Origin of the sequence: Frankia torreyi (genome assembly GCF_000948395.1) — a bacterium.
Classification (GTDB): Bacteria; Actinomycetota; Actinomycetes; order Frankiales; family Frankiaceae; genus Frankia; species Frankia torreyi.
On record NZ_JYFN01000003.1, the window covers coordinates 173,014 to 230,684 of the forward strand.

Here is a 57,671-nt window from a genome sequence, read left to right on the forward strand (position 1 = left end):
CGTGAACGTCGTGGTCCCCGGGCCGCGGTCGATCACCGGGTGGTGATCCATCTCGTCGGCGGCGTGAGCCACCTCGGCGGCGATCGCATCGGCCTCGTCGCCGTCGACCATGATCTGCAGTTGGATGCGGTCGGCGTCGCCGAGCCAGCCGGGAAGCGCCGCCAACGCGTCCGCGACCTCGGCGTTGTCCAGTTTGGTCGGCATGCTGCTGCCCTCCGTCTTCGGGCCCGGCGGTCCGGCGACCGCGGGCCGGGTTGACCATGGCTGTGTGCCTAGCCGCTCTCGGGATGGTCGGCGCGGCGGCGCGCCGGACCGGAATCCGATCCGTCGCCGTCGCTGCTCCCGCACCAGGTCTCCTGCCCTTCGGTGGCCTGATCGGGCCATCCGACCCGAACCGCTGGTATCCGATCCTTCGATGGCCGGAGTCTGGGAGAGTCCGGCACCATGAATGCGGATGTGGGCGGCCCGCCTGCCGGCGCTCCTACCCCGCCGGGACGGGGCGCAACGCCCGGAGAGCAACCCGACGGCAGCGCGCCGGCCGTATCGGCTGGGACCGCGGTATCGGCTGGGACTGCGGTGCCGCCTGCGGCGCGGGGTCGACTGGTCGTGGCGGTCGCCCTCCTCGACGATGAGCGCCGGGTGCTGGCCGCCCGGCGCCGGGAGCCGCCGGCCTACGCCGGGATGTGGGAGTTTCCCGGCGGCAAGGTCGAGCCGGGCGAGGATGAGCTCGATGCGCTCGTGCGGGAGTGTCGGGAGGAGCTCGACGTCGAGATCGAGGTCGGGCCGCCGCTGGGCGAGGTGGAGCTGGCGAGCCCGGGGTGGATCCTGCGGGTGTGGTTCGGGCGGGTCGTCGGACGCAGTCCCCGCCTGCTCGATCACGACGAGCTGCGCTGGCTGGCCGCCGACGAGCTCGACGACGTCCGCTGGATGCCGGCGGACGGCCCGCTCGTGGAGAAACTCCGCGACGCGCTGACCGGCCCGGATCCGATTCGCTGGCCCCATCGGCCCTGACGCCCGAGCCCCGAGTCCCGGCCGCCTCAGCTGCTGATCGTTTCCAGGGTTCCTTGCCCTTCCACAGGGTTTTGTGTCTGATTTATCCCTGCGAATAGCCTGCGAATAGGCAAGGAAGCGCCGCGGGGCCCGCCGCGCCGAGGCGGCTGGGGCCATCGCCGCCGGGAGGTGGCCGCGCGGGTGCGGGGAGGCGGCGCGGGGGTGTCGGGCAGGGGTGGCCGTGGCGGGGCGGACACGCCGGGGCGAGGTGTCCGTACCATGGGCGGTGGCACGAACGTCGCCAGTGCCCGTCTGGCGGGCGCGTCGGCGTGCCTCGGCGCAGATCGGCGCGGCGGAGTTCCGCTGCGGCGTTCGCGTCACCGGTTCCAGCCGGCACCGTCGTTCGCACGGTGCCGTTGTCGTTGTTGCGGGGTCGAGAGCCCCACGTCCGCCCCGGAGCGCCCCACCGTGTCCCTTCGTGCCGATCTTCGTAACGTGGCCATCATCGCCCACGTCGACCATGGCAAGACCACGCTCGTCGATGCCATGCTGCGCCAGTCCGGCGCCTTCGGCGAGCACGCTGAACTGACCGACCGCGTGATGGACTCGATGGATCTTGAGCGCGAGAAGGGCATCACGATCCTCGCGAAGAACACCGCGGTCCGTCACGGCGACATGACGATCAACATCATCGACACCCCCGGCCACGCCGACTTCGGCGGCGAGGTGGAGCGCGGCCTGTCCATGGTCGACGGCGTGCTGCTGCTGGTGGACGCGAGCGAGGGCCCGCTGCCGCAGACCCGCTTCGTGCTGCGCAAGGCGCTCGCGGCCCGGCTGCCGGTGGTGCTGGTCATCAACAAGGTGGACCGGTCCGACGCGCGGATCGCCGAGGTCGTCGACGAGACCTACGAGCTCTTCCTCGACCTCGACGCGGACGAGGAGCAGATCGACTTCCCGATCATCTACTGCAACGCCAAGGCCGGCCGCGCCTCGACGACCCGCCCGGCCGACGGCGCGAGCCCCGACTCGCCGGACCTCAAGCCGCTGTTCGACCTGCTGCTGGAGACCGTCCCGGCGCCGTCGTTCGACCCGGACGCGCCGCTGCAGGCGCTGGTCACCAACCTCGACGCGTCGCCCTACCTCGGCCGCCTGGCGCTGTGCCGCGTGCACAACGGCACGATCAAGCGCGGCCAGCAGGCCACCCTGTGCCGCGCGGACGGCACTCAGACGCGCGTCAAGATCAGCGAGATGCTGATGACCCAGGCGCTGGAGCGGGTGCCGGCGGAGGAGGCCGGGCCGGGCGACATCATCGCCATCGCCGGCATTCCCGACATCACCATCGGTGAGACCCTCGCCGACCTGGACGACCCCCGTCCGCTGCCGGTGATCACCGTCGACGAGCCGTCGATCAGCATGACGATCGGCATCAACACCTCGCCGCTGGCGGGCAGGTCCGGCAAGAAGCTCACCGCCCGGCTGGTGAAGAACCGCCTGGACGCCGAGCTCGTCGGCAACGTGTCCATCCGCGTGCTGCCGACCGAGCGGCCCGACACGTGGGAGGTGCAGGGCCGCGGTGAGCTCCAGCTCGCCGTCCTCGTCGAGCTGATGCGCCGCGAGGACTTCGAGCTGACCGTCGGCAAGCCGCAGGTGGTCNCCCGGATCGTCGACGGCAAGGTGCACGAGCCGGTGGAGCGCCTCACCATCGACGCGCCCGAGGAGTTCCTCGGCACGCTCACCCAGCTCCTCGCGCTGCGCAAGGGCCGGGTCGAGCAGATGGTCAACCACGGCACCGGCTGGATCCGGCTGGAGTACCTGGTCCCCGCCCGCGGGCTGATCGGCTTCCGGACCGAGTTCCTCACCGAGACCCGTGGCACCGGCCTGCTGCACCACGTCTTCGACCGGTACGAGCCCTGGTTCGGCGAGCTGCGGACGCGGGCCACCGGCTCGATGGTCGCCGACCGCAGCGGGGTGGCCACCGCCTACGCGCTGTTCAACCTCCAGGAGCGCGGCACGATGTTCATCGGGCCGACGACCGAGGTCTACGAGGGCATGATCTGCGGCGAGAACTCCCGGGCGGACGACATGGACGTCAACCCGACCAAGGAGAAGAAGCTGACGAACATGCGCTCGTCCACCGGTGACGAGCTGGTCCGGCTCACCCCGCACCGGGTGCTCACCCTCGAGCAGGCGCTGGAGTTCTGCCGCGAGGACGAGTGCGTCGAGGTGACGCCGGGCTTCGTCCGACTCCGCAAGGTGGCGCTCACCGCCGGGGAGCGGGAGAAGCTGCGCTCGCGGCGCCGCTGACCCTGGCGGGCGGTCGTCGGGACGGGCCTGTGGCCGCAACGGGCCGTAGGGTCGGGATGGTGACATCTGCTACCACGCCGTCGGCCCCGTCCACCCCGCCGGCCGCCCGCCGGCTGATGTTCGTCCACGCCCATCCCGACGACGAGGTGATCTCCACGGGGATCGCGCTCGCCTCCTACGCCGCGGCCCCGGACACCTCCGTCACCCTCGTGACCTGCACGTTGGGGGAGGAGGGCGAGGTGCTGGTGCCCGAGCTGATCAATCTGCGGGCGGATCGCGGCGATCAGCTCGGCGGCTACCGGATCGGCGAGCTCGCCGGGTCCTGCGCCGCGCTCGGCATCACCGACCAGCGTTTCCTCGGCGGTCCGGGCCGCTGGCGGGACAGCGGCATGATCGGCACCCCGCCGAACGACCATCCCCGCAGCCTGTGGCGGGCCGACCTGGACGAGGCGACGGCCGAGCTGGTCCGGATCGTCCGCGACGTCCGGCCGCACGTGCTGGTCAGCTACGACTCCCACGGCGGCTACGGGCATCCCGACCACATCCGGGCCCACCAGGTCACCGTGCGGGCCTTCACCGACGCCGCCGACCCGGCGTTCGCCCCGGGCACCGGCGAGCCCTGGCAGGTCGCCAAGCGCTACGAGACGGCGATGCCCCGCTCGCGAGCCGTCGCGGGGTTCGAGCTCTTCCACGACTCCGCCGACCGGAACAACCCCTTCGCCGGCCTGAAGTCCGTCGACGACCTGGCGATGAGGCTCGTCGACGACGCCGACATCACCGCCGAGATCTCCGCGCCGGAGTTCTTCGACGCCAAGATCGCCGCGATGCGGGCGCACCGGACCCAGATGGCCGTCGACGGCTTCTTCTTCGCCCTCGCCGACGGCATCGGCCAGCGGGCGTGGGGTGTGGAGCACTTCGTGCTCGCCGCGGGCACCCGTGGCCCCGGCGACGGGCCCGACGGCCGCGAGCGGGACCTGCTCGCCGGCGTCACCTTCTGACCATCGTGGGAATCCCGCCGGCCTGCCCGCCGTTGGTGCACATGTGCAGCGGTGTAACGCTGTAATCAGTGCACGCACGGGTGCGGGCCCGGGAGGTCGGATGCACGCCAGCAACGAGGGATATCCCCACCGTCCGGATGAGCCGTTGGACGCCTACTCGACGATCGTCACCCAGGTCGCCGCCGCGCTGACCCCGTCGGTGGCCAGCCTGCGGGTGCGGACCCGGCGCGGGGCCGGGGCGGGATCGGCCGTGGTGTTCACCGACGACGGCTTCCTGCTCACCTCGGCCCACGTCGTCGAGGGGCTGCTCGGCGGGGGCGGCTCCCCGGTCGGGCTCGCCCAGTTCGCCGACGGGACCGAGCGCGAGTTCGACGTCGTCGGCGCCGACCCGCTGTCCGATCTCGCCGTGCTGCGGGCCCGTGGCGCGACGCCGCGGGCCGCCGTCCTCGGCGACGCCGCCGGGCTTCGGGTCGGCCAGCTCGTCGTCGCCGTCGGCAACCCGCTCGGGCTGACCGGCAGCGTGACGGCCGGCGTCGTGAGCGCGCTCGGCCGGTCGCTGCCGACCCGCGCCGGCTCCGCGGTGCGGGTGGTGGACGAGGTCATCCAGACCGACGCGGCGCTGAACCCGGGCAACTCGGGCGGCGCGCTCAGCACGGCCGACGCCCGGGTGATCGGGATCAACACGGCCGTCGCCGGGGTGGGGCTGGGGCTCGCCGTCCCCGTCAACGCGGCGACCCGGAAGATCCTCGCCGCGCTCATGCGGTACGGGCGGGTGCGCCGGGCCTACCTCGGCGTGGCCGGGGTTCGGGTCCCGCTGCCGCCGGCCGTCGCGGAGCGCACCCGCCAGAGCCACGGCGTCCGTCTCGCCGAGGTGGTCGTCGACAGCCCGGCGGGCGGCGCGGGCCTGTTCACCGGGGACCTCGTGCTGTCGCTGGACAGGGTTCCCATCGTCACCCCCGCTGACCTTCAGCGGCTGCTGACGGAGGCCACGATCGGCCGCGCGGTGGAGCTGACGGTCTGGCGGCGCGGCGCCATGGTGGACGTCATCGTCGTCCCCCGGGAGCTCGTGACCACCTGACCCTCGTCAGGTGCCCGAGTGGGGCACGCCGGGTGGGGTGAGGTCGTGGCCGGCGTCGCACTCCGCCGCCCGGCGGGGGAGGCGGTCGGACTGGCCGGGCGGTTCCCGCGCATCATGTCCTACTGTCGGAACATGCCCCGCCCCGGTACCGGTCCCCGTCGGACGCCGCCTTCGTCCCGGTCGTCTCAGTCATCCGGGTCAACCCGAAGGTCGGGGACGGGGCCGGCCCAGGGCGCCTCGTCCGGGGGCGGCCCGGGGGGCGGCGGGGCGCGCCCTCGAGCCGCGGGGAAGGGTGCCAGGGGCTCCTCGGGCGCCGAGGGCTCCCCGGCGGGCTCGTCGGTGGCCTCGTCAGCAGGGTCGTCGGGTGGGGCGGCGGTGTCCGGGTCGGTGGGGTCCGGGTCGGCGGCTCCGGGCGGGAAGTCGGGGCCGGTCGGGAAGTCGGGGCCGGGCGGGAAGTCGGGGCCGGCCGGCCGGCCCGGGTTCGCCGCGTCGACGGCCGAACCGGAGCCGGGTCGGGTCTTCCTCGGTTTCTCGTATGTGCTGGGCATTGTCCTCGGCGTCGGGCTGGGCCTCTACGGCGTCTTCCTCGTCCCCGACGGCCCCCGTCCGGGCGGCACGCTGCTGTCCGTCGGCCTGCTGCTGGCGTTGGTGGGCAACGGGGCGGCGGCGCTGCTGGTGCGCTGGCTGACCGGCACCCGGCTGGGCCCGGCGACGGTGCTGATCGGCTGGATGCCGGTGGTGCTGCTGCTCGCCGCCTCCCGCCCCGAGGGTGACCTGCTGCTGCAGTCCAGCGCCACCGCGTACGCGTTCCTGCTGCTCGGCGGACTGAGCCCGATCGTCGTGGCGGTCCTCGGCGGGGCGNGNCGCGGGTTCACCGTGCTCCCGCCCCCGCGCTGACCGGCGCCGGCCCGCTCCCGACCGCGCCGGCCCGCTCCCGACCGCGCCGGCGAGCCTCCGACCGCGACGGCGAGCCCCGGCGACGACGGGAGGTGCGCCCCGATGGCGGGAGGCACCCAGACGGGGGGACAGGCCACTGTGCAAGATGTCACCGGCTCCGGCATCCGGGACCGCGGCAGGGGACCGCGGCGGTAGCGTGAGCCGGGTGGGCAGCCTGCCGCAGGAGATCCGCAGCGATCCACCCGCCGTCCGGGCGCCCCTGGATGCGGGTGACTTTCGCCGGGCGGTCGGCAGGTTCGCCACGGGTGTGACGGTTCTCACCACCGTCACCGAGGGGCGCCATCTCGGCATGACGGCGAACTCGTTCGTCTCGGTCTCCCTCGACCCGTTGCTGGTGCTGGCCAGCATCCGCCGCGACGCCCGGTTCCACGCCCCACTGCTGGCCGCGGGGGTCTGGGGCGTCTCGGTGCTCGCCGCCGACATGACCGAGGCCTCGCGCTTCTTCGCCCGGCGGGCGTACGAGCAGCCCGGCGACATGTTCGCCCAGTGGCCGCACACGATCGGCGGGCAGACCGGCGTCGTCCTGCTCGACGGCGCCCTGTCGGTCTTCGAGTGCCGGACGGTGTCGACGCACGCCGGCGGGGATCACACCCTGGTCGTCGGCGAGGTGGTGTCGTTCGCGCAGCCTCGCGATGACGCCGACCCCCTCGTCTTCTTCGAGGGGAAGTACCTCGACCTGGCGCCGTCCCGCGAGGCGGTCCCCGCCCAGGACGGTGGCGCTAAGCGGATCTAGCGGATCCAGCGGATCTAGTTGAGGCGGGCGCGGGCCGCCGCGGCGGCCTGGCGGGCGGCGGCCGCCNCCNCGGGCTCCACCTCGGCCACCGTGTCGGCGAAGGTCGCCAGGTCGGTCGCGCCGCCGAGGAAGTCGCCCAGCCGCACGCGCAGCTCGCCGCGCTCGCGGCGCAGGTTCGCCGGATGGCTGGGGAGCAGCAGCGAGAGCTCGACGGCCCACAGCCGGGTCCGCGGCGTGTCCGAACGGGCGGCGAGGATGCGGATGTTGCCGAGGATGCGGCTCAGCACGTCCCCGGCGCTCATCGGGGCCAGGTGCGCCCGGTTGAACGCGACCCCCGCCGCGCGGACCTTCGCCGCGGCGTCGTGGATGGTCAGCAGCCGGCCGGCCGCGAAGGGGTCGACGAGCACGAAGTCCTCGGGCGAGCCGACGGCGACGACGACATGCCCCGGCAGGCCGACCGGGTAGGCGGCGACCCCGAGCCGCTGGGCCACCTCCAGCCAGACGACGGAGAGCAGGATCGGCAGCCCCCGGCGGCGGCGCAGCACGTCGGGCAGCAGCGAGGAGCGCACATCGTCGTAGTCGTCCGCGGAACCGGCGAAGCCGGCGTCGAGACCGAGCGCCTCGTGCAGGGCCTCCGCGGCGGCCCGCGGATCAAGGGCGCCGAAGCGGCGCAGCTCCCCGAGACGGCCGACCGGGGGGTCGACGCCGGGCCCCGGCTGCCCCCCGCCGCCGGCGCCACCGGCCGGCGGCGGCGTGCCGCGCTCCACCCGCGGGAAACCCCGGGTGGCGGTGGCTCGGGCGGCGAGCAGCGGGCGGGCGCGCAGGGCGAGCGCATCCAGGGCCCCGAGGGTGGCCGCGGCGTCGACGGCGTCGGCGGTCGGATCCGCCTCGGCGGCGAGCAGGTGGCAGGCGACGGCCAGGTCGACGGGCTCGCGCCGGACGACCTCGGCGAACCGGCTGCGGCTGCGGGTGCTCATCCGCGCTCCGTCCCGCCTGTGTCGGTGTCCTGTTCCGTCATAGCTGGGATTGTCGCTCGCCGGACCGGCCGGGTTCGGACGATGGTGCCCGGAGGCGGTATGTCCGCATTGGCGTCGAGCGGACCAGCCGCGGTCGTGACCTGCGTGGCCGGATCGGTGGGTGATCGCCGCGCGGGGGGTCTAGGGGGTATGACGCGTGCCGCGACCACGTCATCCTCGGTAATCTGGACGTGCGTGCCCTCCGCCGTTTCGACCGTCAGCACGTGCGATGACCATGACCGTAGTGTCCCGAGAACGTCACTGAGAGGTATCGGACCCGGGATGCGCCTGCGGATCATGACTCGCGCGCCGATGTCGGCCTGAGTGATGCGGACGACATACACCACCAGCGCACGCCCTTGTTGTCGACACGGAACTGTCCATGTCGATACTAAGGACTCAGTCGCCCGCGAGCCCGAGGAGGAACAACCGGTGACCTACGTCATCGCGGAGCCCTGCGTCGATGTCAAGGACAGGGCCTGTATCGAGGAGTGCCCGGTCGACTGCATCTACGAGGGCGGACGGATGCTCTACATCCAGCCCGACGAGTGCGTCGACTGTGGAGCATGTGAGCCGGTCTGCCCCGTAGAGGCGATCTACTACGAGGACGACGTCCCCGATCAGTGGAAGGGGTACACGGACACCAACGCCAACTTCTTCGAGGAGCTCGGTTCGCCGGGCGGCGCCTCGAAGGTCGGCGCGCTGGACTTCGACCCGCCGGCGGTCGCCGCGCTGGCCCCCCAGGGCGAGTCCTGAGCGGCTCTGGGAGGTCGGGCAACACCTCCGGAGTCCTGCGGTCACCGGCCCGTTCCCGCGTGCGGCTGCCCGACTTCCCCTGGGACCAGCTCGTCTCCTACAAGGAGAAGGCCCGCACGCACCCCTACGGGCTCGTCGACCTCTCGGTCGGGACTCCGGTCGACTCCACCCCGGCCGTCGTGCAACAGGCGCTGGCCGGTGCCGCGGATGCTCCGGGCTATCCGCTGACGGTCGGTACCCCGGATCTTCGAGAGGCGGCGGCGGGCTGGTTGGCCCGCCGCCTCGGCGTCCTCGTGGATCCGGGTGCCGTCCTGCCGGTGCTCGGCACCAAGGAGCTGGTCGCCCAGCTCCCGGGGCAGCTCGGTCTCGAACCAGGGGACCGGGTCTGGGTGCCGACGCCGGCGTACCCGACCTATGAGGTCGGCGCCCTGCTCGCGCGCTGCGAGCCGGTCGTCGGCCCCGCGGACGGGGTGACGCTCGTCTGGCTGAACTCGCCCGCGAACCCGACGGGGCGGGTGCTGACCGTCGACGAGATGCGAGCGGTCGTCGCCTGGGCCCGCGAGCGGGGCGTCATCGTCGCCAGCGACGAGTGCTACATCGAACTGGGCTGGGAGGCCCGGCCCGTCTCCGTGCTGCACCCGGACGTCTGCGGCGGATCCCACGAGGGCCTGCTCGCGGTGCACTCCCTGTCGAAGCGGTCCAACCTCGCGGGCTACCGGGCCGGCTTCGTCACCGGCGATCCGCAGCTCGTCGAGGGGCTGATCGGGGTCCGCAAGCACGCCGGGTTCATGATGCCGACCCCGGTGGCGGCGGCGATGGCCGCCGCTTACGCCGACGACATCCACGTCGCCGACCAGCGGGCCCGCTACGCCAACCGGCGGGCGGTCCTGGCGGCGGCGCTCGCGGTCGCCGGGTTCACCATCGACCACAGCGAGGCCGGCCTGTACCTGTGGGCCACCCGTGGCGAGGACGCGTGGGCGACGGTCGACGCCCTCGCCGGGGTCGGCGTGCTCGTCGCGCCCGGGACGTTCTACGGGGAGGGCGGCCGCCACCATGTCCGGGTCGCCCTCACCGCGCCGGACTCCCAGGTGGCGACCGTCCCCGAGCGGATGACCATGCTGGCGCCGGCCGTCGTGGCGGGCGGCGCCGGATCGCATCCGAGCGGGCCGGCCGGCGGGCCGCCGGCGGGCGGTGGCTACCCGCAGTCCGGGCCGCCGGCGGGGTACGGCGCCCAGCAGGGTGGCTACGCCGCCCCGGGCCCCGGCTACCCGGCCGGGCCGGCGCGGGTGCCCTACGAGTCCGCGGCGGGCTACGAGACCCGGCCCGCGTACGAGCCGCGGCCGGGCCGCGAGGGCCAGCCCGGCTATGACGGCCAGCCCGGCTACGAGGGCCAGCCCGGCTACGAGGGCGCGCGAGCCTACGAGGGCCAGCCCCGCTACGAGGGACAGCCGACCTACCAGGGCGAGCCGACCTACCAGGGCGAGCCGACCTACCAGGGCCAGCCCACCTTTCAGGGCCGGACCGGCTTCGAGGGCGAGACCGGTCAGGGCCGGACCGGCTTCGAGGGCCAGACCGGTTACGAGGGCCAGGCAGGTTACGAGGGTCAGGCCGGCTTCCGGGGCCAGCCGGCCTACGAGGGCCGGGCCGGCTTCGAGGGCCAGCCCGGTTACGAAGGTCAAGCCGGCTACGAGGGGCAGCCCGGCTTCGAGGGCCAGCGCGGTTATGAGGGCCAGCGCGCCTTCGAGGGTCAGCGCGCCTTCGAGGGGCAGCCCGGCTACGAGCGCTCCCCGCGCCACGCGCGGCAGTCCGGCTACGGCGCTCGGTCGGGCGGTCACGACGATCCGGCCCGGCGCGACGGCCAGGCCGGCTACGACCCCGCGAGCGGCTACGACCCCACGAGCGGCTACGAGAATCCCGCGGACTACGAGCGGCCGGCCGGCCACGACGATCCGCCGACCGGCCACGGCCAGCCCTCCAAAGCCGGCCGTCACGCCGCCGGCGGCTCGTGGAACGGCGAGCCGGACATCCGCTGACCCCTGCGGCCGGCCCCCGGGCCGGCCGCAGCCAGCGCCGCCGGGAACCCGTACGCCCCACGACGCGCGGCTTCACGGTCCGCGGCCCCGGGGCGGGCGGGAGCCACGGCGTGGCCGCTACCGCCGCCGACCTCGTAAGGTCGGGCCTGTGAGCGCACCCAACACGAGCTTCGACTCCCCGATCGATCCCATCATCGACGAGCTGTGGGATCGCCGGGCGGACCTGACCCCCGACGACGCCGACGCCCGCAAGACCGTGGTCGCGGCCGTCGACGCCATCGACGCCGGGATCGCCCGCGTCGCGATCGTCGCCGCAGACGGCTCGGTCGTCGTCGACGAGCGGGCCAAGCGGGCGATCCTGCTGTCCTTCAAGGTTCTGCCGATGGCCGAGTCGGCCGCCGGGGACTTCCACTACCACGACCGGATGCCGCTGAAGACCCGGTTCGACGGCGTCCGGGTGGTGCCGGGGGCCATCGTCCGCTGGGGTGCGCACGTCCAGCCCGGCGCGATCCTCATGCCCAGCTACACGAACATCGGCGGGNACGTGGGCGCCGGCACCCTGGTCGACACCTGGGCGACGGTCGGGTCCTGCGCCCAGGTCGGCAGCAACGTGCATCTCTCGGGCGGCGTCGGGCTCGGCGGCGTGCTCGAACCGCCGAACGCGGTCCCCGTCGTCATCGAGGACGACGCCTTCGTCGGCAGCCGGTGCATGGTCGTCGACGGGGCGAGGGTCCGCCGCGGCGCCAAGCTCGGCGCCGGGGCGATCCTGACCGCGTCCACCCACGTCTTCGACGCGAACACCGGCGAGGAATACCCGCGCGGCGAGATCCCCGAGCGAGCGGTCGCCGTCGGTTCCAGCCGGCTGAAGTCGTTCCCCGGCGGCGAGTTCGCGATGCCGTGCATCCTGGTGCTGCGCACCCTCGCCGAGGGTGAGATCCACGACAAGCTGGCGCTGAACGACGTCCTGCGCGAGCACGGCGTCGCCGGCTGACCCCCGTCCCCGCGGAGTCGAGCCGCGCCACCGGCTGAGCCCGTTTCCTCGGGTCGAGCCGCGCCACCGGCTGACCTCCGTCCCCGTGGGTCGAGCCGCGCCACCAGCCCCGTCGGGGTCGCGGCTCGGCACTCGCGGGGGCCGTAGGGTCGACGGCATGGATCTGGATCTCACCGTTCCGGTCGGCGAGCTCACCCGGCGGCTGGTCGACGTGCCGTCCGTGAGTGGCGGGGAGGCTGCGCTGGCGGACGCGGTGGAGAAGGCGCTCGCGGCGATCGACGGGCTGCGGGTCGACCGCGACGGCGACGCGGTCGTGGCCCGGACCTTCCTCGGTCGGCCGTCCCGGATCCTGCTCGCCGGGCACCTGGACACCGTCCCGCTGGCGGACAACCTGCCCGCGCGGGTGGTAGACGGGCGGCTCTACGGCTGCGGGACCTCCGACATGAAGGCGGGCGTGGCGATCGCGCTGCGCCTGGCGGCCACCCTGCCGATCACCGACGCGGGCGCGCTGCGCCACGACGTCACCTGGATCTGCTACGACAACGAAGAGGTCACCGCCGACCGCAACGGGCTGCGCCGCCTCGCCGCGCGGCACCGGGACTGGCTGGACGCGGACCTCGCCATCCTCATGGAGCCCACCTCCGGCGAGGTGGAGGCCGGCTGCCAGGGCACGCTGCGCACCGTCGTCACGCTGCCCGGCACCCGGGCGCACTCCGCCCGCTCCTGGCTCGGCGACAACGCCATCCACAAGGCGGCGGGCGTGCTGGGCCGGCTCGCCGGCTACCGGGCTCGGATCGTGACGCTCGACGGATGCACCTACCGCGAGGGGCTGTCCGCGGTCCGCATCGACGGCGGCGTGGCCGGCAACGTGATCCCCGACCTGTGCCGGGTGACGGTGAACTTCCGCTTCGCGCCGGACCGCACGCCCGAGGAGGCGTTCGCCCACGTCCGGGGGGTCTTCGACGGCTATGACCTGGAGCTGACCGACCTGGCGGCCGGCGCGCCGCCCGGGCTCGCGGCGCCCGCCGCCGCGGCGTTCGTCGCCGCCACCGGCCGTGTCCCGGTGGCGAAGTACGGCTGGACGGACGTCGCCCGCTTCGCCGAGCTCGGCATCCCCGCGCTGAACTACGGCCCGGGCGATCCCAACCTCGCCCACACCCGCGACGAGTACGTGGAGCTCGCCGCGATCGACGAGGGCGAGCGGCTGCTGCGCCGCTACCTGACCGTCTGACTACCTGACCGCCTGATCGCCTGGCCGCGACAGGCCATCACCGCGCGTCACTAGAATCGTTGCCCGCGTCTGGGTTGTTTGCCCGTTTATGACATGTTTCGAAGGTGGATCGACTCACGATCCGTCCGGCATGCGCCCAACGGGGAGCAGCGCATCCGGCAAGAATTTGGCGCGAATCGGTCGAGTAGCGATTTATGTCACGCACACGAGCCATCACGCGATGCCGGCATAGAACTGACGATGCTAGGACGTTAGAGTTGGGTGCGCACGTACAGTGCCGGCCGGACGGGGGGTCCGCAGGGCCGGTGATGCGGCGGGCCAGGGGGGCTCGGCCGGTGACCGGGATGCAGCGTCATGCGCCGTGACCAGGGCTGTCGGTGTTGCGAGCCCCTTTCCGTCGTCGTCGGCCAACGAGGGTCGTGACCATGGGGGGTCAGCCAGGTGACGGACACTGTCTTCAGCGATGCCAGGATCGGGTCGGGGGGCGACCCGAAGACCGGACCCAATGGCGATGAATCGGACAAAAGCGACCAGGCCTACGACGAACGCACGCTGACCAACATCGACCGGAGGTCGCTTCCGACGCGTCTCAAACAGGTGGCTGAGGTCGGGGCGCGGCCTGCCCTGCCCATGACGGAGCAGGCGATCCCGGTACAGCGGCCGCGCGCGCAGCGCGGCGCGCTCGGCGGGGTGGAAACGGCGGAAGGGGATGCCCTCGGCGGGGCCGGGGCCGCGGGGGAGAGCTATGTCCTCGGGGGGCTCGGGACCACTGCGGAGAGTGACGCTGCCGGCTGGCCCGGGGCCGCCGGCGGCCGCGGTGCCCGTGGGGAGGCCGGCGCCGGCAGCGGCGTCCCGCTCGATCCCGAGGACCGCGCCGACGGCTTCGAGGGCTACCGGGCCAGGGTGCCCTGGGAGCGCAGGTTCGGCTGGTTACTGATGGGTTCGGACGCGGCGGCCTGCGTGATCGCCGCCGGCGTGGCCTACCTCGTGCGGTTCGGCGGTGTGGTCGAGTTCGACCTGAAGCCCGTGTCGGCGAAGCCCTACCTGGCGATGTCGGTCGTGCTGCCCGTCGTCTGGGTGCTGGCGATGTTCCTGGGCCGCGCCTACGAGAGCCGTTTCCTCGGCGGCGGGTCGGAGGAGTTCCGCCGGGTCCTCAACGCCGCCGCGCACCTGACCGCGGTCGTGGCCGTGCTGTCGTATGCGACCAAGGCCGAGCTCGCCCGCGCGTACGTCCTGATCGCCTTCCCCGCCGCGCTCCTGCTGACGGTGCTCGGCCGCTGCGCCGCCCGCGGCTACCTGCACCGCCTGCGCCGCGGCGGCCGCGGCCTGCACCGGGTGCTCGTGGTCGGCGCCGGCGACTCGGCGGCGTCGCTCGTCCGGCTCGCGCGGCGCGACCCCACCGCGGGCTGGTCGGTCGTCGGCGTCGTGCTGGACCGCTCGCCCGGTCGCCACAGCCACGACTACGCCGACCGCGGCGGCTTCGACCTGCTGGGTGTGCCCATCGTCGGCACGTCCGAGAGCCTGCACACCGCCATCCGGGCGACCCATGCGACCACCGTGGCGATCAGCCCGCAGATGGACGGCGAGACGCTGCGCCGGGTGCTGTGGATGCTGGAGGGCAGCGACGTCGACGTGCTGGTCTCCTCGGCGCTGACGGACGTGACCGGCCCGCGGATCTCGATCCGCCCGGTGGCGGGCCTGCCGCTGCTGCACATCGAGGAACCGGAGCTGACCGGCGCGCGGCGGGCCGTGAAGGGCCTGTTCGACCGCAGCGTGGCCATCGGCGTGCTGCTGCTGTCCTCGCCGCTGTTCGTGGCGCTGGCGCTCGCGGTCCGCCTCACCAGCCCCGGCCCGGCGATCTTCCGCCAGACCCGGGTCGGGTGCGACGGCCGGCCGTTCACCATGTTCAAGTTCCGTTCGATGTACGTCGACGCGGAGGCGCGCAAGGCGGAGCTGGCGGCGCAGAACGAGCGCGCCGAGGGCCTGCTGTTCAAGATGCGCGACGACCCCCGGATCACGAAGGTCGGCAAGTTCCTGCGCAAGTGGTCGCTGGACGAGCTACCTCAGTTGCTCAACATCGCCAATGGCACGATGTCTCTCGTCGGCCCGCGCCCACCGCTGCCCGCCGAGGTCGCTCAGTACGAGGACGAAGTTCACCGCCGCCTCATGGTCAAACCGGGCCTGACCGGCCTGTGGCAGATCTCCGGCCGATCTGATCTCGAATGGGACGAGTCGGTTCGCCTCGACCTGCGCTACGTCCAGAACTGGTCACTACCGCTTGACTTCTACATCCTGTGGCGCACCGTCTTCGCCGTCCTACGCCGCGAAGGCGCGTACTGAGCTGGCCCTGGCCCGAATAACAGAGGAGAACGTGCCGCGTCCACGTCGACAGCTCGGTCCACGGACGCGGCGCGTCTGCGCACCCCCACGGCCCTAAATCCGACCGTTGTGTGGACCGGGTGGATTCGTAGCGAGTTCATTTGGGCGACCGCAACCCGGGCGGGGTCAAGCTTGACGGGTTCGAGTTGGGCCGCTGTTGCCAATGCAGGTAGCCGAGAAGGTGGATGACGTCCATCACTGGTCGGTGGCGCAGCTCGGTCGGCACTGCCGGCAGCAAGCCTCCGGATGCTCTGACCTCAGAGGCAGGCGCATTAGCTCCACCGTGAGCCGCTTTACATCCAGAACTAGTCACCTCCCTCGAGGTGACTACCCCTTCGGGGTGTACCGTATGGGCAGTTCTGTGCTGTAGGGGGGCGTACTGAACGAGGACCAACCGTCGTCGGGGGACGCGACCACGCCGATCATTCGGCAACGGGAGCGAGACGGTGTGCCTGGGAAACCTGGCGGCGGAGAAGAACGTACCGAGCATGTGCTGATCGTAAAGCGCACGCCGGCCATCACCGGATCGGACTACGAGTCGGTGCCGGGTGCCGCGCTGGCGGTCGGGGCGCTGGATGGCGCTGCGGCGGCCGCTCAGCGTTCCCGTCGGCGGCGGCGGTTCACCGTGGCCGGAGTCGTTGTGGTCGGTGGGTTGATCCTGCTCGCCGCCGGCGTGCTCGTCGGCCAGGTCCTGTGGGTCCGGTCGGATCTCGCCGGTGCCCCAGACAAGCTGGGGGTGTTGCAGGACCGAGCCCTCGACGGCGACGTTCCCGCCGCACGGCAGACCCTCGCCCAGGTGGGAGCGGCGACCGGGCGCGCGCGGAGCCATTCGGCTGGCCCGGTCTGGTGGCTCGGCTCGAAACTGCCTTTCGTCGGGTCGAGCCTCGGCACCACCCGTGAGCTGGTCGTGTCGCTCGACGATCTGGCGGACGGCCCGTTGGCGAATCTCGTCGCCGTCGCCGACAAGATCAATCCGGACACCCTCGTCCGGGACGGCACGGTCGATCTCGCCGCGCTCGACGAGGCGCGCGAACCCATCATCAATGGAAGCACCGAGGTCAGCGTCGCGAGCCGGCGGGTGCAGTCTCTACCGTCGACGGGACTGCTCGGACCGGTGCGCCAGGCCCGGTCCGAGGCCGTCGAGAAGATCGGTAAGCTCAGCAGCCTGCTTGACGGGGCGGCAGAGGCAGTGCGGATCGGCCCGGGAATGCTCGGCGCCAACGGGCCCCGCACCTATTTCATTGCCTTCCAGAACAACGCCGAGATCAAGGGGACCGGGGGCCTGCTCGGCGTCTTCGGTGTGCTAACGGCCAACCACGGCAAGGTTGATCTCGTCAGGACGGCGTCCAACACTGAACTGCGGGATTTTCCACTGCCGGTCGTCGATCTGGGGCCGGAGTTCAACCAGAATTATGGCCCACTGTTCCCGGGGGCGATCTGGTCGAACGCGAACTCGAGCCCGCACTTCCCCTACGCCGGCCGGACGTGGGCCGCGATGTACGAGCACCAGTTCGGGACCCACATCGACGGGGTTATCGCGGCCGACCCGGAGATGCTCGCCCACCTGCTGCGTGCCACCGGACCGGTTCCGCTACCCGATGGCCGGGTGGCCACGGCGGACAACGTCGCCAGGATCGTCGAGGTCGACGCCTACGCCGAGTACGACGGCAAACGCAGCGATCGGAAAGACTTCCTGCGCGGTGTCGCGGAGGCGGCGTTCCATGCGGCACTGAACGGCAAGGCGCCGTCACGGAAACTGCTCGCCGAGCTCGGCGACGCCGGCCGGGCCCAGCGCCTGCAGATCTGGTCGCCGCGGGCGGAGGAGATGGCCGGATTGCGCCAGGCGCATCTTACCGGGGAGATGTACCAGGGCCCGGCGCCGTATGCGGGGATCGTGCTGAACAACGTTTCCGGTGCGAAACTCGACTACTACCTCGACCGCAATATCTCCTACACCCTCGGCACCTGCAACGGCGACCACCGGTCCGGCCGAATTGCCGTGAAACTCACCAATGAAGCGCCGTCAAACCTGCCGACATTTGTTACGGATCGCATCGATGCGCCCCGAGGCACCTATCCGCCAGGCCAAAGCCGGCTGCAGCTCTCGATCTACATGACAGAGGGAGCCGAGATAACCGGAGTAGCTCTAGACGGCAAACAAATCAATTTTAACAGCGGAACTGAACTTGGCCATCCCAGAATAACAATGTGGATCTACCCGACACCCAGACTCCCACTCGAAGTTACCGTCAACACTCGGGAGCCAGTTAGATATGAAATGCCCATCGTGCCAATTCAACCGATGGCCCGTGCTGTAGAGGCGGGGTCTGTTGATGAGACCTCAGTCGCAAACTGTATCAGAAATTAGTAAGAAAGAGATGGCCCTATCTTCAACCTTTTCCGTGCGGCATATTATCCGGATCAAAAAGTAAACGCAAGTTGAAAGCCGTCGGGGGAAGTATGGTACACGCACGGATTACCTACGCCTCAAAAAAATTTCGTGTTGTAAACGAAGAAAACGGCGCTAAGCCGTCTCTAGCGGAGAGTGGCGCCATGCAAAAAACGGTCGATTTGCGGTCAAAAAAAACAAAAAAAAGAGTTTCTGACGTCGATATCGACGATGTCAGCCTCTACGAGGCGGTTGAAATAATCGGGAGCCTCTCATCCACGAGGGGCGGAGTGGTAGTCACATGTAACGTTGATCACGCACTTACGCTCCGAATCGATTCGCGTCTACGTCGTGCATACAACAACGCTGACTTGGTAACCGCGGATGGCTCGCCAATCGTCCTTCTCAGCCGTCTAGTGGGTCAAACTCTGCATTCACGCGTAACCGGTGCGGATCTGGTTCCAGCTGTTTGCGATCTGGCGGCAAAGAGAGGTCTGAAACTGGCCCTCTTCGGGGGAGAGGAGGGGGTAGGGGAAGCGGCCGCTCGGGAGCTGCAGCGGCGCCATCCAACCCTCCAACCACCCATAGTTGTCACACCGCCCATGAACCACGTGATTGGAGGGAAGATCGACCACACCTTGGTCGATGAACTCGCACATAACCGGCCAAATATCGTCGTAGTTGGGCTTGGAATGCCAAAACAGGAAATCTGGGCTGACTACCACCGCAAAACGCTTAGCCCGGCGGTCATCATATGCGCGGGTGCCGCTATTGATTTCCTAGCGAAGCGGCAAAGACGTGCCCCCAGACTGGTCCAGAAGATTGGACTTGAATGGATGTGGCGCCTCAGTACCGATTTTCGACGCCTGTGGCGGCGATACTTGGTCCGGGATCTCGCCTTCGTTCCATATGCGATCGGAGAAATCCTGCTTCATAGGTCTACCCGCGAGTCGACGCATCAAGACGACTGATCCAGCCCACGCGCAGACGTTTGAAAAGGCGGAAGCGAATTGCATGCTCCGGGCTATATCCGATGTCCGACCGGAGACAGGGGTTGAGATGACTGCAGTCGGACGGGTTTGGATTGTCAGCAGGGCAGTGGCAGGATTCCACGGCCGAGGCGGTCTCGAAAGGGCGGTGGCTGACCTCACCGAGGGCCTAATAGAAGCCGGAACCGAGGTTCGTCTAGTAACATCCGGACCGATCCCCATGGTGGAAAATCAGAAGTTTCGGCACGTAATATTNGTCTCGTGGCCAGTCATTCAAAATTCTTCTCTCAACGCAAGCGCCGCGTATGCCATCTGGCTTTCACGAGTCCGGAGAACGCTGCATGGACGACTAAGATCGAACGACGTTATGCACGTACACGGCGCTGCGGCGGGCATTCTCGCAGCACTTCCTGGAGGACACATCCGAGTACTCAATCCTCATGGCATGGAAGAATTTCATCAAACGACTCTGCGGGGGCGTGCATCTTGTACTTGGCAGCGCCACTCAGTGCGATCCGGAGCTGCCGCAGCTGACGTAGTGATTGCAACAGATACCCGCCTGGTGGAGACAGTTGAAGCCAACTTGGGATCTGATCAGCAAAAAATCAGAGTAATCCCCAACTCGGTCAACACTGACCTTCTCGAGAGATACTCCGGCAACGTTACGTCAAACCCGAAGTATCCTCGACCATCCGGACAGCTGATGGTGTCAATCGGCCGTCTTGTAGGCAACAAAGGTTACGATCTTCTACCCGATGTTCTGGCTACCGTCAGGACTGCTGGGAAAGAGCTGCAATGGCTGCATATTGGAGTAGGTCCTCTATCTGAAACAATAATTCAAAAAATAAAAATACTCCAATTGGAACGATACGCGAGCCTTGTCGGCGACCTAGACGACCAGACTACCCAGTCTCTTCTATCGAAGGCGGACCTATTCATACAACCATCAAGGTTCGAAGGTAGCAGCCTGACTGTACTTGAGGCGTTGGCTCATGGCCGGCCGACGGTGGCGACAGCTGTTGGAGGAATTCCCGATAAAGTTCAACATGGCATTACAGGGTTACTTGCGGAACCTTCAGTTATGTCGCTAAGTAATGGGGTACTAAGGTTGCTCGATGATCCTGCGTCCGCGTTGGCCATGGGTAGGGAGGGGCGAACGCTTGTTCATAAGCGGTTCTCGCTGAAAGCTATGACGGAAAACTATTTGGCCCTATATCAAGATCTTCTTAGTTCCAGAACCGCCACGTTCACTGAATGATCTTTTATCTCAATATATTATAACATTCGAAAATATTGTTTGGATCTACAAAAAACTTTGTCGACATGACAGAGGGTCGAACTTAAGACAAAGACGGGATTAGTAGTGCGTTCGGTAGTACTTAGTAACATGCAGTGGAATCACAGTACGTCGACCAATAGGCAATACGCTGCGAGAGCCTTGTCGAAATTCGGTAAGACTGCCTACTGTGAAGTTGTAGGCCGACAAGGTGCCCACTGGGAGATACACAACAGCATCCTCGTGACAAGGGCCCGACCCTGGGTCCCCTGGTCGGGCCGTGCCTATCTTCCAACGAGGAAGATCAGATCCTCCCTGGCGAACCGTTGGGTTGACCAGGTAACGACTTATCTTGGAGGACGGCCGGACCTACTACTCACCTATGACCCGATGTCGCTCGGCCTGGCACGCCTATTTGAGCCGTTGAACCTAGTCTACGACTGTGTCGACATTTATGAAGCGCAGCCCTGGTACTCAGGTACGGCGAGCAAACTATCGCTGCGAATCGCAGAAAAAAGGCTCGCCCATGCGGCAGATCTGGTGACAGGAACATCTCCTGGCGTGGTCCAATATTTGCGCCGGCACGGTGTCGAAGCGACCTATCTATCAGGCGCAGTGCTTCCACCTCCTTGGGGAAATGAGCCACTTCCTGACCGGACACCGCGCCGAAGATTTGTCTATGTTGGAGCACTCGATACCTATAAGCTCGACTTTCGAGTGCTCCATAAGATCGCGGACATTCCGCACAGTGAGCTAGTTGTCGTCGGGAAGCGAGAGAATCTAGCCGCGGGGGCTGAGGAGATTTCAGGCCTACAAAAGAGAACAAATGTGAGGATGCTTGGACCTCTGAGCAGGGAAGATCTATGGCCCGTTCTTCGGGACGCCGATGTTGGAGTTATAGCGCTTGCAGAGGGAGAATACTCCGATGGAAGCTTCCCTCTGAAGGTATGGGATTATCTCTGGGCGTGCCTTCCTGTAATCGCCGTCAGCGCTACTTCGCTTGTCGGGCTACATGCCGATGTCCATGTGACCTCGGATGTAAACACTGATATTCTAGAAGAGATTCTTGCCAAGGAAAAGAAGGATATCGCTCGTCGACAATTTGCCGCAGCATGGACTTCGGATACTCGGTTGCAGCGAATAGTAGACCTAACCAGGAACCCCAATGAGGATAATTGAAGTCTCGAGGCGGCCCAATTTGGGGGGCGCTGAGAGCGTCATCATCGACCTCTCAAACTGGCTTGCCGAGCGCGGGCATGAAGTACTATTCGCCGCGCCGGAGGGCGGCGCCCTTAGGAGGCGGTTGATCGGCAAAGTCGAGACTGTCGATCTGAGAACCGACAAAGACTCGGAGCTAACCAACACACTGATACGTGTGGGTCGAGGCGCCGATGTGATGCATGTACATTGGCGGCGCCAGGCGCTGGCGGCGCTTCCTGCTCGCATCGTCACCAAGACGCCAATAGTTGAGCACGCGCACGTGGAGCTTCCCGGGCGAGATATGAAAGCACTTTCGTACCGAGCGGACCGGATTGCAGCGGTGAGTCCTAGCACGGTGGCAATGGTAGTCCACGGTTACAAGAGGGCGAAATCGCGAGTCCGGCTAGTTGGAAACTGCGTGCCTTGGCATGAGCAGGACCTACTACATCTTCCCGTACAACGCCCACGGCACGCGCGAATTCTGGGTATTGGCCGCTTGACGGAACAAAAGAACCCTTCGCTTTGGATTATGAGCTGTGCCCGAGTCATAGAGGCGCGCCCCGACATATCGGCCTGCTGGTTTGGAGAAGGTCCACTACTTGCTGAATGCAAGAAAATGGTATTGGAACTCGGTTTAAGTGACCGAATCAATTTCTGCGGAGCCGCGCGTGATCTACGGAAGGAACTCGAGCGGGGCGGATTGCTGCTGATGACATCAAAATGGGAAGGTCTCTCTCTAGCAATGCTCGAGGCAATGGCTGCGGCTGTGCCGGTAGTTTCAACCGACGTTAGTGGAGCACGCTGGGCACTAGGCCGGGAGTCGGTAGTTGAAAACAAACCGAATATGCCGGAAGAAATCTCGGCGAAGATCCTGGAAGCAATTGCAGAAGATGCGGGGATGTTGCGAGAGAGATATATCAAGAGCTTTCGTCGAGACCGTGTCTACGCGCGAATTGAAGAGATCCTTACGGATGCGGCTATCAACTGAAGTCCTTCTCTGGAACGTTGGAGATTTTGTGGACGACATCATTTTGAACGGAGTTAACCATGCTATTTGTTGACGGACGTAGTGCAGATCATCGTCCAACTGGTGTTGGACGTTATACAAAGCAGCTGGTACACAACTGGCCAAATGCGAATATTACCGTGCTTACCAATAGCGCTGACGCGTGGCGACCGGAGAAAAATTTCCGATTGATTGCACTCTCTGAGGGCGCGCGCTTCCATGGCGTTGCTGCCGAAATGGCTCGGCATCAAAAATATTGGTCACCTGAATCACTACTTGTTCCGAGTCTGGTCTCCGGTACTATCCTAACCATTCATGATCTGACTCCGATTACTATTCCGGACCGGCATACAGCTAGGAACCGTGTATTCCATCGCGCACTCCTGCGACGAGCTGCATCTTCGGCCAGTAGCATAATCGTTCCGACGCGGTACGTCGCAGATGCTGTACTTAGGCACCTGCCGATGTGTCAGGGAAAGGTTCATGTAATCCATGAAGGGCCCTCACTTAATCTAGGGGAAGACCCCCTTCCTCGCGAGAATATTGTCACCTATCTTGGGACTATAGAGCCCAGAAAAAATGTCTCGGCGCTAATCCGGTCTTTTCGAAAAGTTGATCTACCGGGATGGAGACTTCGAATAATTGGAAAGCTTGGATGGTTGACAGCTGACGAGTCTGCCGAGTTTCGCTCGCTTGTACAAGATGACCTCGTCGAATGGACAGGCTGGCTGCCCGATGAAGATGTGGCTCGGGCGCTGGCTATCAGCTCAATCCTGGTGTATCCGTCGATGGATGAGGGGTTTGGTCTGCCGGTCCTGGAGGGAATGGCCGCGGGATGCGCGGTTCTGACCAGCGACGCACCCGCGCTACGTGAGGTTGCCGGCGATGCCGCGATCTATGTTCGCCGCAAGAACCTCGAAGCCGAGTTGCGGATGCAATTGCAGCGGTTGATGAGCGACACTGCGTTGCGAGAGGAGATGGCGAGGCGGGCGAGGGAACGCGCAGAAGAGTTCTCGTGGAAGCACGCGGCGGAGGAGACGTACGCGTGTGTACGCGGTCAACGAAGGCCCGATGCGTGAAAATTTGAGGTTGCTTGGGTCAGGCAGACGGCGAGCGGAGCAAGGTCCAGATGAGTAGGCATCGAAGGCAGCGTGGCGGCCCCACGTTCGCCCGGGCGGCGACCCTGCTTCAGATAACTAAACTTGTCGAATTCCCGGCTGTATTTCTGTCGAGCATAGTACAGGCTAACGTCCTTCCGTCTCGTCAATATGGCCAGCTTGTCGTCGACCTCTCTATAGCGTTCATCGCGGCAACGGTGATGTCACTTGGGGTCGAGGAATCGCTACAGCGAGCACTCGCGGCCAATCCTAGAGATAGAGCGATCTGGACGGAGGCACTTGCCTCCCGGGCTTTCGTGGGACTTGCGCTCACCCTCTTGGCTGGTATCCTTTTAGTTTGCGATCAGACGTCGCTAGCGATTGTAGGCTGCATCGTCGTTGCTAATTCGATTTACGATCTAGTAGTGGCACAGACGGCGTCGCTTCTACGCCCAGCAGTACCTAGCATTTTCAATATAGCTGCGGTCATCGCTGCCTCGAGCGCGACGTTACTCGTACGCCCATCGTCATCGATCTCTTGCCTCACTATTACGTTGATTTTCAGCTCACTGCGGACCGCGGGTTGTGTTCTTCTCTCATGTCGGCTGCTGAAACCAGTGCGACTATCATTCCGGGATGCTGTCCGAATGCCGAACCTTGCCGACCGCGGCTGGCGACCTTTGGTTGATCTGACTGTATATAGATTGACCAATAATATTCTGAATCGGCAAGGCGATCTTATTATCGCAGGAATAGTGGCAGTCGACAAGACCTCGGTAGGAACCTACGCCCTGGCTTTCAGTCTCACGACCGCCGCCAATACAGTGTTTCTGACAGGAATCGGTAGTATGACTTTGACCCGATTCTCCGCGACGTATGCAGAATCGGGGAAGTTTGAGCTAGGAAAGTCGTGGCAGAGAATGACCTATCTCACAGCTTTCCTGTCGAGTTGGCCTCTCGCGATACTGATCGCAATTGGACCTGGTCTTAGCGTGATACTGTTTCATGGGAAGTATCCGGGCTTGGCGCTGTACCTGGTCCTGATAGGGGTCGTGGCTTGGCTGGGAAGAATATCGGGTGGTGGAGCAAATATTGCGGTGCTCTTCACTCTTCGTAACGAAAAGTTGGTTCGGAAGGTCTTCTTAATGGCGGCTGCGATGAATGTCGCCACAGACTTCGTCCTGATGCCTCTAATCGGCATGTACGGTGCAATCGTCGGTACAATGATCGGCACCTTTTTCTCTAGTCGATTTCTAAATGTCCAAATTCGAAGGCGCACTAGATCCTCGGTTGAATGGTCTCCCCTTTTGCTTCTGAGCTGTCTTACCGCTATCGTAACTGCCCCTGTAGCTCTGCTGCATCGATCATTCACGCTGAGCATCTGTGCGGTTGTTGTTAGCCTCTGTTTGTGGGCCACCTTCTCCTGGAGGTCTAGCATATGCCCGCCAGAAATCTCTTCCCGTGTCCATGATGTATTTGGTAAAAAAAGCTCTGTAGGCACCGATTGAAACCTCAATTGGTGCCGCTGAGACCTCTCCTGTAAGCGCCTGTTGTAGTACGTGATCACAACAGTATGTTTTTGCGGTGCCGTTAGGTGGTCGTTCCGGAGGGGCGAAGGTAGCCTTCACGGCTAGAGTCTTCCGGCCGTCGGAGTGGGCTTTGCCCTTGGCCTTCTCTTATCGGATCGCGATCTGGCCCTGTAGCCCTTCTTCGTCGATACCAAAGAGGATCTTGGTATCGATCTAATCGGCAGGGCGCCGGAGGTGCAGTGCGGTGGTGTTGCGTTCCCTACCGGGACGGACGTCGGGGACCCAGAGTGGCCAGCTTCCGTGGCGGCGGAGACGATCTGGATGTTGCTGCCATGGTTGCGAGCCCTGGCGAACGAACAAGAGATTCACGCCCGTCGTCCTGCCGGGGGCGCGGCTCCGGTTGATCTCGACGCCTGTGCCGTCGACGATAACGTAGCCGAAGCCCGCTGCTGCAGGGCGCAGCTTAGGGGCCTGCCAGGCAAGCACTCGGATGCACTTGTGCAGGTCTGATAGCCCGGGGAGCTGCTGATCAGGTTTGCCTTCGCGCAGATGCTTTACCCGAGTTTCCTCGCTGAACCGCGCTGAACAAGCGCGTCCTGTGCCCGGCATCTGACCGCGAAGATTCCCGTCCGGATGCCGATTAGCTCGCGCTCCACGAGCAGGAGAACGGTTAGCCACGAGGTGGTGCTGCTCAATTAAAGGCAGCTTGGTGGGTGTGCAGCACCCATGCACACAGGGCCTTGGATACTGATCTGCGGAAGGACGAAGTTCTTATCGAGTCCTACGCTGCGCCTTCCGCGCCACCGCGGCTATCACGGTCCGTGACCGCCGCCGAGAATGGCGGACCGCTGGAGGGAAGGCTCGGTGCATGTCAGAACTGATCTATATTTGTTAGGGGTATAGTCACAGAGGACCTCTCGCAGATTCAGAAGTCGGATCCGCGGACATTGAGAAGATGTCCAGAAAGGTGATCGTCGGGGGCTGCGGGCTTCGATGGCGATGCGTCTTCTGATGTCGGGGTAGCTGAACCACTTGACGGTGGTGACCATGCCTAGCCCTGCCAGTTGGAAGTCGCCGCTCTAGGTGCGGTCTTGAGCGCAATTCTGGTGAGCGTCGGAAGCCTGTGGTCCCGGCGTTTGCTACGATCGGTACAGCTAAGTATGGGCTAAAATGGGGGGCGGCCAACCGTATGGCGTTGATGTTCTACCTACGCGCAGTCCGAGCGCACTGGCTGGTAGCTCTCGGCGTGTTTGCTATGTGTAGTGTGACTACTGGCCTCTATGTCTCGGTGCAGTCACCAATCTATACTGCCAAAATTCAGCTGTTTGTCGCTACCAGTAGCGAAGGCGCGAGTGCGACTCAGCTTTATGAGGCATCGAACTTTTCGGTCGAACGTGTGAAATCGTACGTCCGTATTATTAACAGCCCCGATGTTATGCAGGCAGTGGTGAACCAACTGCGCCTAGACCAGACAGCAGAGCAACTTGCTGGCTCTGTAAATGCTTCAACCCCTGTGGATACGGTACTGATAGATGTTAGCGTTACTGACCGATCCCCGAGAGGTGCTCAAGAGATCGCCAATGCTATTGGAGCTCAGTTTCCTGCGGTCGTGGGCCGTATTGAAACGCCTAACGGCGGTCAGATCTCGCCGGNGAAGGTATCTGTTACGCGAAGCGCTTCGCTTCCGGCCGCACCGTCATCACCTCGGAAGAAGGTAGACCTCCTCCTCGGTGTTCTAGTAGGGCTTGCCCTTGGAGTGGGCACGGCCGTGGTGCGGTATCGTGTTGATCGAAGGGTCCGCACCGAGGCGGAGGTATCCCGCATTGTAAGAGCTCCAGTGATTGGCGCCCTGGCGAATGACCGTCGAATTAATGAGCGGGCGCCCGCGGTCGATCAACTCTCTGGATCGATAGCCGAGGAGTTGCGTCGACTGCGTACTAACATTGGCTTTCTCTCGATTGATCGAAAACTTTCGAGCTTCGTGATTACCTCTGCTCTAGCGTCCGAAGGGAAGAGCCTAATCGCGGGGAATCTTGCTATTATGATGGCAAGGGCTGGTGAGCGTGTAGTACTTGTTGACGGCGACCTCCGTAGACCTCGTCTCGCTGAGGCTTTTTCGCTACCCGGAAGTGTCGGGCTCACCAGCGTGCTAGTGGGGAATGTGCCAATCTCTAGAGCGCTTCGGCAGTGGCGGGATGATATTCCCCTATACCTTCTCCCTTCTGGTCCGATTCCGCCGAACCCGAGCGAGCTTCTGAGTTCTACGCAGTTTGCAGAGATTGTCGGAGAACTGGTCAATTCGGGGTTCGTGGTGGTGTTCGACTCACCGCCGCTTTTGCCGGTGACCGATGCAGCGCTTATCGGCCGGGTCACCGGGGGGGTATTGCTGGTTGCGCAGATGAAGAAGGTGCGATCCGAGCAGCTGGCATCTGCGTCGCAAACACTTCGAGCAGCTGGGGTCAATATCTTGGGCGTTATCGCGAATCGAGTTACGAAGTCGGAGAGGGTATATGGGTACGACTCTATACCGGATTCTGTGTCTGCACATCAAACAACTCGCAGACCCGCGTATGATGTCGTTCGACATGACGACGGACTCGATCTCGCTACGACTATAATAGAGCGAAAACCGTCTCCAGAGCGGTTTCCATCTTCCTGAACTCCCTGCCTGCTGCGCGTTTTGACATCCGAAGTGGATCCCTTATGTCGAAGCTGGCGGACGGTCGGGGAGAGAGATAGCCACGACCGCGCTCGGCGACTGCCGGCATTGCTATCACACGCTCTGCCGCGGAGCGACCGGGTATGTCGTTCCAATCGAGTCCTTCAGCTAGCCAGGCCAGCTCGAGCCAAGTGAATATGCGGCCGAGTTTCCACGGCGCTGCCGTTAGGAGATCGTCTCGAATATGAGTAGTTGCTGTAAGGACGAGGTGAGACTCTGTGACCATTTTGCTGCTGATCTGCCTGGCTCGGAAGTCTCCGGATAGAACTCCACGGCGCTCAAGTTCTACCTCTGCGACAGAATGCAACTTCCCCCCTACAACCGCACGTGTCCCGGCGCTATGTATGTAGAAGGTCTCCGTACCTCCCGGAACCTGTGAGGACAGTATGTCACTACTGACTATCTCTGCGAAGGGCGATCGGCATATGTTTCCCTCGCAGACGTGCAGTACGGTTATCATGCCAGCGGTTCCTGTCGCTTTGCTGACGAGTGACAGAGCTTCTAAAGCTTATCTACTGGAAATTGACCAGTTTCATCTAATGTTGAATCTCCTATGGTAGCCAGCGCGCCCTCCCGGACCTGGGTGCCGCTTAGCGCCAAGGTTGTCGATTCGAAAGAATACCGTGAGTTCGGCTGGACGTTCCCCAGTATAGCACTTGTTCTCTTCTCGACTGTTTCTCCCCTGACTTCCTATCTGCCTCATTTAATGCAGGTATTCCCTCCCGCAGTTATACTGCTTGGCTGGTGGGCACTCACTGGGTATAGGGCTCGACCGGAACCAAACAGACTCGACTTGCTGTGGGCCTTGGCTAGCTGCTGCCTACTAGCCTGGCTACTGTTTCGAACGGTGTATTCAGTCTCACCGAACTCCAGTATCCGCTGGTCCTTCGGTCTTGTTCTGGGGGCGGTGGCCCCCATTTGGGCAGGGCGAAGAATCGGTCGGCATACGTATCTCCTTCTAAGAAGGACGTTTTTAGTCCTCGGTCTGACTATTGGTATCGGGAGCTGTGCGGAGCAAATCCTTCATTTCAACCCGTTCTCCGGATTCTATGCGCGGACTGCTATCTCTAGCGTTCAGCATTGGAGCGTGTATCGCTCGCAGGCCACCTTTAGTCACCCGCTGATTGACGGGACTTTTCTGGCTGCGGCCTCAACCTTCTCTTTCTTTGCGGCTGTCGAGGAGCCGCGTCAGACAAGGTGGCTTCCCCTATCGGCGTGCGTTGCGTCTTCGGCCGGGCTTCTTTGTACGGTGTCACGGTCGTGCATTGTGGCGGCTGCAGTTGGGATCGCTCTTGGGATGGTGCCCCTGGTACTCGGTGGTAGAAGTCGGCCTGGGGTTAAGCTACTTGTGTTAAGCGGGGTTAGCCTTGGAGCCTATCTGATTAGCAGATTCCCGCTCTTGGCAAACCGAAGTGATTCGACCGAAGCCCGGCAGTCTTCAATCTATCGCGAGTCCGTCTATACCCTAGCACCGCAAGTTGCTTCACTGTATGGTGACCTCGGATCGGGTGCGGGAACTTCCGGGAAGATTGTCTCTAACCTGGGATACAAATACCTTATCGAGAGTTCGCCGCTACAGTTGCTTATTAGCATAGGTGTCCCCGGGCTAGCTACTCTTCTTATGTTCTTAGCTCTGCCGATCTTGATGGCGCTGCGTGAACGGAATCTAGGGGCTGCGGCCGCTCTTGTAGCATTTGTTGTCTCCAGTTCTGGGTTTGAATATTGGGAGTCGAATCCTAATGCTTTCGCGCTCTTCGGCTTGTTGGGCCTGCTCTGCTGGCGCCCATCGGCTACCCGGGAAGTGGTTTAGCGGTCGTTGAGAGATTGGGTGGGTCTTAGCTTGACTGTGACCTGTGTGTTGCCGGTGGGCGGTGATGGGCCTGTCCCGTTTGATGGTTTCTCCGGCGGCGTAGCGGTGTACTTGGTTCGGTTGGTGGAGCCGGGAGGACAGCCAGGGCCGGGTGTGGTGGGCTGTGGTGCGCCGGCGGGGAGGGGCATGATCACGTGAAGGTTTCGGAACTCCCGGCAGACCCGCCTTGGGGGTCAGCCATTCCGGTAGGGCGGCTTCCTCCTACTCGGATGTATCGGCCTTCCTGGGTCGACCCTCTGGACTTTCTGACCGAACTGCAGCTGGTACGTCGGACGAGGCTGGGTACTTGGCGCAAGCTCTCGGCCCGCTCTGGCGAGTTGTCAGATCATCACTCCCCGCACACCGCGTCAGTGGATTCTACTTAGTTCTTGACAAGGATCATGTGGTGCCGTTTTCCGTCTCGGAGCCACGCTGTGGTACATCGGCAGACGACCGATCCCTGTATACCACTTTAGTGGGCGCTACTTCGGGGCGTTGTGTGACTCGGTGCGGTATATAGTATCTATAAGCATGTGACGGAAGGGTGAGATTATGCTGCCGCGCCTGGATATTTGATTGAGTCCGCCGACTATCTTGACGCGAAAAGCTTTTGTGAAGATCTGCGTTTTGTTGACTGCTTCTTTTTTGGTTCTGACCGCTGAGATTATTCTCTTCCCTCGAGTGGACCGGCCTAGAAGTGTGGACGCGATCTTTATGTTGGGTGGTCCTGGAGATCGCCTGAGTCGGGCGGTCACGCTGACGGAAGAGGGATACGCACCCGTCCTCGTTGTGTCGACCCCAGGGGGTCGAGGCTGCCCGGTCGGCGAGGTGTCTCGGGCCAAGCTAATTTGCTTCCAACCCGATCCGGCGACGACGCAGGGGGAGGCTCAGGAGGCCGGCCGGCTCGCGCAGCAGTATGGCTGGAAGAAGGTCATCTTCGTTGTGGAGCGGTCGCAGGACACCCGGGCGCGATTGCGGATCGGGCGGTGCTACCACGAGGGGATCCTCGTCACCGTGGTCAATCCGCCGTGGCGGGAATGGCCTTACCTCATCGCCTACCAGTGGGGTGCCATGGTCAAGGCCATGGTCTGGCAGCGTAGTTGCTGACTGCCCTGGCGCCGTAGCCGGCCGGGTTCCGCCAAGGTGCTCGGTGCGTGCGAGCAGGGGCGATCGGCGGATGAGAGGTGCGTCTCGACGACCCCGACCGGCGCGTGGCCTATGGCGGCATGGCGACGGCGCCCCCGATCTCGAATCCGCCCGCCTCCCGCCGCCGGAGGAGCTCGATGAGGAGGCGGGCCCTGCCATGCCCCTCCACCGACGCCTCGCCGGTCAGAGGCCCCACGGCTAACACTGCAACGCAGCTGCTGACCACCGCACTCGACGAAGCATCCCGCAAGCACTGTCAGCTCGCGGGGGCGCTTCCCGAGCGAGGGGCGGGGTCGAGCGCCCGGGCGAGGACGCCGAGGACCGGGTCGCCGGGCAGGATGTCGTAGCCGTCGCCGGAGTCGTTGCCGCGCCACGTCCACAGCAGGACGCCGGCGACGCCGGCCTGCAACTGGGCGCCGATCTTGCGGTCGACGAGGGCGGCCCGCCCCGGGATCCCGCCGGCCTCCCGCGGGGCGACGCCCATCTCCCCGACGATGAGCGGCTTGTGCAGCGCCGCGGACTGGCGCAGCCGTTCGGCCAGTCCGTTCCACCGGTCGCCGGGAACGGGGGCGGGGCTGTAGTCGTGGTACTCGAGGACGTCGACGCCGTCGATCGCGTGCAGGGTCGCGTACTCGTCGGCGGCGGCGCCACACTGGCCGGCGCCGACCGTGCCGACGCTGACCAGGTGGTGGGGGTCGACGCTCTTCACCAGGGTGACCATGTCCTGGACGAACGAGTGCAGTGTCGCGGCGGCGTTCGGGGCGCACGGGCCGTGGTAGGCCGTCGCGTCCTCGGCCTCGTTCATCAGCTGCCACATCGCGATCGCCGGCTCGTCGCGGTAGCGGGTGACGGCCTCCCGCACCCACGCGCGGTAGCTGTCGGGCTGGCCGGGCGGCGGCGCGGAACGGTAGCCGGTCTGGTACCACCGCTGCGTCTTGTAGCCGGCCTGGTAGGTGGGGAAGCCCTCGCACTGCGGCCACTGGTTGCCCAGGGTCGCGACGATGCGCAGGCCGCGGCTTTTCGCCGCGGCGATCGTGCGGTCGAACGTCGACCAGTCCCGTCGGCCGTCGAGGCTGGTGGCCAGGCGCTGGAAGAACCAGGTGCGCACCACCTGCACCCCGTTGCCGAGGGCGGGCGCGACCTCCTCGAGGTCCACCGGTTCCCCGCAGCCGTAGCGGCTGTCGTCCGCGGGGGTGTTCGCGTTCCACACGTTGATCCCGGTGAAACGCCACGGCTTGCCGGCCAGCTCCAGGCGGCCCCCGGCGACCGTCACGAACGCGTCGGCGGGATCGCCCGCCGACCCCGCCCGTGCCGGACCGGCGGAACCCTGCCGGCCGGCGGTGGCATGCCCGCCGCCCGCGCAGCCGGTGGCGACGGCGCCGAGCACGAGCGCCGCGCCGACCACGGCCAGCGCCATCCGGCGGAGGCGACCGGAGCTCGGGCGCCGTTCGGGCCGGCTCTGGCGCCAGAACTGGGGCTGGCGCCAGAGCCGGTGCTGGGGGGACGAGCCTGGGCGGGCGGCGCGGGGCGTGGCGCGCATCAGCGCACCGCGTAGACGCGCCAGGCGGGCAGGTCCCCGGCGGTGGGCTCCACCCGGACCAGCCGCAGCCTCGCGTCGCGGGCGATGGTCGGGTACGCCTGGTTGACGCGGTCGGCGGGCAGCGGATCCTCCCGGGGTCGGGCCACGACGTAGCGCACGCCTCGCCGGGCCGGTTCGTGGGCGAGCTCGTCGAAGCCATGGCCGGCGGGGACGGCGAACTGGCGGGGGTTGCGCGACGCCAGCACGACCTCGAAGCCGGTCTCGGTGTCCAGCAGCACCGTCCGCGGGGGCAGGTGCTGGGCGTCCAACCAGCGGGCGAGGCCGCGGTCGGTGTCGTAGCGGTGGCGCCGCTGCCGCTCGGCGCCGTCGGCCCGGTCGAGGGTGAACACGGCGGTGAGGGTGTGCGCCTCGTCGGGGGCGACGGCGCGCTGGAGCAGGCCGGCCGCGCCCGCGGGCAGGGCCGCGGCGAGCATCACGGCGACGGCGACCCCGCGGCGGTACCGGGGCGCCACCGGGCGAGCCGACGGGCGGACGGCCGGGCGCGCGCCGCCGATCGGGTGAGCGGCCGGGCGGACGGGCGGGTGGGCGCCGCCGGGCGGGTGGGCGCCGCCGGCCGTGGCCAGGCCGGTGGCGGCGAGGATGGCGAGGGGAACGAGCAGGGCGGAGGACCCCAGCGACCAGGGCCCGCCTGGGCCGATCGCCGCCACCGCGACCGCCGTGCCGTAGCCGCCGGCGAGGATGGTCAGGGCCGCCGCGCTCGCCGCGGCGCGCCGCCGGACGGCGACGACCGCGGCGACGATCAGCAGGGCGGCGGCGAACGGTTCCAGCACCGCCGACTGGGCGGCGAGCCGGGCGATCCGCGTCGCGGCGCCGACGCCCGACGCACCCTCCGCGCCCGCGGGCAGCAGGTTCGGGTTCGTGCCGATCGCGACCATCCGCTCCCACGACCCGGCCACCAACGTTCCGATCAGCAGCCGGACCGTCGTGGTGAACAGCAGTGGCAGGGCGACGACCAGCGCGTCGGCGCAGGCGACCGCGCGGCGGGCCGCCACCGGGCCGTCGGCGCCCCGATACGCCACCGTCGCCACCGCCGCGGTGGCGGTCACACCCGCGCCGAGCGCCGGCAGCCCGCACAGTCCGGCGCCGGCCAGTGCCACGCCTGCCGCGGCGAGCCGGTTCGCCGACCCACCGCGGCCCCAGCGCAGCAGATGGCGGGTCGCGAGCAGCAGGAAGAACAGCAACGACGCCTCCGCCGTGCCGTTCGCCCCGGCGTAGACGACGGCCGGGTGCAGGGCGAACAGCGCCGCCACGGCCGCCGCGACCCGCCGCCCGGCGCCCAGCTCGCCGGCCGTGCGGTGCAGCTGCCGCACGGCGCCGGCGGTGAACAGCGCCGACTGCGCGGTGGCGCCGAGCCCGCCGGCCGCGAACGGATGCCACCACCAGGCCAGCGGCATCAGTGGCACCTGCACCGCCGCGGGCAGCGGCGCCCAGCCGACGGCGAGCCAGCCCAGCTGTCCACCGTCGCCGAACAGCGGGAGGTAGGCCCGCGTCGTCAGCCGCAGCGCCTCGGGCAGGGCGGCGCCCCGGCCCAGCCCCAGCCACGCCCCGACGGCGACATAGCCGGCGGCCAGGGCGGCGAGGACCCAGGGCGCGGGCCGGCGCCACGGCGGCGCGAGCCGCGCAACCGCGGGAGACCGGCGGCGACGCTCCTCGCGGTCGTCCCCGGGATGGGCCCGCCCGCCCGGCGGCCGCGGCAGGTGCGGCGGGATCTGCGGGGTTGGCGGGATCTGCGGGGTCGACGGGATCTGCGGGGTCGGCGCAGTCGCGGGACCACCGCTGGGCGGGGCCTCGGCAACCTCGGGTACCGGCCCCGCGTCAAGCGTGGACACTGCCGGTCTCCAGGGCGATCGGCGTGCCGGCGGCGGAGGGGGCGGCGGCCACCGGACGGTCGATCGTCGGCCCTTCCACGGCGGCAGCGACAGCGGCGGTGGCGGCGGTGGCGGTGGCGACGGCGGCGGCGGGAACGACGTCATCGGAGAGGGGATCGGACGGTGGGGGCAGTGGGGTGGCACCGAGGCCGTGGGTCGTCTTCTCCCAGAAGCTTGGCGCGAGCACGAGCTGGACCATCGCCTTGGCCGCGGCCAGCGACATCAGCACCCAGTAGGCGAGCGACAGCACCGACCGGAACACCAGCCCGGGCAGCCCGGTGGCGCGGGCCGCGAGCACGTTGACGTAGACGAAGGTGAAGTTGCCGGCGACGAGGCACACCAGGCTGGCGTAGAGCAGCCAGGCCGGGAAGAGGGCGTGTACGAAGCCGACCCGGCCGACGAACCACATCAGCGTCAGCGCCCAGAAAATCGGGTTGATGATCGCGAGCAGCGGGGTTCCGCCGACGAACAGGTTGAACCGCAGGTAGGTGACGAGCCCCATCTCCCGGCAGCGACGCAACGGCTGGCGGGAGTGCACCAGCCAGGTCTGCAGGTAGCCCTTGTACCAGCGGGAACGCTGCTTGAGCCAGTTGATGGCGTCGCTGTTGGCCTCCTCCAGGGTGACCGAGTCGAGGATGAGCGTGCGGTAGCCGCGGCGGTAGAGCCGCACCCCGAGATCGGCGTCCTCGGTCACGTTGAACGGGTCCCAGCCGCCGAGCTCCCGCAGCACCTCGGTCCGGAAGTGGTTGGAGGTGCCGCCCAGGGGCACCGGGGCATCCTGGCGGACGAGTCCCGGCAGCATGTGCTCGAACCACATCGCGTACTCGGCGGTGAACCACTGGGTGAGGATGTTCTGCTTGTGGTTGAAGAAGCCGAGCTTCGCCTGCAGGCAGGCCACGCTCGGCGGCAGCCGGCGGAACGCGGCGACGGCGCGGCGCAGCTGCAACGGTTCGGGCCGGTCCTCCGCGTCGAAGATGGTGACGAAGTCGCCGCGGGCGATCTCGAGCCCGATGTTGCAGGCCTTCGGCTTGGTGCGCGGCTCCGAGTAGGGCACCCGGACCACCCGCAGGTACGGCGGGGAGGCCGCGGCCCGCGCCGCCGCGTATGTCGCCTCGTCGTCCTCCTCCAGCAGCAGCAGCACCTCGAGCCGGTCCGCCGGGTACTCCAGCCGTCCGATCGCGGCGAGCAGGTGCGGCAACACCTCCGGCTCCTGGTAGGCGGGGACCAGCACGGTGTAGAGCGGCAGGTCGGCGTCGGGGCAGGCGCGCGCGTCGTCGGGATCGACCACGATCAGGCCCGGATCGTGGATGGCCCGGTGCAGCAGCAGGAGGCGTTCGGCGAACGCGGCGACGTAGGCGGCGCTGAGCACCGCCACCACGGCGATCAGCGTGGGGGTCGTCGCCAGCGTCACCCCGGCCACCAGCAGCACCCCGACGGCCGCCAGCCCGACCCGCTGGCCGGTCGACAGCGTGCGGCGCGCCGCCGCGTACGGACCGGGGGCGCTCATACCGCTCCCGCCAGCGCCGGGGGAAGCAGCGCGCCGAGGGCCGCGAGGGTCACCGCGGACGCCACGACGACGACGAGCGCCCACCGGGAGTGGGCCACCGCCGCCCGCCGCACCGGCCGGGAGGCACCGGCGCGGGCGCAGCGCGCGGCCCGGGGCGCACCGGCGACGGCGAGCACCCCGAACAGCAGCGCGAGGACGGCCAGATCCCCGCCCACTCCGAGGACGGCGCGGGCGGCGCCCGGCGCGCCCGCCCGCGCGGCGAGAACGGCGACGGCGATCCGCCCGACCGCCAGCGTCGCCCAGAGCGCCAGCACCATCACCCCCCGCCGAAACGCCCGGGCCGGCCGGCGGGCCGAACAGCCCAGCAGCAGGGCGAGCGCGAGAGCGGCGCTCACCCCCGCCGCCCCGGTCAGGGCGCCGGTGAGCGCCGGTCCGGTCAGCGTGGGTCCGGTGAGCGTGGGTCCGGCGAGCGGGCGGACCAGGGGCCGCAGGGCGGCGGCGACCGGGCGGGCCGGCCACCGGGCAGCCGCCTCCGGCAGCGGCGCGAGGGCGGCGGTCAGCAGCAGCAGCGGGGCGCGCAGCCGCCACATCGCGCGGGTGCCGAACACCAGGGCGACGGCCGCGGCCATCAGGGGCGGCAGGAGCAGCAGGTCGGCGTGCGTGGTCCAGAACCGAGTGCCGAGCCGGGCCGGCATCGCGGTCAGCACGAACACCGCGACGCCCAGCAGCGGCAGCCCCACCAGGTAGTCGACCTGACGGTCGTGGATGTCGGGCTCGCCGGGTGCCGGCCGGCCGCGCAGGAGCAGCAGCGCCGCACCTGCGGGCAGCACGGCGAGGTGGAAGGCCGCGCCGGCCTGGTCCCGGCCGGCCGGCCAGAGTCGGTCCAGGGTGCCGGCGCAGGCCACCAGGGCCGCCGCGGTGACCACCCCGACCCGCAGCGCGCCCCGGCCGTGCCGATCGGCGATCAGGCGCAGGAGACCCGGGCTCACCCCGCCGTCATCGGTGGCGCTGCCGTTCTCGGTGGCGTGGGCGGTGTCGGTGGCGCTGCCGGTCCTGGTGGCGCTGCCGGTCCTGGTGGCGCTGCCGTTCTCGGTGGCGTGGGCGGTGTCGGCGGCGTGGGCGGTGTCGGTGGCGATGGCCCCCGTGACCGTGCCGATGGGGTCGGTGCCGGCGTCGGGCTTCGCCGACGACTGGCGAGGCACCGGGACGGCCGGCGCGGCGGGGCGGGGCGGGGCGTCGTCGACCTCCTGCCCCTGATGCGGCCGCGCTGTCAACACTGGAGTTCTCCGTTCGCCAGAGGGGTGCGCCAGACGGGCGCGCCAGAGGGGTCGGGGAGGCCGTCGGGGGCCGGCCGGCAGCGGTGCTCTCAGGGGGACGGGCGAGGGGACATCCGGAACGGGGACGCGGGACGGGACGGGGACGGGGGGACGGGGACGTGGGACGCCGCACGGAGCGGGTAACCGCCTACCGGGGCGGGCGCGGGGAGCGGGTGACCAGGGAGCTCGCGCTGCCGCGCAGGTAGCCCGCCGTCGTGGCGGTGAGCCCGAGGACCACCGCCACCGCGGCCCGGCGCCGACCGCGCAGGCCCAGGTAGCGGCGGACCGCGGCCGGCAGGGTCCGGCGGACGTAGTCGCGTTCGACGGCGAGTGCCGAATCCCGCCCGACCGTTCGCGAGATCGTCGCCTTCGAGATCCCCTCGGCGTAGCAGCGGCGCCAGAAGTAGCCGGGCCGGGCCCGCGGCGGGGTGACCCGGTGGCGTACGACGGCGCTCGGCTGGTGGATGACGAGGGCGCCCGGGTCGGCCTGCCGCAGCCGGATGCCGAACTCGGTCTCCTCGCAGCCCAGCGGGCGGGCACCGACCCGGCCGACGCCCTCGGTGAAGCCGCCGACGAGCTCGAACGCCCCGCGGCGGAACGACATCGCCGCGCCGACCGGGTTACGCACCGGCGCGGCGACGGCGGGCAGCCCGGTGTGGGTACAGCCGACCACCCAGTCGAACTCGGCGGGAAACCATGCCGGCCGACCGGGCGTGGGCCACATCGGCACCGCCGCGCCGCCGACGCCCTGCACGCGCGGATCGGCGTAGGGCTCGAGTAGCCGCTCCAGCCAGTCCGGCTCCCCGCGGGCGTCGTCGTCGAGGAAGACCAGGACGGCGCCCGTGGCCGCCGCGACGCCCGTGTTGCGGGCACCCGACAGGCCGCGCCGGCCCGTGTTCGCCAGCACCCGGGCCGTCCCGCCGAAGGCGTCGCGGGCCCGGGTGAGCAGGGCCTCGTTGTGGTCGATGACCACGATGAGTTCCTCCGGCGGACGCCCCTGGCCGCGGACGCTGTCGACCGCGGCCAGCAGGTCGTGCCAGCGTTCCTCGGAGTAGGCGCAGATGATCACCGATGTCGGGCCGGTCCCCGGCCGTGTGGATGGCGGCAGGGTGATGGGCTGCGTGGCCCGCTCGTCGTCGGCCGGTGTCGTGCTGGCCGGTGTCGTGTCGGCCGGTGCTGTGTCTGGTGGGTGCGTCACGGTCGCCTTCCCGATCGTGGGCGGCCGAGGGTCAGCTCGGCGGGTTGTCCGAGAGCCGTCGCAGGACGGCGAAGAGCGGATCGTTGTCGGAGGGCAGCACGTCGTACCGTTCGGTGTCGACGACGTGGTTGAACTGCCAGATGAGGTAGCCGGACGCCCCGTTGCGGAACGCGGCGCGGACCTTCGCCGCCAGCAGGTCGGCCCGGCGCTCGCGGCCGGCGGCGTCACCGGCGGCGATGCCCGCCTCGCCGACGATCAGCGGTTTGCCGAGCTGCTGCGCGGCGGCGAAGGAGCAGGCGAGGGGGGCGCCCCGCACCGGCGCGCACTGCGGTGAGGCCGTGGCCGGCAGCGACCCGTCCTTGGCGCTGCCGGGCAGCGCCTCGGTGTCCGAGCCCCAGGCCGACCAGTCGTGGACCTCGGTGAAGTCGATGTTCGCCAGGCCGTAGACCGCGGCGAAGTCCGGTCCGCTCGCCCCCGGAGCCCCGTTGCTCTGGGAGCCGACGCTGACGAGATGGCGCGGGTCGGCGGACTTGATCACGCCGGCGATGTCGCCGGCGAAGCCCACGAGTGCCGGGCGGTTCTGGTCGTCGCGGGCGCTGGTCTCGGCCTCGTTCATCATCGTCCAGCCGAGGATCGTCGGCTCGTCGCGGTAGTGCGTGACGATCCGGCTCACGTAGTCCCGGTAGGACAGCGTCGCGTTGCCGAAGGGCACCCGGTAGCCCTGTCCGAACCAGGTGTCCCCCTGGTAGGCGGCCTTGCTGTCGGTGCGGGTGGCGGCCGTCGTGCAGTCCCCCCACTCGTTTTCGAGGACGGGCATGACCCGCATCCCGTTGGCCCGGGCGGCACGGATCACGCGGTCCACCCCGGAGAAGTCCGTCCCGCCCTGGGTGTAGGTCTGGAAGGCCCAGAAGCGCACGACGGTGGCGCCGGCCTGCTCGTGCAGGAAGCGGAAGTCCCGGTCGAGGTCCGCGTCGCTCACCCGCGGCCACCAGGCGCAGGTGTAACGGTCCGTGGCCGCGGCGTCGAAGTAGTTGAACCCGATGAAGCGGAACGGCTGCCCGCCCAGTTTCAGCTGGGCGCCGGAGCGGGTCACGAACTGGTCGGCCAGCTCCGGTCGCTCGGGCCCGGGCCGGTGGGTGGACGTGGCGGACCCGCCGGAGTGTCCGAACCAGGAGCAGCCGGCCAGCAGACCGCCCACGATGATCAGCGTGACCCCGAGCGATCCGGCCCGGCGCCACCTACCTGGGGTCAACTGTCCTCCAGCAAAGCTCGGGATCGGGGCCGCTGCGCGGCCGGTGGCGGGACGGTCGGCGCTGGGACGGTCGGCGCTGGGGCGGGCGTCGTGGCGGGTGTCGTGGCGAGGCCGAAGGTGGTCCGTCGGCCGGCGGACAGGCTTCGGTAGAGGGCCTCGACCGCGCCGACGAAACCCTCGACCCCGCAGTGCGCCCGCAGGTCGGCCGGCGGGTGATCGGCGCGCAGGCCGGTGTCGAGCACGGCGTCGACCGCCTCGGCCAGGGCCGCCCGCTCGGCGTTCCCGTCGAGTTCGGCGGGTAGCTTGATCGCCGTCGCCAGCGGCTTGGGGAGCCCCTCGAGACCCGGGCACTCGCCGTAGACCGTCGGCAGCCCGTTGGCCAGGGCCTCCAGAATGGCGAGGCCGAACGTCTCGTCGCGGGACGGGCTGACGAACACGTCGAGCGCGCTGAGCACCCGCGCCACGTCGGAACGCGCGCCGAGGAAGTGGACGGCGTCGCTGATCCCGTGCTCGGCGCAGCGGCGGCGCAGCGCGCCCTCCTGGGGCCCCACGCCGACGACGAGGAGCCTCGTGTCCCCCGTCGACAGCAGTGGCGCGAGCGCGTCGATGAGCACGTCGAACCGCTTGACCGGGGCGAGGCGGCCGACGGCCCCGACGAGGCGCACGTCCTGCGCGACGCCGAGCTCCGCGCGCACCGCCGCCCGGTCGCCGGCCGAGAAGGCCATGGCGTCGATGTCGGTCCCGTTGAGGATCACGCTCATCCGGGCCGGGTTGATCCCCCAGGAGACCATCCGGCGGGCTGTCGCCGCGGAGACGGCGACGGAGTGCTGCGCGAGCTGGACCAGCAGGTAGTAGAGCAGCCGCAGCCGCCGGGTGGTGGGGCGGCCCTCCATGGTCATCGGCATCAGCGAGTGCTCGGTCGAGACGATGACCGGCACGCCGGCGAGTCGCGCGGCGGGCAGCCCCCAGAACTGGGCGGCAAGCAGGTGCGTGTGGACGACATCGGGGCGCAACCGGCGCAGCATCCGCGCCAGCCGGAGGGGGGCGGCGAAACGCCGCCAGCCGGCCATCCCGAGGACGTGGACCCGGTGGCCGGCGGCGACCAGGTCGTCGGCGACGAGACCGCCGCCGTAGAGGCAGATCACCGTGGACTCGGCGCTGCCGCGCTCGACGAGGTGCTGGACCTGGCGTTCCGCCCCACCGGTCGTGAGCGCGGTGATGACGTGCACCACCCGGGCCGGCCGCTCACCGGCCCTCTTGCGCTCCCCCTTCCCCGCCTTCTTCGCCTCTTCCTCCTCTTGGTCGACTTCGTCGACGACCGTGCGGTAGACGGTGGCGAGCTCGTCGGCGCAGCTCTCCCAGGTCGGCAGGTCGACGGCGGCCGTCCGCCGCGTCCGCGCCGCGGCGAGCAGCGCGTCGGCGACCCGCTCGGCCGGTGTTTCCGGCGCCAGCCCGGTGACCAGGCCGTCGGCGACGAGATCCCCGGTGCCGGCCACGTCGTAGCCGACGACCGGCACACCCAGCGCGAGGGCCTCCATCACCCCGACCGGGTGGGCCTCGTAGTCCGACAGCGCCGCGACGACCGTCGCGCTGGCGAGCTCCCGGGCCATCGCGTCCCGGTCCCCGGGGGGGACGGCCCGAATGGTCACCGACCGGCCGACGCCCAACCGGTCGGCGAGCGCACGCAGATCCGCCTCGAACGGCCCGGCACCGAGGATCACCAGGTGCGCCTCGGGCTGGCGGCGCCGCGCGGCCGCGAGGGCCTCGATCACCCGGTGGTGGCCCTTGTATCGCTCCAGCCGTCCGGAGGAGACGATCCGCCCGGCGATGGGACGCACCTCGGCGGGAGCGGTGGGCAGGCCACCGCCGTTGCGGATGACCGTGAACCGGTCGGGGGAGATCCCGGTCGCCCCCTGGAACAGATCCCGCTCGAACCGGCTCACGCCGATCAGCCGGCGCGCGTCCCGCAGCAGCGGGCTCAGCGCCTTCCACTGCGCCGACCGCATCGACGTCCGGGCCCCGGAGGAGTGCCCACCGGTGTGGAAGGTGACGACGTAGGGGATGCCGGCTCGCCGCGCGGCGAGCATGCCGAGGATCGGCACCGCGGTGTGGATGCCCTGCAGGTGCACCAGATCCCAGCCGCCGCGGCGGATCACGTTCACCAGCCCCGGCGCGAGGTGGTAGTCGCTGCCGCGCGGCCAGGCCTGGCGGCGCAGCACGTCGAAGCCCTCGGCCCGCTGCACGCGCGGGCGCCGGCCGGTCCGGTCGGTCGTCAGCACGGTGAGATCGAGGTCGTCGCGCCGGCCGAGGCGGCGCCCGACCTCGTGCACGTGGGTCTCGGTGCCCCCGAGGTCGGGCAGGTAGCGCGCGGTGACCTGGAGCACCCGCAGGGGGCGCCGGCTGTCGCTCATCGGGATGGCTCCGTCCCCGGCGCGGGCCGCGCCGGATCTGCCTGGCGCGCCCCGAGGACGAGGCTGCGCAGGACGTGGTCGTCGGCCAGGCCGGTGAGGGTCACCACGACCCGCCGCCCGTCCGGCGCCGGCACGGTCACGTACGTCTGCCCGCTGGTCACCGCCAACGACGGGCGCAGGAGCACGGATCCCTGCCCGGCGTCGACGAACAACCGGTAGGGGCCGGCGGGCCGCGTCGCGGACACGGCGATCACCGCCGTGCCCGGCGCCGCCGCCTGCCCGGAGGCGGGCGCGGCTACCGCCAGCGACAGCGGCGGCTGTTCGGCCCGCTGGGTGGCCCGCACGGACATCGTGAGCGCGACCGTCACGACGAGGGCCGCCGCGACGAACCAGCTCGCGCCCAGCAGCCGCCGCGGGGTCAGCGCCCGCCCACCGGCCCGGACCGACTCCCGCACCGCCCGCCACCCGGCCGCAGCCGCAGCCGCAGCCCCGGTCCCGGTCGCGGTCCTGGTCTTGGCCGCGGTCCTGGCTGCGGCCCCGGTCCTGGCCGCACCGAAGCGGTGATGAAGCTCGCTGCCGAGCAGCGCGGCCAGCCCGGCCAGCCCGGCGGCGATCCCCCACGAGCGCTCGGTGATCCCGCCGGGCAGGTAGTTGAGGAGCAGGCCCAGGGCCATCAGCGAGATCAGGACGGACCCGGTGCCGACGACCAGCGCGTCGAGGTGGCCGACCCGGCGGGTCCGCACGATCGGCTCGACGGTGGCCACCACCGCGACCGCGGCCAGCGGGGCGGTGAGCGCGGTGGGGGCGGGGACGAGCACCGCCGTCACCGCCGCGACCAGGAGCGCCAAGCGGGCCACGAACGCGGGCCGCGGGTGGCGGGCCCCGGCCGTCACCGGGCCTGTGGCTGTTGCCGGGCCTGTGGCTGTTGCCGCGCTCGCGGCCGTCTCAGGAGGCACGGAGGGCTCGCACGTCGTAGATGACGATGGATCCGTTGTCGTACACACGACGGGCTCCGTTCACCGTGGCGAACTTGTCGAGCGCGGAGATCGGGACCGGCGCCTGCCGGCTCTCCCCGCCCAGCTCTCCCGACTCGATGTAGACCCCCACGTGCGGCAGATCGGTCGCGTCGCGTCGGTCGACGACGACGTACGCCAGCCCGGCGTGGCGGATGAGCTGCCGGTCGACGGCGGTGAAGGTCGTCCCGAGCAGCACCGGGGAGGCGTCGATCCCGGAGCCGACGTGCCGGACGGTGTACTGATGGCCGATGGCGGAGGCGAGCAGCCCCGACACCCGGTCGGCGTAGATCGGGCTGCCGGGCGGAACATGGTCGGCGAGCCAGTGCGCGGCGGCCAGGTTCGCCGCGTCGACGCTGCGCGGATCGGCCGAGACCAGGTACGGGCCGGGCACCCGCAGCCACACCGGGCCGGCACCGATGATCTCCCCGCCGACGAACGCCACCAGGAACGCCGCGGTGGACACCAGCAGGCGCGGCGCCGAGGCCCAACGTGACATCGAGGCCCAACGCGGCGCCGAGGCCCAACGCGGCGCCGAGGCCCAACGCGGCGCCTTGGCCCAACGTGACATCGAGGCCCAACGCGGCGCCGAGGCCCAACGCGGCGCCGAGGCCCAACGCGGCGCCGAGGCCCAACGCGACGTCGAGGCCCAACGCGACGTCGAGGCCCAACGTGGCGGGTCGACCAGCAGCCAGGCGACGACGAAGCCGACGCCGAGGAAGGCGAAGCCGGAAGCCCGGTCGCCGACCTCGGAGGTCGCCGCCGTCAGGTGCCCGGCCGGGATGACCGGATAGAGCAGCGCGGTGAGGCTCAGGACGACCGCCAGCGCCGCGCGCCGGCGCACCCACACCCGCGCCTTGATCGCGGCGGGCACGAGCGCCGCCATGACGACGACGATCGAGCCGAAGGACACGTACTGCTGCCATCGCGGCGTCACGATCCCGCCGGAGTCGTGGAAGAGCTCGTGGGTCTGCTGCCCCTCGGTGAGCTTGGCGACGTCCCCGGCCGAACCCCGGTAGATCCCCAGCAGGTAGCTGCCGAGGGTGTTGCCCGGCCGCAGCGACGCGCCGATCACGATCAGCGTGCCGATCCCGGCCACGACCGTCAGCGCGAACACCGAGCCGTCACGGCGCCCTCGCCCGCCCAGGATCAGGGTCATCCCGAGCCATCCCCACAGGGCGGCGACGAGCAGCATCGACGTGAGGTGGTGGGAGAACGCCACGGCGCTCAGCGCCGCCAGCGGCAGGATCAGCGGGCGTAGCCGATCGGCCGTCCGCGTTCCCGTTCCCGTCCCCGTCCCCGTCTCCGCCCCGGTTCGGGACAGGACGAGGTACAGGGCCAGGACCGCCAGTGGCAGCGCGATCGTCTGGTAGGAGAACTGCCCGTTGAAGAAGACGAACTGCGGGTTGCAGACGTAGACGAGGCTGGCGAGGCAGCCCGCCCGGGTCGAACCGGTCAGCCGGCGGACGATCAGGATGAAGGAGCCGGACAGGACGACGCGGGCGAGGACCAGCACGACCGCCGCCGCCGTGTGGGCGGGCAGCCCGGTCAGCGCCCGCACCCCGTCGGTGGCCACCTCCAGGCCGGGGTAGTAGGGCGTCACCGGGAGCAGCGGGTTCGGCGTGAACAGATGGCGGTACTGCGCGATGTGGTTCAGGACGCTCTCGTGTACGAGCTCGTCGTGGAACACGAACCGGGTCGGGTAGAGAACCGTCCGACTGACCTGCAGGGCCAGCGGCAGGGCGAGGGACAGGATGATCAGTTCGCGCCCGCCCGTGCGCGGGTGCAGGAGGCGTACGGTCGGCGGCAGGAAGATGATCGACAGCGCCACCCAGTACAGGGATTCGGTCGTCACCTGGTCCTCGCCGCCGCGTCCCCGCTGGACGCAGTAGGCGACGAGGAGCAGGCCCAACGACATCGTCAGCAGGACGGGCCCGGTGAGGTCACGCCGTCGGCGCGCCGCCTCGCCCGAGGCCCCCGGGGCCGGGATCGCCCCGGCCTGGTCGCTCGCGGACGCCTCCAGGAGGGCGACGCCGACGGCCGTGGCACCGCTGGCGACGACCTCCGCGGTTCCGGCGCTGTCTGCGCTGGTGACGCTGTCTGCGCTGGTGACGCTGTCTGCGCTGGTGACGCTGTCTGCGCTGGTGACGCTGTCTGCGCTGGGGATGCCGTCTGTGGTGGTGATGCCGTCTGTGGTGGTGATGCCGTCTGTGGTGGTGATGCCGTCGCCTGGGGCCTGGTGGTCGACGACGGTCACGTCAGGCCTCCGGCGAGGGTCTCGACAGCCGGCTCCGCGATCGCGGGCGTCACGCCCGTGGCGGTGGCGGTGGTGGTGGCGGGGGAGCGGCCGCTTCGGGCATCGGGGACGAGCACGGCCCGGTCGTTCGGCTCGACGGCGGGCAGGGGCGGCAGGTCCTTGCGCGCGGCCCACAGCGGCCGGACGAGCAGGGCGGCCTCGATGAGCAGAGCGCCGACCCAGGCCGCGCTCAACCCGGCCGTCCCTCCCAGTCGGGCGCCGGTGACGGCCGCGGCGAGCTCGACGACCGCGCCGACGGAACAGATGAGCGCCGCCTGACCGGTGCGTCCCTGCACCCGACGAAGTGCCACGTAGTGGTCCTTGATGACGAACGGCAGGCCGGCAAGCACGATGATTCGCAGGGTGGTGACGCCGGCGGTCGCATACGAGTGGCCGAACACGGCCAGGACCAGACCGCCGGCCGGCAGGAGCACCGCGTCGGCCGCGAGGCTCGCGGCCAGGCCGATCGGGATCGTCATGCGCATCCGCCGGACTATTGACTCCTGATCGCCGGCCGCAGCCGCGAACAGACCGATGGTGATGCTGTACGGCAGCACGAACACGAACCCGGAGACCTGCTGGACGATGGAGAAGTAGCCGTTGTGCTCGGCCGAGATCGCGATCGTCACGATCACGGACAGGAGCTGCATGGGGGCCATCAGCACCAGGTTGAGCAGGTGGTGGTTGGCGGCCTGTCGGCCCAGCCCGCGCAGCAGGGTGAAGTCGACGGCGGGCTCGCGTGTTCGGCGGGCGTCGCCTGTTCGGCGGGCGTCGCGTGCCGCGCGCCAGGCGATCAGTGGCAGCGAGACGACGTTGCCGATCGTCCACGACAGGAAGATCGCCATACCGCCGCCGTGGCCCGTGTGCGCGAGCGCCAGGAGCGCGCCGATCTTCACCGTGCTGGCGACCGCGTTGCGTTCGAGCTGGAGGCGGCCGTTGCCGAGGGCCAGCACGGCCTGGTCGAGCACGAGCGTCACACCGGTCAGCGCGACACCGGCGACGAAACCCAGTGTCGTCCACGGGGACGAGCTGATCGGGCGCAGGTTGTGGGCCGGGATGAGGTGGACGCCCCCCGCGACCACCAGTGCCAGCAGGGCGCTGGCGGCGGCGGTGACGGCGAGGGTCGTGCGCAGGAGCAGCTGGCGGTGGGCCGCGCCGACCCTGGGCAACTCGGCGATGAGCAGGGTGCCGAGGCCCAACATGCCCAGGGTGCCCAGCAGCATCATCAGCGAGACCGCGGCGCCGGCGAGGCCGACGGCGCCGACGCTGAACTCGCGCGTGGCCAGGGTCCAGTAGACGAATCCGAGCAGGCTCGTCACGGCCTGGGTGGCGATCAGGCTGGCGCTGATGGACGCAACCCGACCAAGGGCGGGAAGCCGTAGCCGCCGATCAACGCCCAGGGCGGGTAGCTTCACCACCCGCATCCCGTCCCCGCGCCGGCCGCCGCCGGCACGGGATCCTCATCCCTGCCGCTCCATGCCCGCTCATGGCTCCATGCCCGCCCATGGCTCCATGCCCGCCCAGGGGCCGTCGGTCCGGGCGTCACCATCCGCTGTCTCATCAGGCCGGCAAGCCTCCGGCCTGCACGGTGGAGTTCGACAGTGACCGCTCGCCCTCGGGCCGCTGAACCGGCACGGCTTCGGCGGTTCCGACCACCACCGCCGCGGGCGCGGGTGCGGGGCCGGCGGGTTGCCGCTCGACGAGCAGGTCAACCTCGCCGGCCAGGCGGCCGGCCGAGGCCGTGACCGGGGCTTCGGTGACGATCGTGGGTGATGGGGCCACCGGGGTCGCCGCCGGTGGTGCAGCCTGCGAAGGCTGAACCGGGACTGGCGTCGGCGTCGGGACCGAGCCGCGACGACGCGCCGCCCGGTACTCGACGGCGATCGTCCGCAGGACGCGCAGGCCGTCGGAGGTGGCATTGAGGTTGCTGCGCCCGTGCAGCCGGGACGATTCGAAGGAGGCGATCTCCGCGATCCGCAGCCCCGCGACATGGGCGCGGATGTTGATCAGGGTTTCGATCTCGAACCCGTCGCCCCAGCGCTTGCGGTCGCTCTCGGTGGAGTCGGTGGAGTCGGTGGCCTGCCCGTCGTCGAGGCCGAGGACCGGCAGGATTCTGCGCCAGAAGGCGTTGTAGCCGTAGCAGAGGTCGGTGTACCGGCTGCCGTGCGACCAGTTCGTCAGCAGGTTGAGTACGCGGTTCCCGGTGGCCCGCAGGCGGGTGATGTCGGTGGAGCCGGCCCCGGCGACGAACCTGCTGCCCTTGACGTAGTCGGCTCCGGCCTCCAGGGCAGCCACGAAGTACGGTATTTCGCCGGGATCCATCGAACCGTCGGCGTCGATCATGACGATGAGGTCGCCGGTGGCGGCATGGAATCCACAGGCCAGAGCGTTGCCCTTGCCTCGGCGGGTCTGGGTCAGCACCCGCAGGCCCGGCCACAGGGAGCGGGCGACCGCGACGGTGTCGTCGACGGAGCGGCCGTCGACCAGGACGATTTCGTGCAGACCCGCGGGCATACGACGGGCCAGCCACGGCAGGTTTTTGGCCTCGTTCATGGCCGGAATGATGACGGAGACGCGTGGGCCGGAATGGTGTAGGTGGACGCGTGGCGCAGGGTGGCGCACTCGTAGGCTCTCGAGGTCCGGACCGTTTGATTCCGGTGGTCCGATGGTATCTGCTTGCGGCATCGCGGTTTCCCCCTGCGCTGCGGTGGATGCATTGTGGCAGCTGCGCCACGATCGAAGGCTTGCCGGGGCGGCGGGCGCATGGTGTGGACGGGCAACAAAGAGGCGTGCCATATCGGGGTACGGGCGGCCATGAAGGCACCGCACCGGATGGTCGACAGCGTGCTATCTCGCACCCGCCGGGCCTGCGGCGATGGCGCCGGGCGGCCTGGTGACCAATGCCGTCGGACCGTTATGCGGGCGTCATCGAGCTCGGTGAACCAGCAAGAACACCGTGATGTACGGCCGGACATGCCGGTCCACGGAAACCTCGCACGGCGGTGGGCCCGCACGGCGCAACAGTGAACAGGTCAGCCGACCTGATGCCTGTCGGTGCAGCGAAAGATGAACCTGGCCGGGCTGTATCTCCGCCGGTTCGGCTCCTTACCGCCGACACCCGATCGGTGCATCGCTCTGCTCTGGGCGGCCGCGCATGGTGCCGGTTCCCCCCAAAGAACTGCATGCAAGTCTCTCCCCCATGTGTACGAGTAGAACCTGGCCGGCCGGGGGTGTCAAGGAGATGCGGCGAAATGTGCGCCCTGTAAAGTTGCTCGGCCAATGGTTACCCGAAGTTAGATGGACACTACAGTCGGATTCAATGAGAGGTAGCCGGGGGTGCGCCGTCGGTTGAGTTCCAGCCGTCGCGGCCGACGAAGTGTCGCGAAGAATGGGGAGGGTGCCAGATTGTCCGAGTCTGCGGGTTGGGCGAAGGGGGGTGCAATTTAGTGACGGAGGACACATTGGGCGGAGGAATCGTGCCGCTCCGCGGTTCACTGCTTCGGGCGACGGCACCCGCGGTCGGAACGAGAAGGAGGACGTTCTTCCGCGGCCACAGCCAATGGAACTTTGCCAGTTTTTGTCATTTGTGCGACACGTTGATCCCGTGCCGCGGTTCCGCCCGCTCCGCCCGCTCCTCCCGCGCACCGCAACCGGTGGGTCGTCCGTGCAGCCGTCTAGGGTGGGCGTGGTGAGCTCGCCCGCGAACCCGGATCCGCAGTCTGCGTCGCCCCCCGCCCACGGCGGTGAGCAGGCGCCACGCGCGACCGGGCCTGCGGCGGGGCCCGCCGCAGGGCCCGCTGCGGGGCGTGAGCGCCGCTACCCGCCGCCGGAGCAGTTCCGCGGGCCGGTCGTCGCCCGGCGCGGGCAGGTCGAACGGTCCACCACCGACCAGCGGCTGCTCGACACCCGCAGCCCGTCGGGCTTCGTCCACGGCGACCCGTGGCGGGTGATGCGCATCCAGAGCGAGTTCGTCGAGGGCTTCGGGCTGCTCGCGGAGCTGCCGCGGGCCGTGACGGTCTTCGGTTCGGCGCGCATCTCCCCGGACGACCCGATCTACGCCCAGGGCCTGCGCCTCGGCGCCGGGCTCGCCGAGGCCGGCTTCGCCGTCATCACCGGCGGGGGGCCGGGGGNGATGGAGGCGGTCAACCGCGGCGCCCAGGAGGCGGGCGGGCTGTCGGTCGGCCTCGGCATCGAACTGCCGTTCGAACAGCGGCTCAACGACTGGGTCGACCTGGGCGTCAGCTTCCGGTATTTCTTCGTCCGCAAGACGATGTTCGTCAAGTACGCCGAGGCGTTCGTGATCCTGCCCGGCGGGGTCGGCACGCTCGACGAGCTGTTCGAGGCGCTCACCCTCGTCCAGACCGGGAAGGTCACCCGGTTCCCGGTGGTCCTCATAGGGTCGCAGTACTGGTCGGGCCTGGTGGAGTGGCTGCGTTCGACCGTCCTGTCGGCCGGCCTGATCAAGGAATCGGACCTGCACATCCTGTCCATCACCGACGATGTCGACGAGGCGGTGCGCATCATCGTGCGGGGGACGGCCGGGCACGCCGAGCCGCCCCGCCCGGAGGTGCCCGAACCGTGAACATCTGCGTCTACTGCGCGTCCTCGTCCGACATCGACGCCGCCCACGTGGAGCTGGCGACCCGGACCGGGGCGGAGCTCGCCCGGCGCGGCCACACCCTGGTGTCCGGCGGTGGCTCCGTGTCGTGCATGGGGGCGGTGGCCCGGGCGGCGCGGGCCGGCGGCGCCCGCACCATCGGGGTGATCCCGCGCGTCCTCGTGGCGATGGAGGTCAGCGACACCGAGGCGGATGAGCTGATCGTCACGGACACGATGCGTGAGCGCAAGGCGCTGATGGACGACCGCGCCGACGGTTTCCTCGCGCTGCCCGGCGGGCTGGGCACGCTGGAGGAGTTGCTGGAGATCTGGGTGGCCCGAGTGCTGAGTCTGCACACGAAGCCCGTGGTCGTCCTCGACCCCGGCGGGGTCTTCGGTCACCTGCGGCTGCTCGTCGACTCCCTCGTCGCGGGCGGGTTCGTCCGGGCCGTCGCCCGCGACACCCTGATCTGGGCCACCAGCGTGGGCGAGGCCCTCGACCACCTGGAGGCCGCCGCGCCGGCGGGCGTGGTTCCCGCGGGCGCCGGCGCCCCGCCCCAGCCGACCGACCGGGAGATCATCGAGGGCGACTGACGGCGGGGGCGGGTCAGGCGACGCCGCGGCGGGCGACGGCGAGGTCGGCGTCGCCGCGGATCGCCGCGGTCATCCGCAGCGTGCGCAGCGTCGCGGCCACCTGGTGGGCGCGGAAGACCCGGGCGCCGAGCCAGGCGCTGATCGCCGTCGCGGCGAGGGTTCCCTCCAGGCGTTCGTCGACCCCGGTGTCCAGGGCCTCCCCGACGAAGTCCTTGTTCGACATGGCGACCAGCACCGGCCACCCGGTGGCCGCCAGCTCCGGCAGGCGCCGGGTGGCCTCCAGCGAGTGCCGGCTGTTCTTGCCGAAGTCGTGGCCCGGGTCGATGAGCACCGCGTCGGCGCGTACCCCCAGCGCCACGGCGCGTTCGGCGAGACCCACGGTCGTGGCGACGATGTCGGCGACGACGTCGTCGTAGGTCATCCGGTGCGGCCGGGTCCGGGGCGGCAGGTGCCCGGCGTGGGTGCACACCAGTCCGGTGCCGAACTCGGCGGCGACCTCGGCGAGCTGCGGATCCACCCCGCCCCAGGCATCGTTGAGCAGGTCGGCGCCCTCCCCGGCGACCACGCGGCCGACCGCCGCCCGCCAGGTGTCGACGCTGATCACCAGGTCGGGATGGCGCGCGCGGACCGCGGCGACGAAGCCGCCGACCCGGCGAAGCTCCTCGGCCGGGCTCACCTCGCCGCCGGGGGCCGCNTTGACCCCGCCGATGTCGACGATCCCCGCCCCGTCGTCGACGGCGCGGTCGACGGCGTCGAGCGCCGCGGCCTGTCCGTACGTCGCGCCGCGGTCGAAGAACGAGTCCGGCGTGCGGTTGACGATGGCCATGACCACCAGCTCCGACGGTCCGAACACCCGCCGGCCCAGCCGCAGCGGCCCCTGCCGCGGCCGCCCGCCCGGCCCCGGTGCGCCGTCCTGGCCGGTCCGGTCGGCGTGCGGCGGGCGTGGGGCCAGGGGCGACGCGGCGGTCCGGGAGTCGGCCGGGGAGTCGGCCGGGGAGTGGGGCGTCGGGGCGGTCGTCTCGGCGGGGTCGGCGTCCACCCGGCCAGACTGCCAGATCGGGCGGGGTGACCAGGGTGGTCGGGGCATGGCACGATCGACCCGTGGTGCTCGTCGTCGAGATCGTGATCGTGGCCGCCGTCGTGTTCGCCGTGGCCGCGCTGGCCGTCGGCCGCTTCGACCGGCTGGCCCCCGCGCCGCCCGACGGTGCCTCCGTCGGCCTGCCCGCCGGCACGGTGACGGCCGGCGACGTCACTCGACTGCGCTTCGCGATGGCGCCGCGCGGCTACCGGATGGCCGAGGTCGACGCCGTCCTGCTGCGCCTGGCCGAGGAGCTGGCCTGGCGCGACGAGGAGCTGGCCCGGCGCGACGACGAACTCGTCCGGCTGGCGACCTTCGCGCGCATCGGCCCCGAGCCGTCGGTGCGGGAGCACCCCGTCGTGCCGCTGGACAAGCGGCAGGACTGACCGGCCCGCGTCCCGCGCGTCTCGGCATCCCGTTGACGGACGGTCGATCTGGGTCACGCGAGACCGACCGTGAGCGCGTCCGTCGACACCGGACACCCACCGTCCGATGTCGGTGCCGCCGACCGTTGTGATGCCGCGGGGAGACGTGTTTCGGTTTGCGGTCCGGTCTACGGGATAATCGTCGCCAGACGCAGGTCCGACGGCAGGAAGAGGTGCACCGATGGCGGCCATGAAGCCGCGGACGGGTGACGGTCCGCTCGAGGTGACCAAGGAGGGGCGCGGCATCGTGATGCGTGTCCCGCTGGAGGGGGGCGGTCGGCTCGTTGTGGAACTCACCGCCGACGAGGCGAGTGCGCTGGGGGACGCCCTCAAGACCGCGGTCAGCTAGCTGTTGATGCGTCCCGGCCGGGCGGCCGACCCGTGTTGGGCGGGGCTGGCCGGCCCGACGGCCGGGGGCGGCGGCGATGAGGGAGGGTCAGATGACCATGGACGGATCCGCGTCGAGTCCGGTGCTCGATGCTCTCATCGGGTCGCCGCCGGAGATCACTCTGCGGTCCGGGAGCGCCACCGACGCGGCGGCCTCTGTCGTCGCCGTCGTGCTGGCGGCGGGGGAGGACGGGCCGGTCCTCGCGGCGGCCACCCGGCGGGCGGCCGCCGATCTCGGGGTGGACCTCGACCGGCTCGTCGAGACCGAGTCCCTGCGCGGTGACGCCGGCTCCGTGCTGGTCGTCCCGCTCACCGGCGCGGAGCGCTCGATCACCAGGCTGCTCGTGGTGGGAGTCGGCGCCGGCCAGCCGGGGGACTGGCGGGCCGCCGGCGCCGCCGTGGCGCGCCGGGCCGGCGCGGCGGCGCGGCTCGCGGTGATCGCGCAGCCCGCGCCGGTCGAACTGCGGGCGTTCGCCGAGGGAGTCGCCCTCGGCTCCTACCGCGTCTCCGGACTGTTGGAGCGGGCCGGTCAGCCCGGCCGTCCGGCGGGCGGTGGCCCGGACGCCCGGACCCGGCCCGCCGCCGGGGCCGGCGCCGAGGCGCCCGGTCGTGACGCGCTGAACGTCAACGAGATCACGGTGGACGATGCCGGGCTCGACAGCGTCGACGCCGCCGGCCCCGCCATCGACGCCGCCGGCCCCGCCGTGGACGCGGGCGGCGGGGCGTCAGCGCCCGCCGCCGAGGCCGCCGGCGGGCCGCTGCGCGAGGTGGTCGTCGTCACCGACCTCGCGGCCGATCCCGCGGCGCTCGCCGCGCTGCGGGCGGCCCGTGCCGTGGCCCTCGGGGTGTACATCGCCCGCGATCTGGTGAACACGCCGAGCCTGGTGAAGTCGCCGGAATGGCTCGCCGACCGGGCCGTGCGCATCGCGACCGCGGCCGGCCTCACCGCGACGGTGCTCGGCCCGCGAGAACTGGCCGAGCAGGGCTTCGGCGGGCTGCGGGCCGTGGGCCGGGGTTCGCCGCGCCCGCCGCGGCTGGTCCGGATCGAGTACGACGGGGCTGGTGCCGCCCGCCATCGGGTTCTCGTCGGCAAGGGCATCACGTTCGACTCGGGCGGCCTCTCGCTCAAGCCGGCCGTGTCGATGATCGGGATGAAGACCGACATGTCCGGCGCGGCCGCGGTGCTGGGGACGATGACCGCGCTGCCGGCGCTCGGCGTGCCCGGTCGGGTGACCGGCCTGCTCTGCATCGCGGAGAACATGATCGGCGGCAATGCCATGCGCCCCGGCGACGTCATCACCTGCTGGGGTGGCACGACGGTCGAGGTGCTCAACACCGACGCCGAGGGGCGCCTGGTCCTCGCCGACGGCCTCGCCTACGCGGCGGGCGAGCTCGGCGCCGACGTCGTCGTCGACCTGGCCACCCTCACCGGGGCGATCGCCGTCGCGCTCGGCCGGCGCACCGCGGGCCTGTTCAGCTCCGACGACGATCTCGCCGCGGAGCTGACCACCGCGGCCGAGTCCGCCGGGGAGCGGGTGTGGCGGCTGCCGCTCACCGAGGACTACCGGCCGGCGATCGACTCGCCGGTCGCGGACCTGGCCAACATCGGCCGGGCGCTGGACGTCGGCGGCGGGTCGATCACCGCCGCGCTGTTCCTGCGCGAGTTCGCCGGGAAGCTGCCGTGGGCCCATCTGGACATCGCCGGCACGGCGCGGTCCGACTCCGACGACGGCGAGATCAGCCGCGGCGGCACGGGCTGGGGGGTCCGTACCCTGTTGCGTTGGCTGGCCGCGGACGCCACCTCGCCGGCGGACGTGATCACGCCGGCGCCGGCGGAGGCGTCAACCCAGGTCGGCTAGCGACCGACCGGTGCCCGGCAGCGGGCGCCGGTCCGGGGGCGGGCGCCGGTCAGGGGGTCGCCCCGGCCGAGCTCAGGCTGATGAGCTGGCGGCGGGCCCAGCGCAGGCTGTCGTGCTCCTCCATCACCGCGGGCCAGCCCGCCAGCGCCGCCTCGATCGCCTCGCGGTCCGCCACCGCGAGGATCTCGACCCGCAGCTCGTCGATGTCCGCCTGGTCGACGCGGAGCTGGTCGAGGTAACGGGCGAGGATCCCGCCGGGGTGCGGCTCGCGGACCGAGTAGATCTCCCGGGTGTCCTCGACCCAGCTCAGCCGGTAGGTGCTGTGGATGTCATGGTGGTCGGTCCACCCGTCCCCGAAGGGGACCTCGGCGGAGGCCTGCCGCCGCGGCTCCTCGCCATAGAACTCCCGGATGTTCATGGATCATCCTTCCTCGCGGGACGGACCCGCGTAAACGGCCGGACGCCGGTCGGCGGCCGGCCCCGCCCGGTCCTGGCCAGCACCGCCAGCCCGGCCCGGGTGGTCGCTCGCTCAGGAAGCCAGCCGCTGCAGCGCCGTCTCGTAGCCCTTCGCCTGCCCGTCGGTCAGCACCAGGGAGACGCGGAGGACCACGCCGCCCCGCACGTAGACGTACTCCGTGACCAGCGGATTGTCCTTGGTTACGGTGAGGAGCCGGGTGGCCCGCCGCTGAGCGGCCGCCGCGTCGTGGAACGCCTCGACGGCGCCGCCACGCTCGATCGCCCCCGCCGGCGCCCCCGCCACCTCGTTCGAGCCCACCCGGGAGTCGCTGAACGCGATCCGGCTGGAGTAGCCGCCCGCCGTGCCCAGGAGCCGGTCGGGGTCGGTGGCGGCGGTGTAGACGACGGTCGTGTGCAACGGCAGGCCGGCCTTGGCCAGGCTGATCGCGACCTGCTCGGCGGTGAGGTTCGTCAGGAGGCCGCCGGCACCGCCCTGGACTGGGCCGGTCGGGTCGGCCGTGCCGGTGGGGAGTCCCGGAGTGCCGGCCGCCCCCGGGCTTGCCACGGATGGGCTCGCCGGACCCGAACCCGGACCCGGACCCGCGGCCGGCGCCGTGCGCGCCTGGTGCGCCGGTCCCACCATCCGGTTCAGCGCGTACCCGGCGGCGCCGGCCAGGACGGCCACGACCAGTACGAACACGACGTAGCGCAGCAGGCCGTCCCGCGCGGCGGCGCCAGGCGGCCCGGCCTCCCGCTCGTCGGCCCCGCCGCGAGGATCGGCCCCTGCGCGCGAGCGGTAGCTCGCGCCGCCGGCGAGACCAGCCCCGCCGCCGTCATGGCCCCCGCGCCCGACGCTGCTCCCGCGGCCGATGGTGCCCTCGCGGCCGATGGTGCCCTCGCGGCCGCTGTAGGCCCCGCGGTCGACGCGGTCGGCGCCCTCACGGCGGTTCGTGTGGATGCCGGGGTCGGTGCGCTCATCGTGGATGGGGCGGCTACCGCGATCGCCCTGGATGCCGCGATCGCCCTGGATGCCGCGATCGCCCTGGATGCCGCGATCGCCCTGGATGCCGCGATCGGCCTGGCTGTCGCGACCACCCTGGGCGGCGCGACCGTTCCGGGTGCCTCGATCGAGCTGGGTGCCTCGATCGCCGTAGCCCCCGCGGCCGGCGTACTCATCGGGACCGTCGTGCCGGCCGCGGCCATGGTCTCCGCGGCCGTCGCGGTCTCCGTGGCCGGCATGGGGATCGCGCCCGTTGTAGGGATCGCGGGGGTAGGGGGTGCGGTCGGCATGGCCATCGCGGTTGCCGAAGTTTCCGCGGTCGTCGTGGCGGCGGCGGTCGTCAAAGGAGGCCCGGGGGTCCTCGTAGCCCCCACCGTCGTCGTAGCCCCCACCGTTGTCGTAGCCACCGCCGTCGTCGTAGGTCCCGCCGTCGTCGTAGCCGCCGTGGTCCTGGTAGCCGCCGCGTCCGTCGTAGTCTCGGCGCTCCCCGCGGGCACCGATGTCCGGGTAGGCACCCGAACGGGCCCGATCGGTGCGAGTGGCGTGGGCACCACGGTCGGCGTGGATATCGCGACCGTCGCCCTCGTACCCGCCGAAGTCGTCGTAGCGCCGGTACTCCCGGGCCGCCGGTGCCATCCACTCCCCAAGGCGTCGAAATGTCACGCTTGAGGGCACCTTACGCGCCGAGCGGGCCAGACCCCCGGCGCGCCGCGGTTGCGGGCGGGTTCCGTCCAGTTACGGCACCGGGCCTGGGCGCCGCGTCCGGGCGGGCTGCTGCCAGGACCGGTCGACCGGCCTGACGCTGACCCTTACGGGCTACCCCGGGCCGCCCCCGCAGGTCCTAGCCGACGGGTGAGGACTTGGCGACCACTGCAACCAGCAGGCCGCCGCCGGTGGTGAGGAGCATCTGGGTGAGCCGCATGTCATCGCGCACGGCGGTGGCGAGCTCGCGGACGGCAACCGCGTCCGGGCCGCGGGCACCGGGATCGGCCGCCTGGCCCTCGGCCAGCACGCCCGCGAACACGACCACTCCGCCCGGGCGGAGCAGCCGCAGCGCCTGCGTGAGGTACTCGGTGCCCTCTCGGCGGTCGGCGTCGCAGAACACCAGGTCGTAGGCGCCGTCGGTGAGGCGTGGGAGGACGTCGAGGGCGCGGCCCGTGATGAGCCGGCTGCGGCCCGGCGCCATCCCGGCGTCGGCGTAGGTGCGGCGCGCCAGCCGGAGATGCTCGGCCTCGACGTCGATGGTGGTTAGGGTTCCATCGGGCCGCATCCCGCGCAGCAACCAGGTACCGGAGACCCCGGTACCGGTGCCGATCTCGACGACCGCGCGGGCGCTCACGGCGGCGGCGAGGAATCGCAGGACCGCACCGGCGCCCGGGCTGACCGGGACGATCCCGACCTCCTCGGCGCGGGCGCGGGCAGCACGAAGGATCGGGTCTTCCAACAGGAAGCCCTCGGCGTAGGCGGCGGCGGAGTCAAGCTCGCCGATGTCGGTGTCCGGCATGACATCCGCAGCCTACGGGAACGGGAGAGCACAGAGGCGCGTTCATCTGGTCAACGCGCATCGTGTCGAGGAACGAGGGGAGAAACATCGGTGTCCGCAGCGGGATTCGCCGCTCCCTGGCCGGCTCGTCGGGTACGTTCGACGCGAACCGACCGAGAGGCGGCCGTGGCTGCACAGGACTCCGGGGCGGGTTCCGACGCCGCCGGCGCCGCCGCCACCTCAGATGTTTCCGGTTGGGTGCCGCCGTCCTGGGAGGACGTGGTCCGCGAGCACGGCAACCGGGTCTATCGGCTCGCCTACCGTCTCACCGGCAACGCCCACGACGCCGAGGACCTCACGCAGGACGTTTTCGTGCGCGTGTTCCGGTCCCTGGCGGACTACACGCCCGGCACCTTCGAGGGCTGGCTGCACCGGATCACGACCAACCTTTTCCTCGATCGCATGCGCCGGCAACAGAAGATCCGGTTCGACGCGCTGCCCGAGGACACCGAGCGGCTGGCCGGGCGCGAGGCGAGCCCTGAGGCGGTCTACGCCGAGGCTCATCTCGATGCCGACGTCGAGGCGGCGCTCGCGGCGCTGCCGCCCGACTTTCGGGCCGCTGTGGTGCTGTGCGATATCGAACAGCTCTCCTACGAGGAGATCGCC

Annotated in this window: 46 protein-coding genes and 7 pseudogenes (2 of these 53 only partly in view); 31 read left to right on the plus strand and 22 right to left on the minus strand. The window is 69.5% G+C overall.

The window, feature by feature from the left end; genetic code table 11:
• Positions 1 to 204, minus strand: the 5' portion of a protein-coding gene (locus FF36_RS03230) for a 4a-hydroxytetrahydrobiopterin dehydratase (protein WP_044883441.1). It extends 96 nt beyond the left edge of the window; the window shows 204 of its 300 coding nt (coding positions 1-204); the start codon lies at positions 202 to 204; the stop codon falls past the left edge of the window.
• Between the two features lie 402 nt (positions 205 to 606).
• Here FF36_RS03230 and FF36_RS03235 point away from each other — a divergent pair, with 402 nt between their 5' ends.
• The 5 genes and pseudogenes from FF36_RS03235 to FF36_RS03250 all read left to right on the plus strand — a co-directional run bounded on the left by FF36_RS03235 (position 607) and on the right by FF36_RS03250 (position 5,370).
• Entirely contained in the window at positions 607 to 1,011 is a 405-nt protein-coding gene (locus tag FF36_RS03235; RefSeq protein WP_236705479.1) for a (deoxy)nucleoside triphosphate pyrophosphohydrolase, read from the plus strand.
• A 447-nt stretch (positions 1,012 to 1,458) separates the two neighbouring features.
• Positions 1,459 to 2,643, plus strand: a 1,185-nt coding sequence (locus tag FF36_RS36910; protein WP_242422261.1) for a GTP-binding protein, incomplete at its 3' end; no start/stop codon positions are given.
• A 1-nt stretch (position 2,644) separates the two neighbouring features.
• Positions 2,645 to 3,294 (plus strand): annotated as a pseudogene (locus FF36_RS36915) (large ribosomal subunit assembly factor BipA); the annotation flags it as partial.
• A 116-nt stretch (positions 3,295 to 3,410) separates the two neighbouring features.
• Positions 3,411 to 4,292, plus strand: coding sequence for an N-acetyl-1-D-myo-inositol-2-amino-2-deoxy-alpha-D-glucopyranoside deacetylase (gene mshB, locus FF36_RS03245; RefSeq protein WP_044883444.1), 882 nt, complete (start codon positions 3,411 to 3,413; stop codon positions 4,290 to 4,292).
• A 100-nt stretch (positions 4,293 to 4,392) separates the two neighbouring features.
• Complete coding sequence (locus FF36_RS03250) at positions 4,393 to 5,370, plus strand: S1C family serine protease (protein ID WP_044883445.1); 978 nt, start codon at positions 4,393 to 4,395, stop codon at positions 5,368 to 5,370.
• Between the two features lie 185 nt (positions 5,371 to 5,555).
• Here the strand turns inward: FF36_RS03250 and FF36_RS36920 are convergent, their stop codons facing one another.
• A complete protein-coding gene (locus FF36_RS36920; RefSeq protein ID WP_044883446.1) occupies positions 5,556 to 5,918 on the minus strand; it encodes a hypothetical protein in 363 nt (120 codons plus the stop codon).
• Between FF36_RS36920 and FF36_RS36925 the strand changes: the two genes are divergently transcribed.
• Together FF36_RS36925 and FF36_RS03265 are read left to right on the plus strand one after the other, a co-directional pair.
• A partial coding sequence (locus FF36_RS36925; protein WP_242422262.1) for a DUF6113 family protein occupies positions 5,908 to 6,231 on the plus strand: 324 nt, incomplete at its 3' end. The two genes, FF36_RS36920 and FF36_RS36925, sit on opposite strands and share 11 nt — an antisense overlap.
• Before the next feature lie 232 nt (positions 6,232 to 6,463).
• On the plus strand, positions 6,464 to 7,060 hold the full coding sequence (locus tag FF36_RS03265) for a flavin reductase family protein (protein ID WP_370657213.1): 597 nt from the start codon (positions 6,464 to 6,466) through the stop codon (positions 7,058 to 7,060).
• 14 nt (positions 7,061 to 7,074) lie between these two features.
• On the opposite strand, the gene FF36_RS39865 is transcribed toward FF36_RS03265, so the two are convergent.
• The 3 genes and pseudogenes from FF36_RS39865 to FF36_RS40615 form a co-directional block, all read right to left on the minus strand.
• Positions 7,075 to 7,126: hypothetical protein (locus tag FF36_RS39865; protein WP_277912821.1), on the minus strand; the 52-nt coding region annotated here is incomplete at its 5' end.
• 4 nt (positions 7,127 to 7,130) lie between these two features.
• Positions 7,131 to 8,037, minus strand: a pseudogene (locus tag FF36_RS03270) (transglutaminase family protein); the annotation flags it as partial.
• Entirely contained in the window at positions 8,034 to 8,423 is a 390-nt protein-coding gene (locus tag FF36_RS40615; RefSeq protein ID WP_422615066.1) for a putative acetyltransferase, read from the minus strand. The pseudogene FF36_RS03270 and the gene FF36_RS40615, both read right to left, overlap by 4 nt.
• An 85-nt stretch (positions 8,424 to 8,508) precedes the next feature.
• On the opposite strand from FF36_RS40615, the gene fdxA reads away from it, so the two are divergent.
• The 16 genes and pseudogenes from fdxA (at position 8,509) to FF36_RS40640 (ending at position 27,611) form a co-directional block, all read left to right on the plus strand.
• Positions 8,509 to 8,832, plus strand: a complete 324-nt coding sequence (gene fdxA, locus FF36_RS03275; RefSeq protein ID WP_009742053.1) for a ferredoxin — start codon at positions 8,509 to 8,511, stop codon at positions 8,830 to 8,832.
• A 59-nt stretch (positions 8,833 to 8,891) separates the two neighbouring features.
• Positions 8,892 to 10,865, plus strand: coding sequence for a succinyldiaminopimelate transaminase (gene dapC, locus FF36_RS03280; protein WP_044883450.1), 1,974 nt, complete (start codon positions 8,892 to 8,894; stop codon positions 10,863 to 10,865).
• Positions 10,866 to 11,013: 148 nt separating this feature from the next.
• Positions 11,014 to 11,406: 2,3,4,5-tetrahydropyridine-2,6-dicarboxylate N-succinyltransferase (locus tag FF36_RS36930; RefSeq protein ID WP_479686772.1), on the plus strand; the 393-nt coding region annotated here is incomplete at its 3' end.
• 1 nt (position 11,407) lies between these two features.
• Positions 11,408 to 11,856: pseudogene (locus FF36_RS36935) on the plus strand (DapH/DapD/GlmU-related protein); the annotation flags it as partial.
• Positions 11,857 to 12,013: 157 nt separating this feature from the next.
• Positions 12,014 to 13,087 (plus strand): succinyl-diaminopimelate desuccinylase, encoded by a 1,074-nt coding sequence (gene dapE / locus FF36_RS03290; protein ID WP_044883452.1) that lies wholly within the window; start codon positions 12,014 to 12,016, stop codon positions 13,085 to 13,087.
• A gap of 441 nt (positions 13,088 to 13,528) precedes the next feature.
• Positions 13,529 to 15,427 (plus strand): sugar transferase, encoded by a 1,899-nt coding sequence (locus FF36_RS03295; RefSeq protein WP_044883453.1) that lies wholly within the window; start codon positions 13,529 to 13,531, stop codon positions 15,425 to 15,427.
• Between the two features lie 529 nt (positions 15,428 to 15,956).
• Complete coding sequence (locus tag FF36_RS03300) at positions 15,957 to 17,834, plus strand: DUF4012 domain-containing protein (RefSeq protein WP_044883454.1); 1,878 nt, start codon at positions 15,957 to 15,959, stop codon at positions 17,832 to 17,834.
• Between the two features lie 185 nt (positions 17,835 to 18,019).
• Positions 18,020 to 18,826 (plus strand): WecB/TagA/CpsF family glycosyltransferase, encoded by an 807-nt coding sequence (locus tag FF36_RS40620; protein ID WP_157871696.1) that lies wholly within the window; start codon positions 18,020 to 18,022, stop codon positions 18,824 to 18,826.
• An 88-nt stretch (positions 18,827 to 18,914) separates the two neighbouring features.
• A partial coding sequence (locus FF36_RS40625) for a hypothetical protein (RefSeq protein ID WP_422615067.1) occupies positions 18,915 to 19,099 on the plus strand: 185 nt, incomplete at its 3' end.
• A gap of 1 nt (position 19,100) precedes the next feature.
• Positions 19,101 to 20,102 (plus strand): annotated as a pseudogene (locus FF36_RS40630) (glycosyltransferase family 4 protein); the annotation flags it as partial.
• A 129-nt stretch (positions 20,103 to 20,231) separates the two neighbouring features.
• Entirely contained in the window at positions 20,232 to 21,299 is a 1,068-nt protein-coding gene (locus FF36_RS32315; protein WP_082121631.1) for a glycosyltransferase, read from the plus strand.
• A complete protein-coding gene (locus FF36_RS32320) occupies positions 21,286 to 22,308 on the plus strand; it encodes a glycosyltransferase (RefSeq protein ID WP_082121632.1) in 1,023 nt (340 codons plus the stop codon). Before FF36_RS32315 ends, FF36_RS32320 begins: the two co-directional genes overlap by 14 nt.
• A gap of 254 nt (positions 22,309 to 22,562) precedes the next feature.
• Positions 22,563 to 23,405: a glycosyltransferase family 4 protein gene (locus FF36_RS36945; RefSeq protein ID WP_339325590.1), complete on the plus strand. Its 843-nt coding sequence runs from the start codon at positions 22,563 to 22,565 to the stop codon at positions 23,403 to 23,405.
• 665 nt (positions 23,406 to 24,070) lie between these two features.
• Complete coding sequence (locus tag FF36_RS35330; protein ID WP_157871697.1) at positions 24,071 to 24,931, plus strand: polysaccharide biosynthesis C-terminal domain-containing protein; 861 nt, start codon at positions 24,071 to 24,073, stop codon at positions 24,929 to 24,931.
• Between the two features lie 1,219 nt (positions 24,932 to 26,150).
• Positions 26,151 to 26,604, plus strand: a 454-nt coding sequence (locus FF36_RS40635) for a YveK family protein (RefSeq protein ID WP_422615068.1), incomplete at its 3' end; no start/stop codon positions are given.
• 185 nt (positions 26,605 to 26,789) lie between these two features.
• Positions 26,790 to 27,611, plus strand: a complete 822-nt coding sequence (locus tag FF36_RS40640; RefSeq protein ID WP_422615069.1) for a CpsD/CapB family tyrosine-protein kinase — start codon at positions 26,790 to 26,792, stop codon at positions 27,609 to 27,611.
• Here the strand turns inward: FF36_RS40640 and FF36_RS40645 are convergent.
• Complete coding sequence (locus FF36_RS40645) at positions 27,565 to 28,131, minus strand: arsenate reductase/protein-tyrosine-phosphatase family protein (protein WP_082121636.1); 567 nt, start codon at positions 28,129 to 28,131, stop codon at positions 27,565 to 27,567. The genes FF36_RS40640 and FF36_RS40645 overlap by 47 nt on opposite strands.
• Positions 28,132 to 30,348: 2,217 nt before the next feature.
• On the opposite strand from FF36_RS40645, the gene FF36_RS36950 reads away from it, so the two are divergent.
• The gene (locus tag FF36_RS36950) at positions 30,349 to 30,627 is read left to right on the plus strand and encodes a hypothetical protein (RefSeq protein WP_242422263.1); all 279 of its coding nucleotides are present in this window, start codon (positions 30,349 to 30,351) and stop codon (positions 30,625 to 30,627) included.
• A gap of 295 nt (positions 30,628 to 30,922) precedes the next feature.
• Here the strand turns inward: FF36_RS36950 and FF36_RS03320 are convergent, their stop codons facing one another.
• The 11 genes from FF36_RS03320 to FF36_RS03375 form a co-directional block, all read right to left on the minus strand.
• Positions 30,923 to 32,206 carry a cellulase family glycosylhydrolase gene (locus tag FF36_RS03320; RefSeq protein WP_082121638.1) on the minus strand — a complete coding sequence of 428 codons (1,284 nt, stop codon included), beginning with the start codon at positions 32,204 to 32,206 and terminating at the stop codon, positions 30,923 to 30,925.
• The gene (locus tag FF36_RS03325; RefSeq protein WP_044883456.1) at positions 32,206 to 34,095 is read right to left on the minus strand and encodes a hypothetical protein; all 1,890 of its coding nucleotides are present in this window, start codon (positions 34,093 to 34,095) and stop codon (positions 32,206 to 32,208) included. The genes FF36_RS03320 and FF36_RS03325 overlap by 1 nt, the downstream gene beginning before the upstream one ends.
• Positions 34,082 to 35,641: a glycosyltransferase gene (locus tag FF36_RS03330; RefSeq protein WP_052680926.1), complete on the minus strand. Its 1,560-nt coding sequence runs from the start codon at positions 35,639 to 35,641 to the stop codon at positions 34,082 to 34,084. The genes FF36_RS03325 and FF36_RS03330 overlap by 14 nt, the downstream gene beginning before the upstream one ends.
• Complete coding sequence (locus FF36_RS03335; RefSeq protein WP_044883457.1) at positions 35,638 to 36,918, minus strand: hypothetical protein; 1,281 nt, start codon at positions 36,916 to 36,918, stop codon at positions 35,638 to 35,640. The genes FF36_RS03330 and FF36_RS03335 overlap by 4 nt, the downstream gene beginning before the upstream one ends.
• 187 nt (positions 36,919 to 37,105) lie before the next feature.
• Positions 37,106 to 38,155 carry a glycosyltransferase family 2 protein gene (locus FF36_RS03340; protein ID WP_242418165.1) on the minus strand — a complete coding sequence of 350 codons (1,050 nt, stop codon included), beginning with the start codon at positions 38,153 to 38,155 and terminating at the stop codon, positions 37,106 to 37,108.
• Positions 38,156 to 38,186: 31 nt separating this feature from the next.
• Complete coding sequence (locus tag FF36_RS03345; RefSeq protein WP_157871698.1) at positions 38,187 to 39,407, minus strand: cellulase family glycosylhydrolase; 1,221 nt, start codon at positions 39,405 to 39,407, stop codon at positions 38,187 to 38,189.
• Positions 39,404 to 41,818 (minus strand): glycosyltransferase family 4 protein, encoded by a 2,415-nt coding sequence (locus FF36_RS31370; protein ID WP_052680927.1) that lies wholly within the window; start codon positions 41,816 to 41,818, stop codon positions 39,404 to 39,406. The genes FF36_RS03345 and FF36_RS31370 overlap by 4 nt, the downstream gene beginning before the upstream one ends.
• Entirely contained in the window at positions 41,815 to 42,666 is an 852-nt protein-coding gene (locus tag FF36_RS33965; RefSeq protein WP_128423255.1) for a hypothetical protein, read from the minus strand. The genes FF36_RS31370 and FF36_RS33965 overlap by 4 nt, the downstream gene beginning before the upstream one ends.
• A gap of 97 nt (positions 42,667 to 42,763) precedes the next feature.
• Positions 42,764 to 45,088, minus strand: a complete 2,325-nt coding sequence (locus FF36_RS03365) for a hypothetical protein (RefSeq protein ID WP_044883460.1) — start codon at positions 45,086 to 45,088, stop codon at positions 42,764 to 42,766.
• Positions 45,085 to 46,542 (minus strand): lipopolysaccharide biosynthesis protein, encoded by a 1,458-nt coding sequence (locus FF36_RS03370; RefSeq protein ID WP_157871699.1) that lies wholly within the window; start codon positions 46,540 to 46,542, stop codon positions 45,085 to 45,087. Before FF36_RS03370 ends, FF36_RS03365 begins: the two co-directional genes overlap by 4 nt.
• A gap of 145 nt (positions 46,543 to 46,687) precedes the next feature.
• Positions 46,688 to 47,749, minus strand: coding sequence for a glycosyltransferase family 2 protein (locus tag FF36_RS03375; protein WP_255354319.1), 1,062 nt, complete (start codon positions 47,747 to 47,749; stop codon positions 46,688 to 46,690).
• A gap of 1,327 nt (positions 47,750 to 49,076) precedes the next feature.
• Between FF36_RS03375 and FF36_RS41405 the strand changes: the two are divergent.
• From FF36_RS41405 to FF36_RS03385, 3 genes and pseudogenes are all read left to right on the plus strand, one after another.
• Positions 49,077 to 49,257: pseudogene (locus FF36_RS41405) on the plus strand (LOG family protein); the annotation flags it as partial.
• A 1-nt stretch (position 49,258) separates the two neighbouring features.
• Positions 49,259 to 49,709, plus strand: a pseudogene (locus FF36_RS03380) (LOG family protein); the annotation flags it as partial.
• Positions 49,706 to 50,317 carry an LOG family protein gene (locus FF36_RS03385; protein WP_044883462.1) on the plus strand — a complete coding sequence of 204 codons (612 nt, stop codon included), beginning with the start codon at positions 49,706 to 49,708 and terminating at the stop codon, positions 50,315 to 50,317. The pseudogene FF36_RS03380 and the gene FF36_RS03385, both read left to right, overlap by 4 nt.
• Before the next feature lie 13 nt (positions 50,318 to 50,330).
• On the opposite strand, the gene folP is transcribed toward FF36_RS03385, so the two are convergent.
• Together folP and FF36_RS40320 are read right to left on the minus strand one after the other, a co-directional pair.
• A partial coding sequence (gene folP / locus FF36_RS03390; RefSeq protein WP_242422264.1) for a dihydropteroate synthase occupies positions 50,331 to 51,011 on the minus strand: 681 nt, incomplete at its 5' end.
• Position 51,012: 1 nt separating this feature from the next.
• Positions 51,013 to 51,404 (minus strand): annotated as a pseudogene (locus tag FF36_RS40320) (dihydropteroate synthase); the annotation flags it as partial.
• Between the two features lie 14 nt (positions 51,405 to 51,418).
• Here FF36_RS40320 and FF36_RS03395 point away from each other — a divergent pair.
• The 3 genes from FF36_RS03395 (at position 51,419) to FF36_RS03400 (ending at position 54,066) form a co-directional block, all read left to right on the plus strand.
• A complete protein-coding gene (locus FF36_RS03395; protein ID WP_044883463.1) occupies positions 51,419 to 51,781 on the plus strand; it encodes a DivIVA domain-containing protein in 363 nt (120 codons plus the stop codon).
• A gap of 220 nt (positions 51,782 to 52,001) precedes the next feature.
• The gene (locus FF36_RS32355; protein WP_011438211.1) at positions 52,002 to 52,169 is read left to right on the plus strand and encodes a DUF3117 domain-containing protein; all 168 of its coding nucleotides are present in this window, start codon (positions 52,002 to 52,004) and stop codon (positions 52,167 to 52,169) included.
• A gap of 91 nt (positions 52,170 to 52,260) precedes the next feature.
• The gene (locus tag FF36_RS03400; RefSeq protein WP_242418166.1) at positions 52,261 to 54,066 is read left to right on the plus strand and encodes a leucyl aminopeptidase family protein; all 1,806 of its coding nucleotides are present in this window, start codon (positions 52,261 to 52,263) and stop codon (positions 54,064 to 54,066) included.
• Between the two features lie 49 nt (positions 54,067 to 54,115).
• Here FF36_RS03400 and FF36_RS03405 read toward each other — a convergent pair whose 3' ends face one another.
• The 3 genes from FF36_RS03405 to FF36_RS03415 all read right to left on the minus strand — a co-directional run bounded on the left by FF36_RS03405 (position 54,116) and on the right by FF36_RS03415 (position 57,026).
• Positions 54,116 to 54,484 (minus strand): hypothetical protein, encoded by a 369-nt coding sequence (locus FF36_RS03405; RefSeq protein WP_044883465.1) that lies wholly within the window; start codon positions 54,482 to 54,484, stop codon positions 54,116 to 54,118.
• Positions 54,485 to 54,595: 111 nt separating this feature from the next.
• On the minus strand, positions 54,596 to 56,185 hold the full coding sequence (locus tag FF36_RS36965; RefSeq protein ID WP_242422265.1) for a hypothetical protein: 1,590 nt from the start codon (positions 56,183 to 56,185) through the stop codon (positions 54,596 to 54,598).
• A 178-nt stretch (positions 56,186 to 56,363) separates the two neighbouring features.
• Entirely contained in the window at positions 56,364 to 57,026 is a 663-nt protein-coding gene (locus FF36_RS03415; RefSeq protein ID WP_044883466.1) for an O-methyltransferase, read from the minus strand.
• 165 nt (positions 57,027 to 57,191) lie between these two features.
• Between FF36_RS03415 and sigE the strand changes: the two genes are divergently transcribed.
• Positions 57,192 to 57,671 carry the 5' portion of an RNA polymerase sigma factor SigE gene (gene sigE / locus FF36_RS03420; RefSeq protein ID WP_044883467.1) on the plus strand. The gene runs 330 nt beyond the window's last position, so the window shows 480 of its 810 coding nt (coding positions 1-480); the start codon lies at positions 57,192 to 57,194; its stop codon lies off the right edge, out of view.

Coding starts and splice junctions, on each gene's coding strand:
- FF36_RS36945 (WP_339325590.1), top strand. CDS start 22,563: ATGGCTCGGCATCAAAAATATTGGTCACCTGAATCACTACTTGTTCCG.
- FF36_RS32320 (WP_082121632.1), top strand. CDS start 21,286: ATGAGGATAATTGAAGTCTCGAGGCGGCCCAATTTGGGGGGCGCTGAG.
- FF36_RS03405 (WP_044883465.1), bottom strand. CDS start 54,484: ATGAACATCCGGGAGTTCTATGGCGAGGAGCCGCGGCGGCAGGCCTCC.
- dapE (WP_044883452.1), top strand. CDS start 12,014: ATGGATCTGGATCTCACCGTTCCGGTCGGCGAGCTCACCCGGCGGCTG.
- FF36_RS03330 (WP_052680926.1), bottom strand. CDS start 35,641: ATGAGCGCCCCCGGTCCGTACGCGGCGGCGCGCCGCACGCTGTCGACC.
- FF36_RS40620 (WP_157871696.1), top strand. CDS start 18,020: ATGCAAAAAACGGTCGATTTGCGGTCAAAAAAAACAAAAAAAAGAGTT.
- FF36_RS31370 (WP_052680927.1), bottom strand. CDS start 41,818: ATGAGCGACAGCCGGCGCCCCCTGCGGGTGCTCCAGGTCACCGCGCGC.
- FF36_RS40645 (WP_082121636.1), bottom strand. CDS start 28,131: ATGATAACCGTACTGCACGTCTGCGAGGGAAACATATGCCGATCGCCC.
- FF36_RS03415 (WP_044883466.1), bottom strand. CDS start 57,026: ATGCCGGACACCGACATCGGCGAGCTTGACTCCGCCGCCGCCTACGCC.
- FF36_RS32315 (WP_082121631.1), top strand. CDS start 20,232: ATGCAGTGGAATCACAGTACGTCGACCAATAGGCAATACGCTGCGAGA.
- FF36_RS32355 (WP_011438211.1), top strand. CDS start 52,002: ATGGCGGCCATGAAGCCGCGGACGGGTGACGGTCCGCTCGAGGTGACC.
- FF36_RS35330 (WP_157871697.1), top strand. CDS start 24,071: ATGCCGAACCTTGCCGACCGCGGCTGGCGACCTTTGGTTGATCTGACT.
- FF36_RS36920 (WP_044883446.1), bottom strand. CDS start 5,918: ATGCCCAGCACATACGAGAAACCGAGGAAGACCCGACCCGGCTCCGGT.
- FF36_RS03320 (WP_082121638.1), bottom strand. CDS start 32,206: ATGCGCGCCACGCCCCGCGCCGCCCGCCCAGGCTCGTCCCCCCAGCAC.
- FF36_RS03250 (WP_044883445.1), top strand. CDS start 4,393: ATGCACGCCAGCAACGAGGGATATCCCCACCGTCCGGATGAGCCGTTG.
- mshB (WP_044883444.1), top strand. CDS start 3,411: ATGTTCGTCCACGCCCATCCCGACGACGAGGTGATCTCCACGGGGATC.
- FF36_RS03400 (WP_242418166.1), top strand. CDS start 52,261: ATGACCATGGACGGATCCGCGTCGAGTCCGGTGCTCGATGCTCTCATC.